57 protein-coding genes (2 of these 57 running past the window's edge) are annotated in these 56,827 nt (G+C 61.4%); 33 read left to right on the top strand and 24 right to left on the bottom strand.

Translation table 11 applies throughout. The features are described 5' to 3' along the window. Positions 1–1,185, bottom strand: partial view of an MFS transporter gene (locus tag EEB12_RS18505; RefSeq protein WP_141488275.1) — the 5' portion only. 192 nt of this gene lie to the left of the window's left edge; the window shows 1,185 of its 1,377 coding nt (coding positions 1–1,185); its start codon is at positions 1,183–1,185; its stop codon lies off the left edge, out of view. A gap of 46 nt (positions 1,186–1,231) precedes the next feature. Further along, complete coding sequence (locus tag EEB12_RS18500; RefSeq protein WP_007729752.1) at positions 1,232–1,651, bottom strand: MerR family transcriptional regulator; 420 nt, start codon at positions 1,649–1,651, stop codon at positions 1,232–1,234. 132 nt (positions 1,652–1,783) lie between these two features. Here EEB12_RS18500 and EEB12_RS18495 point away from each other — a divergent pair, with 132 nt between their 5' ends. The 3 genes from EEB12_RS18495 to EEB12_RS18485 all read left to right on the top strand — a co-directional run bounded on the left by EEB12_RS18495 (position 1,784) and on the right by EEB12_RS18485 (position 6,193). Further along, a complete protein-coding gene (locus tag EEB12_RS18495) occupies positions 1,784–3,193 on the top strand; it encodes an ABC1 kinase family protein (RefSeq protein ID WP_019745620.1) in 1,410 nt (469 codons plus the stop codon). A gap of 77 nt (positions 3,194–3,270) precedes the next feature. Beyond that, positions 3,271–4,998: a PucR family transcriptional regulator gene (locus EEB12_RS18490; protein ID WP_258537258.1), complete on the top strand. Its 1,728-nt coding sequence runs from the start codon at positions 3,271–3,273 to the stop codon at positions 4,996–4,998. Between the two features lie 79 nt (positions 4,999–5,077). Next, positions 5,078–6,193, top strand: a complete 1,116-nt coding sequence (locus tag EEB12_RS18485; protein WP_141488274.1) for an NDMA-dependent alcohol dehydrogenase — start codon at positions 5,078–5,080, stop codon at positions 6,191–6,193. A gap of 58 nt (positions 6,194–6,251) precedes the next feature. Here the strand turns inward: EEB12_RS18485 and EEB12_RS18480 are convergent, their stop codons facing one another. Beyond that, a complete protein-coding gene (locus EEB12_RS18480; protein WP_042953096.1) occupies positions 6,252–7,247 on the bottom strand; it encodes an alpha/beta hydrolase in 996 nt (331 codons plus the stop codon). A 201-nt stretch (positions 7,248–7,448) separates the two neighbouring features. Beyond that, the gene (locus EEB12_RS18475) at positions 7,449–8,039 is read right to left on the bottom strand and encodes a GlcG/HbpS family heme-binding protein (RefSeq protein WP_020971030.1); all 591 of its coding nucleotides are present in this window, start codon (positions 8,037–8,039) and stop codon (positions 7,449–7,451) included. A gap of 184 nt (positions 8,040–8,223) precedes the next feature. Between EEB12_RS18475 and EEB12_RS18470 the strand changes: the two genes are divergently transcribed. Both EEB12_RS18470 and EEB12_RS18465 read left to right on the top strand, forming a co-directional pair. After that, positions 8,224–9,393 carry a sensor histidine kinase gene (locus tag EEB12_RS18470; protein ID WP_020971031.1) on the top strand — a complete coding sequence of 390 codons (1,170 nt, stop codon included), beginning with the start codon at positions 8,224–8,226 and terminating at the stop codon, positions 9,391–9,393. Beyond that, complete coding sequence (locus tag EEB12_RS18465) at positions 9,390–10,019, top strand: response regulator (RefSeq protein WP_141488273.1); 630 nt, start codon at positions 9,390–9,392, stop codon at positions 10,017–10,019. The genes EEB12_RS18470 and EEB12_RS18465 overlap by 4 nt, the downstream gene beginning before the upstream one ends. Positions 10,020–10,039: 20 nt before the next feature. Here the strand turns inward: EEB12_RS18465 and catC are convergent, their stop codons facing one another. Genes catC through catA form a run of 3 tightly spaced genes read right to left on the bottom strand, consistent with a single transcriptional unit; the run spans position 10,040 to position 12,325 of the window. Next, positions 10,040–10,321 carry a muconolactone Delta-isomerase gene (gene catC, locus EEB12_RS18460; protein ID WP_020909384.1) on the bottom strand — a complete coding sequence of 94 codons (282 nt, stop codon included), beginning with the start codon at positions 10,319–10,321 and terminating at the stop codon, positions 10,040–10,042. Positions 10,322–10,334: 13 nt separating this feature from the next. Beyond that, entirely contained in the window at positions 10,335–11,456 is a 1,122-nt protein-coding gene (locus EEB12_RS18455; protein WP_141488272.1) for a muconate/chloromuconate family cycloisomerase, read from the bottom strand. Between the two features lie 29 nt (positions 11,457–11,485). Then, positions 11,486–12,325 carry a catechol 1,2-dioxygenase gene (gene catA, locus EEB12_RS18450; RefSeq protein ID WP_019745628.1) on the bottom strand — a complete coding sequence of 280 codons (840 nt, stop codon included), beginning with the start codon at positions 12,323–12,325 and terminating at the stop codon, positions 11,486–11,488. A 198-nt stretch (positions 12,326–12,523) separates the two neighbouring features. On the opposite strand from catA, the gene EEB12_RS18445 reads away from it, so the two are divergent. Further along, on the top strand, positions 12,524–13,294 hold the full coding sequence (locus EEB12_RS18445) for an IclR family transcriptional regulator (RefSeq protein WP_020909385.1): 771 nt from the start codon (positions 12,524–12,526) through the stop codon (positions 13,292–13,294). On the opposite strand, the gene EEB12_RS18440 is transcribed toward EEB12_RS18445, so the two are convergent. Next, complete coding sequence (locus EEB12_RS18440) at positions 13,291–14,229, bottom strand: AraC family transcriptional regulator (RefSeq protein ID WP_084325435.1); 939 nt, start codon at positions 14,227–14,229, stop codon at positions 13,291–13,293. The two genes, EEB12_RS18445 and EEB12_RS18440, sit on opposite strands and share 4 nt — an antisense overlap. Before the next feature lie 275 nt (positions 14,230–14,504). On the opposite strand from EEB12_RS18440, the gene EEB12_RS18435 reads away from it, so the two are divergent. Then, positions 14,505–15,074, top strand: a complete 570-nt coding sequence (locus EEB12_RS18435; protein WP_019745631.1) for a flavin reductase family protein — start codon at positions 14,505–14,507, stop codon at positions 15,072–15,074. 11 nt (positions 15,075–15,085) lie between these two features. Continuing rightward, a complete protein-coding gene (locus EEB12_RS18430) occupies positions 15,086–16,714 on the top strand; it encodes a 4-hydroxyphenylacetate 3-hydroxylase family protein (protein ID WP_141488271.1) in 1,629 nt (542 codons plus the stop codon). Positions 16,715–16,900: 186 nt separating this feature from the next. Here the strand turns inward: EEB12_RS18430 and EEB12_RS18425 are convergent, their stop codons facing one another. From EEB12_RS18425 to EEB12_RS18385, 9 genes are read right to left on the bottom strand one after another with little or no spacing between them, the layout of a single operon-like run. Beyond that, positions 16,901–17,791: a phytanoyl-CoA dioxygenase family protein gene (locus tag EEB12_RS18425; protein WP_020971037.1), complete on the bottom strand. Its 891-nt coding sequence runs from the start codon at positions 17,789–17,791 to the stop codon at positions 16,901–16,903. A 10-nt stretch (positions 17,792–17,801) separates the two neighbouring features. Beyond that, positions 17,802–18,677, bottom strand: a complete 876-nt coding sequence (locus EEB12_RS18420; protein ID WP_020971038.1) for an NAD(P)-dependent oxidoreductase — start codon at positions 18,675–18,677, stop codon at positions 17,802–17,804. Positions 18,678–18,682: 5 nt separating this feature from the next. Next, entirely contained in the window at positions 18,683–20,164 is a 1,482-nt protein-coding gene (locus EEB12_RS18415) for a flavin-containing monooxygenase (protein ID WP_141488270.1), read from the bottom strand. Between the two features lie 15 nt (positions 20,165–20,179). After that, the gene (locus tag EEB12_RS18410; protein WP_019745636.1) at positions 20,180–21,664 is read right to left on the bottom strand and encodes an aldehyde dehydrogenase family protein; all 1,485 of its coding nucleotides are present in this window, start codon (positions 21,662–21,664) and stop codon (positions 20,180–20,182) included. Next, positions 21,661–23,151: an amidase gene (locus tag EEB12_RS18405; protein ID WP_230091019.1), complete on the bottom strand. Its 1,491-nt coding sequence runs from the start codon at positions 23,149–23,151 to the stop codon at positions 21,661–21,663. The genes EEB12_RS18410 and EEB12_RS18405 overlap by 4 nt, the downstream gene beginning before the upstream one ends. Then, positions 23,138–23,896 (bottom strand): gamma-glutamyl-gamma-aminobutyrate hydrolase family protein, encoded by a 759-nt coding sequence (locus EEB12_RS18400; protein WP_258537259.1) that lies wholly within the window; start codon positions 23,894–23,896, stop codon positions 23,138–23,140. Before EEB12_RS18400 ends, EEB12_RS18405 begins: the two co-directional genes overlap by 14 nt. Further along, a complete protein-coding gene (locus EEB12_RS18395) occupies positions 23,874–24,959 on the bottom strand; it encodes a Zn-dependent alcohol dehydrogenase (protein WP_029256442.1) in 1,086 nt (361 codons plus the stop codon). Before EEB12_RS18395 ends, EEB12_RS18400 begins: the two co-directional genes overlap by 23 nt. A 20-nt stretch (positions 24,960–24,979) precedes the next feature. Then, positions 24,980–26,359, bottom strand: a complete 1,380-nt coding sequence (locus tag EEB12_RS18390; protein ID WP_141488269.1) for a glutamine synthetase family protein — start codon at positions 26,357–26,359, stop codon at positions 24,980–24,982. Next, entirely contained in the window at positions 26,352–27,026 is a 675-nt protein-coding gene (locus EEB12_RS18385; RefSeq protein WP_019745641.1) for a hypothetical protein, read from the bottom strand. Before EEB12_RS18385 ends, EEB12_RS18390 begins: the two co-directional genes overlap by 8 nt. A gap of 341 nt (positions 27,027–27,367) precedes the next feature. On the opposite strand from EEB12_RS18385, the gene EEB12_RS18380 reads away from it, so the two are divergent. The 3 genes from EEB12_RS18380 to aztD all read left to right on the top strand — a co-directional run bounded on the left by EEB12_RS18380 (position 27,368) and on the right by aztD (position 31,628). Then, positions 27,368–27,961, top strand: coding sequence for a TetR/AcrR family transcriptional regulator (locus tag EEB12_RS18380; protein ID WP_019745642.1), 594 nt, complete (start codon positions 27,368–27,370; stop codon positions 27,959–27,961). Positions 27,962–28,234: 273 nt separating this feature from the next. Next, on the top strand, positions 28,235–29,692 hold the full coding sequence (locus EEB12_RS18375) for an APC family permease (RefSeq protein ID WP_037136700.1): 1,458 nt from the start codon (positions 28,235–28,237) through the stop codon (positions 29,690–29,692). Between the two features lie 688 nt (positions 29,693–30,380). Further along, positions 30,381–31,628: a zinc metallochaperone AztD gene (gene aztD / locus EEB12_RS18370; protein WP_060937866.1), complete on the top strand. Its 1,248-nt coding sequence runs from the start codon at positions 30,381–30,383 to the stop codon at positions 31,626–31,628. A 384-nt stretch (positions 31,629–32,012) separates the two neighbouring features. On the opposite strand, the gene EEB12_RS18365 is transcribed toward aztD, so the two are convergent. Next, the gene (locus tag EEB12_RS18365) at positions 32,013–32,480 is read right to left on the bottom strand and encodes a VOC family protein (protein WP_019745645.1); all 468 of its coding nucleotides are present in this window, start codon (positions 32,478–32,480) and stop codon (positions 32,013–32,015) included. Between the two features lie 102 nt (positions 32,481–32,582). On the opposite strand from EEB12_RS18365, the gene EEB12_RS18360 reads away from it, so the two are divergent. The 4 genes from EEB12_RS18360 to EEB12_RS18345 all read left to right on the top strand — a co-directional run bounded on the left by EEB12_RS18360 (position 32,583) and on the right by EEB12_RS18345 (position 36,147). Further along, positions 32,583–33,581 carry a helix-turn-helix transcriptional regulator gene (locus EEB12_RS18360; RefSeq protein WP_141488268.1) on the top strand — a complete coding sequence of 333 codons (999 nt, stop codon included), beginning with the start codon at positions 32,583–32,585 and terminating at the stop codon, positions 33,579–33,581. A gap of 121 nt (positions 33,582–33,702) precedes the next feature. Continuing rightward, complete coding sequence (locus EEB12_RS18355) at positions 33,703–34,911, top strand: MFS transporter (protein WP_258537260.1); 1,209 nt, start codon at positions 33,703–33,705, stop codon at positions 34,909–34,911. A 102-nt stretch (positions 34,912–35,013) separates the two neighbouring features. Further along, positions 35,014–35,682: a FadR/GntR family transcriptional regulator gene (locus EEB12_RS18350; protein WP_019745648.1), complete on the top strand. Its 669-nt coding sequence runs from the start codon at positions 35,014–35,016 to the stop codon at positions 35,680–35,682. A gap of 21 nt (positions 35,683–35,703) precedes the next feature. Next, positions 35,704–36,147 carry a hypothetical protein gene (locus tag EEB12_RS18345; protein WP_020909394.1) on the top strand — a complete coding sequence of 148 codons (444 nt, stop codon included), beginning with the start codon at positions 35,704–35,706 and terminating at the stop codon, positions 36,145–36,147. 93 nt (positions 36,148–36,240) lie between these two features. Here EEB12_RS18345 and EEB12_RS18340 read toward each other — a convergent pair whose 3' ends face one another. Next, complete coding sequence (locus EEB12_RS18340) at positions 36,241–36,855, bottom strand: TetR/AcrR family transcriptional regulator (protein WP_020909395.1); 615 nt, start codon at positions 36,853–36,855, stop codon at positions 36,241–36,243. 176 nt (positions 36,856–37,031) lie between these two features. Here EEB12_RS18340 and EEB12_RS18335 point away from each other — a divergent pair, with 176 nt between their 5' ends. From EEB12_RS18335 to EEB12_RS18280, 13 genes are all read left to right on the top strand, one after another. Continuing rightward, a complete protein-coding gene (locus EEB12_RS18335; RefSeq protein WP_141488266.1) occupies positions 37,032–38,267 on the top strand; it encodes a sedoheptulose 7-phosphate cyclase in 1,236 nt (411 codons plus the stop codon). Next, positions 38,264–38,989, top strand: coding sequence for a ketoacyl-ACP synthase III family protein (locus tag EEB12_RS18330; RefSeq protein WP_258537261.1), 726 nt, complete (start codon positions 38,264–38,266; stop codon positions 38,987–38,989). The genes EEB12_RS18335 and EEB12_RS18330 overlap by 4 nt, the downstream gene beginning before the upstream one ends. A 7-nt stretch (positions 38,990–38,996) precedes the next feature. Further along, a complete protein-coding gene (locus EEB12_RS30885; protein ID WP_258537262.1) occupies positions 38,997–39,293 on the top strand; it encodes a 3-oxoacyl-[acyl-carrier-protein] synthase III C-terminal domain-containing protein in 297 nt (98 codons plus the stop codon). Positions 39,294–39,296: 3 nt separating this feature from the next. Then, positions 39,297–40,499, top strand: coding sequence for an MFS transporter (locus tag EEB12_RS18325; protein WP_020971053.1), 1,203 nt, complete (start codon positions 39,297–39,299; stop codon positions 40,497–40,499). 5 nt (positions 40,500–40,504) lie between these two features. After that, positions 40,505–41,500 carry a zinc-dependent alcohol dehydrogenase gene (locus EEB12_RS18320; RefSeq protein ID WP_029537130.1) on the top strand — a complete coding sequence of 332 codons (996 nt, stop codon included), beginning with the start codon at positions 40,505–40,507 and terminating at the stop codon, positions 41,498–41,500. Further along, on the top strand, positions 41,493–42,314 hold the full coding sequence (locus tag EEB12_RS18315; protein ID WP_019745655.1) for an SDR family oxidoreductase: 822 nt from the start codon (positions 41,493–41,495) through the stop codon (positions 42,312–42,314). Before EEB12_RS18320 ends, EEB12_RS18315 begins: the two co-directional genes overlap by 8 nt. Beyond that, positions 42,311–43,210 (top strand): NADP-dependent oxidoreductase, encoded by a 900-nt coding sequence (locus tag EEB12_RS18310; RefSeq protein WP_019745656.1) that lies wholly within the window; start codon positions 42,311–42,313, stop codon positions 43,208–43,210. Before EEB12_RS18315 ends, EEB12_RS18310 begins: the two co-directional genes overlap by 4 nt. Beyond that, a complete protein-coding gene (locus tag EEB12_RS18305) occupies positions 43,207–44,004 on the top strand; it encodes a VOC family protein (RefSeq protein ID WP_019745657.1) in 798 nt (265 codons plus the stop codon). Before EEB12_RS18310 ends, EEB12_RS18305 begins: the two co-directional genes overlap by 4 nt. Then, a complete protein-coding gene (locus EEB12_RS18300) occupies positions 44,001–44,885 on the top strand; it encodes a TIGR03619 family F420-dependent LLM class oxidoreductase (protein ID WP_019745658.1) in 885 nt (294 codons plus the stop codon). The genes EEB12_RS18305 and EEB12_RS18300 overlap by 4 nt, the downstream gene beginning before the upstream one ends. Then, entirely contained in the window at positions 44,882–45,550 is a 669-nt protein-coding gene (locus EEB12_RS18295) for an HAD-IA family hydrolase (RefSeq protein ID WP_141488265.1), read from the top strand. Before EEB12_RS18300 ends, EEB12_RS18295 begins: the two co-directional genes overlap by 4 nt. Then, positions 45,547–46,509: an ROK family protein gene (locus EEB12_RS18290; RefSeq protein WP_019745660.1), complete on the top strand. Its 963-nt coding sequence runs from the start codon at positions 45,547–45,549 to the stop codon at positions 46,507–46,509. Before EEB12_RS18295 ends, EEB12_RS18290 begins: the two co-directional genes overlap by 4 nt. Positions 46,510–46,519: 10 nt before the next feature. Next, entirely contained in the window at positions 46,520–47,620 is a 1,101-nt protein-coding gene (locus EEB12_RS18285; RefSeq protein ID WP_019745661.1) for an alcohol dehydrogenase catalytic domain-containing protein, read from the top strand. 161 nt (positions 47,621–47,781) lie between these two features. Continuing rightward, a complete protein-coding gene (locus tag EEB12_RS18280) occupies positions 47,782–48,258 on the top strand; it encodes a hypothetical protein (protein ID WP_024487502.1) in 477 nt (158 codons plus the stop codon). Between the two features lie 13 nt (positions 48,259–48,271). Here the strand turns inward: EEB12_RS18280 and EEB12_RS30880 are convergent, their stop codons facing one another. Further along, entirely contained in the window at positions 48,272–49,045 is a 774-nt protein-coding gene (locus tag EEB12_RS30880) for a DUF4190 domain-containing protein (RefSeq protein WP_019745663.1), read from the bottom strand. 175 nt (positions 49,046–49,220) lie between these two features. On the opposite strand from EEB12_RS30880, the gene EEB12_RS18270 reads away from it, so the two are divergent. The 3 genes from EEB12_RS18270 to EEB12_RS18260 all read left to right on the top strand — a co-directional run bounded on the left by EEB12_RS18270 (position 49,221) and on the right by EEB12_RS18260 (position 52,049). Further along, positions 49,221–49,925: a TetR/AcrR family transcriptional regulator gene (locus EEB12_RS18270; protein ID WP_019745664.1), complete on the top strand. Its 705-nt coding sequence runs from the start codon at positions 49,221–49,223 to the stop codon at positions 49,923–49,925. After that, entirely contained in the window at positions 49,922–50,659 is a 738-nt protein-coding gene (locus EEB12_RS18265; protein ID WP_019745665.1) for an SDR family oxidoreductase, read from the top strand. The genes EEB12_RS18270 and EEB12_RS18265 overlap by 4 nt, the downstream gene beginning before the upstream one ends. 82 nt (positions 50,660–50,741) lie before the next feature. Next, on the top strand, positions 50,742–52,049 hold the full coding sequence (locus tag EEB12_RS18260; RefSeq protein ID WP_020909409.1) for a serine hydrolase domain-containing protein: 1,308 nt from the start codon (positions 50,742–50,744) through the stop codon (positions 52,047–52,049). A gap of 19 nt (positions 52,050–52,068) precedes the next feature. Here EEB12_RS18260 and EEB12_RS18255 read toward each other — a convergent pair whose 3' ends face one another. The 3 genes from EEB12_RS18255 to EEB12_RS18245 all read right to left on the bottom strand — a co-directional run bounded on the left by EEB12_RS18255 (position 52,069) and on the right by EEB12_RS18245 (position 54,398). Further along, the gene (locus EEB12_RS18255) at positions 52,069–52,905 is read right to left on the bottom strand and encodes a DUF1206 domain-containing protein (RefSeq protein WP_019745667.1); all 837 of its coding nucleotides are present in this window, start codon (positions 52,903–52,905) and stop codon (positions 52,069–52,071) included. A 61-nt stretch (positions 52,906–52,966) separates the two neighbouring features. Then, complete coding sequence (locus EEB12_RS18250) at positions 52,967–53,368, bottom strand: hypothetical protein (RefSeq protein WP_020971062.1); 402 nt, start codon at positions 53,366–53,368, stop codon at positions 52,967–52,969. A 58-nt stretch (positions 53,369–53,426) separates the two neighbouring features. Further along, complete coding sequence (locus tag EEB12_RS18245) at positions 53,427–54,398, bottom strand: serine/threonine dehydratase (protein WP_021331768.1); 972 nt, start codon at positions 54,396–54,398, stop codon at positions 53,427–53,429. Positions 54,399–54,565: 167 nt separating this feature from the next. Here EEB12_RS18245 and EEB12_RS18240 point away from each other — a divergent pair, with 167 nt between their 5' ends. Both EEB12_RS18240 and EEB12_RS18235 read left to right on the top strand, forming a co-directional pair. Further along, positions 54,566–55,204: an NAD(P)-dependent oxidoreductase gene (locus EEB12_RS18240; protein WP_019745669.1), complete on the top strand. Its 639-nt coding sequence runs from the start codon at positions 54,566–54,568 to the stop codon at positions 55,202–55,204. Positions 55,205–55,206: 2 nt separating this feature from the next. Continuing rightward, entirely contained in the window at positions 55,207–56,154 is a 948-nt protein-coding gene (locus EEB12_RS18235) for a nuclear transport factor 2 family protein (protein ID WP_021331767.1), read from the top strand. Positions 56,155–56,192: 38 nt separating this feature from the next. On the opposite strand, the gene EEB12_RS18230 is transcribed toward EEB12_RS18235, so the two are convergent. Next, positions 56,193–56,827: the 3' portion of an alkane 1-monooxygenase gene (locus tag EEB12_RS18230; RefSeq protein WP_141488264.1), read on the bottom strand. The gene runs 532 nt beyond the window's last position; 635 of the gene's 1,167 nt are visible here — the last part of the coding sequence; its start codon lies off the right edge, out of view; the stop codon is at positions 56,193–56,195.

The following is a 56,827-nucleotide window of genomic DNA, read 5'->3' as shown; positions in this document are numbered from 1 at the left end:
ACGCGACGAGTTGGCTGTCGCCGAAGCCGTCCCGGCGCGCTCTGCCGGGGCGTCCGACATCGCGGCACCCGGCAGCACCGGCGACACCATCGCGGAACCGACACCGGTCAGAATCAGCCCGGCGATCAGCGCGGGCCAGACCGGCTCGGCGAGAACGTACAGCATGGCCACGCAACCGATTCCGCAGAGAACCGTCCCGAATCCGAGCGACAGTCGAAGGTCGACTCGCTGAAGCCGTGATCCACACAGCGCCGACACGAAGACAAAAGCGAGCGGTTGAATCGAGAGCACGAGTGCGGCCGCCGATGCCGACAGTTCCAGCCCGTTCTGCAGCCACAATGAAAGGACTACGAGCGGGCCGTAGGCCGCGAGGTAGTACCCGAACGCAGCGACGAGGACGCCGTCGAATTTCAGGGATCGGAACAATGCCGGATCGAGCATCGGACTGCTGCCTCGACGCTGCCAGGACACAAACGCCGTCAGCGCACCGATTGCGATCAGGAAGGCAAGAACTGTCGACGACGAAGCCCACCCGATGTCGCCGCCCCACGTCACGCCGAGAACCGCGGCAACGGCAGCGAGGGTGAACAAAACGATTCCGGCCCAGTCGATGTTGCCGTCGCCGCGCTCACTGTCGGCGAAACAGAACACAGCCATTGCGAGCGCTACTGCGGCCACGGGGATTCCGAAATAGAAGACCGCACGCCAGTCGAAGGACTGCGTCAGCAGCCCTCCTGCAACGTTCCCGATTCCCGCCGCCAATCCAGCGACGGCGCCCCACGCAGCAAAGGCGACGTGACGATCGCGGCCCGAATATGCGTCGCCGAGCAGAGGCAGGAGCGTCGCGAACATCGCCGCACCGGCAATTCCTTGCGCGCCGCGAGCAACGACCAGAACCGTGACGTCCGGGGCAATCGCGCACACGGCCGTTGCAACCAGGAACACGACCAGTCCGCATATGTAGAGGCGTTTACGTCCCCACGCATCGCCGAGCGCGCCCATGCCCACCAGAAGCGCGGCAAGAGCCAGCGTGTAGGCGTCGACGACCCAGGACATCGCGCCCGTACTGCCGTCCAAACCGACTGCGATGGCCGGCACCGCGATTGTCGTGATGGTGGCGTACGTCAGTAACAGGAAAGTTCCGATGCATGCGGCGATGAGCGGCAGCCATCGTCGTGCCGACATGGTCAACCTCCGGATAGGGCGGTAAGTGCGCCCTAACTATGAAGGTTCAAGTCAACTTGAAGTCAAGCGCCGCTTCGACGCGTATGTCGAGCTGCTCGAGCAACCACGGGCACTGCATCGGACGCTCTTGCCGACACGTCAGGTGATGCTCGAGGATCAGTTTCGCTCGCGTAGCAGCGGCGATCTGCGCCTCGAGTGTCGACACTTGATCTGCGAGAACCGTCGAGAACTGGTCGGACGTGGTGTCGGTTTCGATGAAGGACCGCACCTGTTCCAAGGACATTCCCGTCTCGGTGTACATCCGGATCAATGCCAGCCGGCGCAGCTCACGCTGCCCGTACCAGCGTTTGCCGCCAGTTCGCGACCGCGCGGACAGCAGTCCTTCGTCCTCGTAGTAGCGCAAGGTCGACGCCGCAATTCCGAACGATTTTGCAACCTCGCCGATCGGGATCAAGTGCTCACGCATTCACCGATCGTAGGCTGAACGCGTAGGCGGTTCCGGCAGTTATGTGTGACTTGGCATACTGACTAACGGAAGGGGTCGCGTAAGTGATCTCACGGCAAAATGCTGGATGCGCTCGTAGAACGAGGGAGAGCTGTGCTGGATCCAACGCGACCTGTCGGGCCGTACTCGTCAGGAGTGCCCGCCACTGCCCTCGAAGTCCACATGCCGGACCTCGAACGCTTCGGCCTCGCCCAGTTGTGGCGTTCCGCGATCATCGCCGTCGTGTTGTCGACGTCGATCATGCTGGCACTGATCGTGTGGCCTTTCCGCAAGCGTGGACGCACGTGGGCTGACGCTGCCTCCGACGGGATGGTCGACGGCTTCATCGCTCTGGGTCCCACCTTCGTCAAGCTCGGTCAACTGGTCGCGTCGTCGTCCGGCCTGTTCCCGGCCCCCGTCGCCAATGCATGCCTACGTTGCCTCGACGACGTTCCGTCATTCCCTGCCGAGCAGGCCAGAAGCGTCGTGCACGAAGACCTCGGATACTCCGTAGACGACCTGTTCGCGAAATTCGACGACGTACCTCTCGCGGCCGCATCGGTAGCGCAGGTACACGCGTGCGTTCTGCACGATGGCCGCGAGGCCGTCATCAAGATCCAGCGTCCGGACATCTATGCGCGGATGCTGATCGACCTGCGGGCGGCGTATTGGGGCGCGAACATCCTCGAGAAGTTTGTCGAGTTCCTTCGAATCGCCAATGCCACCGCCATCATTCGCGATCTGCACAATGCAACGATGACGGAATTGAACAGCGCGGTCGAGGCCGACCGGCAGACCACATTCCGGAACAACATCAGCGCATTCGGTGACAACAAAGGAGTCACGACACCGGAGGTGTACTGGGACTACTGTGGTCCCCGCGTCATCTGTATGGAACGCATGCGCGGCGTTCCACTGGATCGGTTCGTCGCCGGTCCGGACGGCATCGACGAAGCCCGCATGCTGATCCGGCGCGGAGTGAAGGTCTGGCTCGAATCAGTCATCGTTCACGGTCCGTTCCACGGAGATGTCCACGCGGGAAATTTGTGGGTCCTCGACGACGGCCGGATAGCGATGCTCGACTTCGGCATCGTCGGCGTCCTTCCCGAGACATGGAGATCCATCCTTTCCGACATGTTCCGAGCCACCCTCATCGACGGTGATTTCGCCCGTGTCGCCCGCGGAATTCGATCCTTGGGATATGCAACCGACTACGAAGTCGACGACGATCAGCTCGGCATGCAGGTCGCAACGGCCCTGGCCCCGATTCTCGGCCGTGACCTCGGTGAACTCAAGCTCAGTGAATTGATCATGGCACTGATTCAGTTGGGCAAGCAGTGGGGTGTTGCGAGTCCCGAGGAATTGGTTCTTTTCGGTAAACAACTCGGATACTTCGAGCGATATGCGACGGCGTTGGCACCTGGTTGGGTGATCGGACAAGACCTTTATCTGTTCAAGAACGTTTTTCCAGAGGCAGTCGCCGAAAAGGTGCAGGAACTCGGCATCACCATGCCTGACGAATAAATTTGTCCTCTATTTCCTTATTCTGCATTTCGTCTGTCGGGGTTAGCCTGTAATGACCCACCGGCCGAGGAGCAAATGTGCAGCCACTTTCTGTAGCCCTCCCGCAAGCGTCGACAGGTCCGAAGAATAACGGGCCGAGTGTCGGCACCACCCTCGGCGCCCTCATGCATTCCACGGACAAGTCCGTGATCGAACTTCTGGAAAGCCCGGATGGACTCGATGTCGAAATCCGTTCGATCGCCCTCGTCGAGTCCTCCGATATCGACGGCACCGACAGCCGTGGTGCGATCTCCGACATCTACCTCCCCGTAGGGGTTCCCGAATCGACGTTGACGCAGTGGCTGCGAAAGTTCGAAGGCAGGCCGGCGAGGCGTCGCCCGAAGCTTCTGCTCGTCAAGAATGCGCGCGAGGCGACGACGGTTCTCACCGCCGCACGTAACATCGGGATCGCAGTGGCCGCGGTACATCCGCAGGCTAGTTCCGGGCACGTCTATTCGCTCGTACTACGGCTTCTGACACAGAGCATGTACCGTTCGCGGGCCGTCGCAGGAGCTGTGGCCGGTGGTGATTCGGATCTGTTCGCGCTCTCGGAAACGATCGCCGAATTGACTGGCGGACTCGTGACGATCGACGACACGGCACTCCACGTCATCGCATATTCCTCTGCTCACGAAGGCGAAGACGAACTCCGTCAGCTCTCCATACTCGGCCGGGAGTGGCCGATCGAATACACCGAATGGATAGAGAGCAGAGGCGTGTTCGAGCACCTCAGGCGATCGGACGAGGTCATCAGTCTGCCCTCCGAGCCGAGCATCGGAGCCGCGCAGAGGCTGGCTGTTAGCATCACCCGCCCGGACCTGTCAGCGCCGACGGGTTCTGTTGCACACCAACACAATCTCGGCAGCATCTGGGTGCAGCGCGCCTCTGAACCTCTTTCCCACGACGCCCAAGCGGTATTGCGGGGTGCAGCGGCAGTCGCCGCACGCATTCTCATGCGGACCTTGGACGCCTCCAGCCGCGAGAATGCCCAAGTGCAAAGGCTGTTCGGCGTTCGCTCCGGCGGGGTCGACATGCACTCGCTGGCCGGTTCTTTCGGCATCAACACCGACGGACCGTCTGCGGTCATCGGATTTGCGACATCACTCTCGCCCGGATCGAATCTCGATCGAATCACCAACGCCTTGCGCCTGCGCGCCAGCGCATTCCGCAGCGACGCGGTCACGACGATCATCGACAACCGGATCTACGTATTGTTCCCTCAGGCCGACCACGAGGTCGCTGTCAGCGACTGGGCTTACGACACCGTGCGGGTAGTCGAGGACCGTGCGGGCATCAGCGTGCGCGCCGCAGTCGCGGTCCCGATCGCGCGGTTGCACGGCGTACCCGAGGCGCGTCGAGAAGTGGACCGCGTGCTCGATACCACCGATGATCACGAAACCTCGAAGGTCACCACACTCGCGGCGTCACGCACCGCGGTGTTGCTGGGCGAGATACTCGACCTCGTTGCCGATCACGAGCGATTGCGAGACCCTCGTATCGACAGACTCGTCTCCTACGACGACAAGAACACTTCTGACATGCAGTTCACGCTCACGGCCTACCTGACAGCTTTCGGGGATGTGAAGAAGGCCGCCTCGTCTCTGAAAGTACATCCGAACACGCTGCGCTACCGCATTCGGCGCGCTGAACAGATCATGGGCATTTCGTTGGACGAGCCGGATACGCGACTGCTCACCGAACTGCAACTCGCCATCTTGGGACGCACCCCGGACGAGTCTGAAAGATACGAAACGTCCGATCAGTGAGATAGGCCTCGAGCCCGTCCTGAACTCTCGAGTAGACAACTGAGGAAGCCGAAGAACAACTCTTACCTCAGGAGATACCTTGCGCACTCGTGGAGCCGTCATTCGCCAAGCACCAGGCACATACGAGGTGGTCGATCTCGAACTCGATTCACCCCGCAGCGGCGAACTCACTGTCAAAATGGTCGCCTCCGGCCTGTGCCACTCGGACGATCACATCGCCAGCGGCGACCACGGAGTCGGCCGCTACCCCATCTGTGGAGGACACGAAGGCGCCGGAATCGTCGTCGAGGTCGGGCCGAACACGGAAGGATGGTCCGAGGGCGATCATGTCGTGTTCTCGTTCCTCGCCGCCTGCGGCCGCTGCCGTTGGTGTGCAAGCGGAATCCAGAACCTCTGCGACAACGGCGCCGCCATCATGACTGGCAGCAGACCCGGCGAAACCTCTAGTTACAGAATGTCTCTCGACGGTCAGCCCGTCGCACAAACCTGCGGCCTCTCCACCTTCAGTGAATACACCACGGTCAGCACTCTCTCGGCTGTGAAAGTCGACAAGCACCTGCCACTCGACGCTTTGTGTCTGCTCGGCTGCGGCGTCGGAACCGGTTGGGGCGCCGCGGTCAACTCCGCTCAGGTGTACCCCGGGCAGACCGTCATCGTCATGGGAGTCGGCGGAATCGGAATCAACGCGGTACAGGGCGCCTCGCATGCCGGCGCCACCCACGTGATCGCGGTGGACCCGGTTGCGTTCAAGCGCGACAGTGCATTGAAATTGGGGGCGACCCATGCCGTGTCCACCATGGAGGAAGCCACGGACATCGCGCGCTCGTTCACCAACGGCCAGGGCGCGGATTCCGCCATCGTCACCGTCGGCGTCACCACCGGAGAACATGTCGCGCAGGCGTTCTCGTCAATCCGCAAGGCAGGAACTTGCGTCGTCACCGGTCTCGGGAAGATGACGGACATCGGCATTCCCGTGAGCCTGATGGAACTCACCTTGTACCAGAAGAGAATTCAGGGATCCCTGTTCGGTGCATCCAATCCCACCGCCGACATTCCCTGGATGATTGATCTCTACACCAGCGGCAAGCTCGAACTCGACGGACTGATCACCAACCGGTACACCCTCGACCAGATCAACGACGGTTTCGCCGACATGCATGCCGGTCGCAACCTCCGTGGAATCATCACCTTCTGAGCGAGTTCTCTCCGGACTTTCGATCGAGAGCAAGTCCGGAGAGATCCTCACTACAGCTTCACCAGGCGTTCATGGTGTCGAGAATTTGCCCTCTGGCCATCCACAATTCAGCAGACCAATACGGCCAGGAGTGAATCCCGGCGGGCGGAAAGCTGTACGTCGCTGGGATTCCCATGGATTTCAGACGAATTTCGAATGCACGCGCATGCACCCACGAGAGCGCCTCCAGCCCCATACCTGTCGCCGTGTGGAAGTAATCGATCGGCGCAGACGGATGATCGTACGGTCCCGGGATGCCGTTGGACGACGAAATGTACATCGACAGTCCGCGAAGCGATTCCGCGTTGACGAATGGGTCGTTGCGAAGCCACCCGGATGACCACGGCGGGCCCCACATCGAATCGACGTTGTACCGGCCGGCGTCGAACATGGCTACGCGGATCGCCTCACGCATACCCGGGCCCGAGATATTGATGTAGCCGGACAGCGAGCCCGCGAACTTGAACTGATCCCGATGATGCCCCGCCAGGTTCAACGCGGCACTGCCGCCCATCGACAACCCGATGATCGCATTGTTGGTTGGTGAAACACCATACCCTGCAAGGAAGTCCGGAAGCTCGCGGGTGAGAAATGTTTCCCACCTGTACGTTATGGGCTGAGCATTGAAATTGGACGGCGCGTACCAGTCCGTGTAGAAACTCGACTCACCGCCGACCGGCATCACCAACGTGATGTTGTCGTTGCGGTACTGATCGAGTGCGTTGGTTTCGAAACTCCAAGCATTCCTGTCATTTTGCGCGCGAAGACCGTCAAGTAGGTACAACGCGGCGTTGCCGCCCCGCGCGGCCCACTGCACCTGAACCTTGACGTTTCCCATCGAAGACGGGACCCACAACTCGTCGTAACCACCCCATGGCGCCGTGTGCGCCGGAGTAGCGCTCGCGGCGGTCGGACCGAACATGCCGCCGAGGAGGAATACCGACAACAACGCCGCTACGAGCACCCGCGCCCGCCGTGTATTGCGTTCGGGCAACCTGAATCTGATTCTCTGCAAGGTTGTGTCTTTCCCCGAAACTGCGCATCAAGAAACTCGCTTCGGTAAGTGCATCGTCGGTTCCACTGTCGACGTGTTTGTCCCTTTCCGGGGGCTCCGGTGTTACAAAGTCGAGGTCATCGCAACAATCGGACAACTGTCGTGCCGAGCGAATCCAGGTGGCGAAAAGCACAATTCACGAAGCACGCTGAATGCGCTCACTCAGCCGAGTGACGAAGCGATCGCATCACGACCTGCGGCAGCACACGTTTGGTCCTGCATTCCGTCCGGTGCACCACCGACACCGATGCCGGCGATCGACGCGGATCCAGCCTTCACAGTGACTCCACCTGCAAGGAAGAGAGTGCCGGGGAGGTCGGCGATGGTTGATCCCTCGCCTTTGGTACGCTGCGAGAGGTCACTGGTGTCGGCTCCGAAAGCTGCAGAGGTGTAAGCCTTCTCACGTGAGGCCTCCACCGTGTGCTGGGCTGCGTTGTCGCCGCGCACCATAGCGATGACGTTTCCGGCACGGTCGACGACGGAGACGGTGACAAATCCGAGCCCGTCCGCCCGGCATTTCGCCAGGGCCGCACCAGCAGCCTTCACTGCTGCGTCGGCGCTGAGTCGATTCTGAGTGACAATCGCCGAATCGCCGGTCGCAGCAGGCTGCTGCGTGGCAGAAATCGACGTCGTGCTCGATGCGTTCGCCACCGGTGTGTCGGTGGTCGAGCACGCGGCGCTGGCAAGGATTGCGACAACCGGAATGGCGACAGCGATCGTACGGGGAAGTCGTGTGTAAATGCGGTGGTTCATGTCGGGCACACTTTCAGTCGAATGGTTCGAAACCGTCCACTACAGCGTCGCGTCCCGGCGCGGGTGCGCACATCGGGCGCTCGGGTGACGGACCGTGCCCCGTCTGGTTGTGCAGATATCATCCGAATGGTTGATACGACGGCCTGGCGCCCTCCGTAATATTCGAGGGATGAGTAACGGAGCCATGAACGCCGACGCCGAACTCGGCCTGCGCGGCCCGTTGGCGTATGCGATCCACGCGTCGTTCTTCGTACTGCTGTCCACGTCAGGAGTCCGGTACGTCACAGTCCACGGGACCAGCGGTCGGTTCGGGGTGGTACTCGTCCTGGCCGTGGTCCTCGCCTTGCTCTACGCCGTCATGGCTACGGTGTCTTCGCGAGATGTGGTTCGCCAACGACTGTGGATGTGGCCGGTACTGAGCACCTGGGCAGCGCTGGTCTGGCTTGCGCCGAGTTTCGCGTGGTGTGCGTTCCCCGTTCTCTTCCTCTGTATTCGTCTGTACCCGAGCAAGATCGCCTACCCCCTCGTCGGGATCCTGGGCGTCCTCGCCGGAATCGCGTTCTACCGAGTCACCGGTCGTGCCGAATTGGTGACACTGCTCGGACCTCTGTGCACCGCGGCACTGGTCGCGGCAGCGTACGGGCAGATGGAACGAGATGCCCGAGAACGCCTTCGGCTTCTACGTCAGGTAGCAGAAGCGCAATCTGCATTGGCAGATACCGAACGTGCTGCCGGCGTTGCCGCTGAGCGAGAGCGCCTCGCGCGCGAAATCCACGACACCGTTACTCAGGGACTGGCGAGCGCTCTTCTACGACTCGAGGCAGCCGAACAAACTTGGAATACAACGGGTTCGCCGTCTCGAGCCGATGTCGATGCCGCAGCAGAGAACATCCGAACGAGCTTGATGCAGAGTCGCGACCTCGTCCACGATCTGGCACCGGCCAAGGGCGGTACGGGCGACTTCGACGCCTTGGTCGTGGCCGCCGCCCGCCAGTTCGTCCCGACCGTTCGGATCCGCACCGTCGGTGAAGCCGTCATCTTGCCCTCGGACGTAGCTCATGCCATCGTGCGAGTGGTCTCGAGCGCGTCCTCCAACATCGCCCGCCACGCTCGCGCCGAAACGGCGGGCGTGACGATCACGTATCTCGACGACTCAGTCTCCGTGGACATCTTCGACGACGGCGTCGGCTTCGATCCGGGAAAGCTCGCCGACCATTCTCGGTACGGTGGATACGGCCTACGTGCGATGCGAAGTCGCATCGCACAGCTCGGCGGATCGTTCACCGTGGAAAGTGCACCGGGAGACGGCACCGTCGTCGCGGCCCAGTTCCCTCTCGAACGGAGGATCCGGTGACCACCACCATTCGCGTGTTCCTCGTCGACGATCATCTGGTCGTGCGAGCCGGGCTGAGAGCGCTGCTGAACACTCAGCCGGACGTCGAAGTAGTCGGCGAAGCATCGTCCGGTGAGGGGGCGGCCACGGCGATACCGTCGGCCTCACCGGATCTGGTGATGATGGATCTGGACATGGGCACCGGCATGCACGGTGCAGAAGCGATCAAACGCTTGCGAAGCCACGGTGTCGATGTTCCCGTACTGGTTTTCACGACGTACGACACCGACGCCGACGTCGTGCGGGCCGTCGACGCCGGTGCCATCGGTTACCTACTCAAGGACTCAACGCCCGACGAGATCTTCGGCGCGGTGCGCGGCGCGGTAGCCGGGCGCAGCGTTCTCTCTCCCACTGTGGCCTCTCGTCTTGTCCAGCAGATGCAGCGCCCGCAGGAAGCGCTCACCGCCCGTGAGTCCGAACTGCTCAGCCTGCTCGCCGAGGGGATGACCAACCGCGAGCTGGGTAAGGCACTCTTCATCAGCGAAGCGACGGTGAAAACCCATCTTGGGCACATCTACGCCAAGCTCGGCGTCGAAACCCGCTCTGCCGCAGTGTCCGTCGCATTGCGCCGCGACGGAATACGCTGACCCGCCCGCCCGCGCAGGCTCTACTTGATCGAAGATCCGTGCTTCGTCAACGGCATGACCTCGATGGTCATGTACGGGAACAGCGGGAGGTTCCAGAGAATCTCATGGAGTTCGTCAGCCGACTCGACGTCGAAGATGCTGATGTTGCTGAACTGTCCCACAATTCGCCACAGATGCACCCACTTTCCCTGTCGCTGAAGGTCTTGCGAGTACGCCTTCTCCGTTGCGACGGTATCGGCGCGTACTTCCGGATCCAGGTCGCGCGGAATATCGACGTCCATTCGAACGTGAAAGAGTGCCATGTTCTTCTATCCTCTAGTTCCTGGTCCAGGTCTTGACGGCGTCCATGTTCAGTTCGACTCCCAGTCCAGGTCCGGCGGGGAGGTGCAACTGACCCTCGGAATACTTCAGGGGTTCCTGAAGCAACTCTTCGCTGAAGAGCAGTGGGCCGAAAAGCTCTGTTCCGAAGTTGATTCCAGGCTCGGCGCACGCGAAGTGCAACGAAGCGGCGGTGCCGATCGGGCCTTCGATGGACGTCGCACCGTGGCACGCGATACCGGCGGCCTTGGCAATTGCGACGATGTCGCGGCTGCGCTGGAGGCCACCACACTTGGTGGTCTTGAGGGCGATGACATCGGCGGCGCTCCGGCGGGCGATTTCGAGAGCGTCGTGTGGGGTCTGCACACTCTCGTCGGCCATGATCGGAATCGGTAGTAGCCTGCTGAGTTCGGCGAGGACCTCGATTTGGTCTGCCGGAGTGGGCTGTTCGATCAGTTCGACTCCACCGTCTGCGAGTTGTGGCAGGTACCGCAGCGCCGTGAAGCGATCCCACCGCGCGTTGACGTCGACGCGGACGCCGGCGTGGCCGTCGAGCGCCTGCGCGATGCTGACGATGCGCGCGACGTCGACCGCTGGATCGAGTGCTCCCATTTTGAGTTTGAAGCTGAAATTGAGCCGTGATTCGAGCTTTTCGTGAGCTTCTTCGATGATCTCGTCCGCCGGCGCAGCACCCAGTGCCCACGTGACGTCGACACTCTCGCGGAAAGCCCCGCCGAGGAGCGTGTGCACGGGGACTCCCAGGCTACGAGCCCAGGCGTCGTGCAACGCCACGTCGACGGCGGCCTTCGCGAATCGTGCATTGGCAACAACTTTTTCGATGTCGGCCATGATCGCGGTGATCTGATCCATACGCCTGCCGACCACCACCGGCGCGATGTACTTCTCGATGATGACCTGCATCGTCTCCACCGATTCGCCGCCCCACCACGGACCGCCCGGAACGACACCTTCGCCATATCCGATAACACCGTCGGATGTGCGAATCGCGACCAGCAACAACGGCTGCGCCGTCATCGACGTGGTGGCGAACTTGTGGGGGCGGACCAAAGGAACGTCGAGGATGGTCGTCTCGATGGAGACGATCGACAGGTCTGTCATCAAATCACTTTCTTTCGAACAGTTGTGGATCAGGCCGGGTCGAGCACGAAGTCGTACGTGACCCGGTTGATTCCATCGGCACCCGGCTTCGGATCGAGAATCAGTTCGGGCTTCGTGGCAGTTGCCACGTCGTTCTCGATCCACTCACCGTCCTTGAAATAGAGCTGCGTAGTGATCGTGCGCTTGCCGGGTGCCTTCACCATGAGGTGCAGGTGAGCCGGACGCCACGGGTGCCAGCCGGCCTTCTCGATGAACCAACCGGTGGGGCCGTCGGTCGGGATCTGGTACGGCGCAGGCTGAATCGTGGTGATCTCGAACCGTCCCGCTCCGTCGGTCACGATCGTTCCGCGGAGGTTCCCGTCGGGGATGTGCGGCGCGAAATGGGAGTAGTAGCCCTCGTCGTCCGCATGCCACAGCTCGACGGTGGCCCCATCCAACCCGTTGCCGTCGAGATCGCGAACCTGGCCCTCGAAGACCAGCTTCGATCCAACCTCGTTGTCACGCATCGGAAGTTCACACTTGGATGGCAACGTCTTGGCGTCGGCGACGTAGTAGGGGCCCTCGATGCTTCCCTTGGTGCCGTGCTGGCCGCGGTACGCAACCTCCTCGACGTTGTGCTCGAGGAAGACGTCCAGCCACAGGGGCCACTCGCCGAACTGGCCGATGTCGATGAGCCACTGCTTGAGTACGCGGTACTCGGGGTAGGTGATGCCGTGCTTGTCGATGACGCCGGCAAGTGCCTCGAGCACGTCCTTGGCGATGGCCGAGACGCGCTCGGGCGGGGTGTCCGCGCTGACTCGTTCCTGGAGGAACTTGTCGGTGGCGGCCGTGCCCGAACCTACTGCGGTGGGGCTCTCGGAAGTGGTCATGTGGTCCTCCTCGGGGCCGTATGTGGCTGTTACCGGGTGGGTGCCGTACTGCTGGGCTGAGTCGGCTTCCCAAGTCTGGTTGTACGCTGTGCGTACATCTGTTACGCTGTGCGTACGCTTGTACTGTGCGCCCAGTCACAAGGTTTGTCAACCTTCGAGGGCACTGATCAGGCATACCCGCAGATGAAAGGTCATTCCGTGAGCGAGAACGATCGCGATTACATCCAGAGCATCGAGCGTGGATTCGCTGTGCTGATGGCCTTCGACGAGAAGAACCCCAACCCGTCGCTCGCAGATCTTGCCGCCGAAACGGGCCTCTCCCGCCCCGCGGTCCGGCGTATCCTCCTCACCCTGCAGAAACTCGGATACGTCACCGGCAACAACAGTCGGTGGTCGCTCACCCCGCGCGTTCTAAGCATCGGCCAGCACTTCTCGGCATCACATGCCCTGACCGAGGCGGCGCTCCCCCGCCTGCTGGAGATCGCAGAACACACCCACGAGTCGGCGTCGCTCGGGGTCCTCGACGGCGTCGACGTGGTCTACGCCGCGCGAGTACCCGTACGCCGGATCATGAGCATCAACGTCAGCGTCGGTACCAGAGTGCCTGCATATGCGACCTCCATGGGCCGCGCCCTGCTAGCTTGGGCGCCAACCGAAATCGTCGACAAAGTCATCGCGAACTCCACGTTCGACGCCCTCACACCCACCACGATCACCGACGAAGGCGCATTCCACACCGCACTTCGAGTGGTGCGTGAGCAGGGTTACGCACTCACGTCCGAGGAACTGGAAGACGGCCTGATTTCCCTCGCCGCCCCCGTCCGCGACGCCGGCGGAAGCGTCGTCGGCGTGGCAGCGTGTTCGACCTCGGCAGGCAGGACGACCCCGGAAGCTTTCCGCACCGACGTCGCACCGTTCCTCGTCGAGAAGGCGAATCAACTCAGCGCAGACATGGGATACCGGAGCTAACTTCTCAATACTTCGGAAGGCAACAGGCCGTACTTACGCCGAAAAGACGACGCGAATCGTCCGGTGTGCGTAAAACCCCATCTCACAGCGACATCGGTGACCGTCGTCGAGTCGTCGGCATCCACCAGATCTGCGTGGACCCGCTCGAGGCGGATGTCGAGCAGGCATTCCGACGGACTCCGGCCCACGTACTGCCGAAATCCCTCCTGCAATCTCCGTACGCTGACGCCCGCCACCTCGGCCATCTCTGCTGCGGTCCACACGCGGGCCGGGTCGTCGTGCATCTCGTCGAGCACCCGCTTGACGATGCGTGGCCTGGCGTGTCGCACCGCGTCCTCACTTTCGGGCATTGCAGCGAGGACGAATGCCGTGACCACGGCACCGGAGAGCTGAGCTGCCACCAGTTCGTTGTGCAGCACGCCGACCGGGCCGAGTATCTGATCCGACAGTGAGCGAACAAATTTCAGCCATCTGGCTCCGTCGTCTCCCCGAAGATCCACCTGATCAGGCAAGTGCATTCCGGGCCGGCCGAGTACCTTCTCCATCTCGCGGTCGAGGTACTGACGGTCCATCCGGACTCCGACAATTTCGCAGTCCGCGCTCCACCGCGTGATTCTTGTGGTGATGTCGGGCGGACACACCGTCGCAACGCCCTCCGTCGAGAGCACGTGCGAGCCCGCGAACACCGACTCGAGCTCGCCCGAGAGCGGGATGTTCACCCCGTAGGCACCGGGATGCTCGGATTCGACCGCGACGTCTGCTCCCCATCGAATATGAGCGATCCTCAGCGGTCCCAACTCGGCGGTGCACACCCCGACTCCGCTGGCCGCGTGCCGTGACAACGGCGTGAGCGTGTGCGGAAAATAGGCGTCCGAAACCGCATCACACGCCTCGTCCCAGTCGCGGGGAGCTGTACCGATCATGGAGTCGACCATCGCCCTTCTTCACCTTCCAAACCCGTGACCAGCCACATTGCCGAGCATGAGCGCTGAACATCATTGAACACTGTGTCCCCGGTCACTTCCAAGAGGAAACGGATACAGACTTCGATCGGGTGCGCAATCCGGATAGACACCGCGCTGTACGGATCGACCGAACGCCGCGCTCGCCGTACGTTCGTCTTCACTCCCGGCGCGAGTCGTCCAGCACCTCCGCCTCCCGCACTTCGCGGCACCCTCACTCACCAGCCATCCGACAAGGAGGTCCGGTCATGGAACAAAATCAGCTTCGAGGCATCTTCGGCCAATTCGCGAGCGGCGTCACCGTCATCACCTGCACCAACGCCGACGGTCAGCCACACGGAGCCACCGTCACCGCATTCACGGCAATCTCCCTGGAACCACGCCTGTGCCAGATCACGATGACTCGCAAGTCCAAGGCGTGCGGCTACCTCGGCAACGCGCCGTTTGCCGTCAACATCCTTGCCGCCGACCAAGTGGACACGGCCATGCATTTTGCCGGCCGACCGCAGCGCACCGAACCGAAGTGGATCGACGGACCGACCGCTCCCCTGCTCGACGGCGCCGCAGCAACCATCTCGTGCGTCCCGTGGAAGGAGTACGACGGTGGTGACCACATCATCTTCATCGGTGAGATCGTCGATGCGCAGTCGAGTGGCAAGGATCCGCTTCTGTTCTACCGAAGCACTTTTCACGACCTAGGCGCCACCTCGTCGACCACAGTCTGGAACGGCAGTCAGGACGACCCCCACAGCGGATGGTTCGACGCCACCACTTCCTTCACCCCGATTCATCTTCAGCCCGCACCCCAAACGATCTGAAAGGCTTTGCCATGACGACCACCGAAATTCCTCCCACCGGCGTCGACCCCGCAGATTCCGGAGCGCCACAGGTCAATCCGGCCGCCGACAGCGAAGCCAACCGCACGAAGAACTTCGCCACCCGGCCGATGACGGGCGACGAGTACATCTCGAGCCTGCAGGACGGTCGCGAGATCTGGCTTCACGGTAATCGCGTCAAGGACGTCACGACGCACCCCGCCTTCCGGAATCCGATCCGCATGACCGCAAGGCTGTACGACGCTCTGCACACGGGCGAGCACGTAGACGCCTTGACCGTTCCGACGGACACGGGCAACGGCGGTGTCACCATGCCGTTCTTCCGCACTCCGACGTCGTCGGCTGATCTGCTCAAGGAACGCGACGCCATCGCGACGTGGGCACGTATGACCTACGGCTGGATGGGCCGCTCCCCCGACTACAAGGCAAGTTTCCTGGGAACCCTCCACGCCAACAAGGAGTTGTACGCACCGTTCCAGGACAACGCCGAGCGCTGGTACCGCGAATCGCAGGAGAAGGTTCTGTACTGGAACCACGCGATCATCAATCCCCCGGTGGATCGCCAACTTCCACCTGACGAAGTCGGCGACGTCTTCATGAAGGTGGAGAAGGAAACCGACGCCGGTTTGATCGTCAGCGGAGCCAAGGTGGTCGCCACCGGATCGGCGATCACGAACTACAACTTCATCGCTCACTACGGTCTGCCGATCAAGAAGAAGCAGTTCGCCTTGATCTGCACGGTACCGATGGACGCTCCGGGTGTGAAGCTGATCTGCCGCACCTCGTACACCGAACATGCTGCGGTGATGGGCAGTCCGTTCGATTACCCGCTGTCGAGCCGCATGGACGAGAACGACACCATCTTCGTCTTCGACAAGGTGTTGGTTCCATGGGAGAACGTCTTCATGTACGGCGACGTCGACCGGATCAACGCATTCTTCCCTCAATCGGGTTTCCTGCCGCGCTTCACCTTTCAGGGCTGCACTCGCCTGGCCGTCAAGCTCGACTTCATCGCCGGCCTGTTGATGAAAGCACTCGAAGCCACCGGCGCGGGCGGCTTCCGCGGAGTTCAGACCCGTGTCGGCGAGGTGATCGGGTGGCGAAACCTCTTCTGGTCGTTGACCGAATCGATGGCACGCGATCCCGAACAGTGGGTCGGCGATTCGGTGATCCCGAAGCTCGAGTACGGCCTGACCTATCGAATGTTCATGATCCAGGGGTACCCGCGGATCAAGGAGATCATCGAACAGGACGTGGCGTCAGGCCTGATCTACCTGCCTTCGAGTTCACTCGACTTCAAGAGCCCGGACGTGCGTCCGTACCTCGACAAGTACGTTCGTGGTTCGGACGGCATCACCGCCGTAGACCGCGTGAAAGTCATGAAGGCGCTGTGGGATTCGATCGGTACGGAGTTCGGCGGGCGCCACGAGCTCTACGAGCGCAACTACTCCGGCAATCACGAGAACGTCAAAGCGGAACTGCTGTTCGCAGCCCAGAATCGTGGACACGCAAGTTCCATGAAGGGACTTGCCGAGCAGTGCCTGAGTGAATACGACCTCGACGGCTGGACGGTTCCTGACCTTATCGGCAACGACGACGTCTCGTTCTTCAAGAACCGGTAGCTCACGCGGTACGAACACTGCACCCTTGGTCAGGACTAGGCAATTGCCTAGTCCTGACCTGAGACACACGATGTCAAGGTGAATCAGCTGGAGTACGCCCATGACGGATATGTTTCTCGATTCGAAACCCAGAAACTACTGTGCGAGTTGGGTTGCGGGTGGCAAGCGACGTGCAGGATCGAGGGTTCAGCGGGCAGTCGGGAGTTCGACGGCGCCGTTTTCGAGGAGAACGTGTGCGTCGATCATCTGACCGCCCCGTTCGACGTAACCCATCAGGTTCGCTCCGGACCCCCAGCCGAGCAGTCGCTGTACCTCTTCGGAAAGATCAAGCAGTTTTTCACGCGGGATTGACAGGTATTGGTTCTCTTCCTGACGTAAGCAGGCGAGGTCGAATGCCATCGTCAAGCCGGTCCGTGGCGCCTCGGACGAGTTGTTACCACCGCCGTGGTACGTAGAACCGGTCCAGATGAGGGCAGCACCGGCCCGCATCACGGTCGGCGCCGCTTCGGCTTGTTTCGGGCCTCGTTGGTCGTCCCACCGATGGCTTCCGGGTATGACGAGGGTGCCGCCGTTTTCTGCTGTGAAATCGCTGACCGCCACCATGATCTGCAGTCGGCCCTCGCGTCCGTAGTCGGGGTGGCGCCACAGAAAGCTCGTGTCGTCTCGATGGAGACGCTGGGCACCCTGCCCTGGGTGGATTTCGATTGCCTGAGTGACACCGATCTGGATATCAGGCGTGATTTCGATCTGGTCGTCTCCGACCCAGACGGACAGGGGCACCTGAAGGATCTTCTTGGCGGCCCCGTAGTAGAGCGGGTGGAGCGCGATCTGGGGCATGAGGTCGATCCGACCGAACAGCCCTCCTGCTCTTCGCGTTTGGGTTCCGGCGAAGAATTCGTCTTCTCCGTAGCCGGTGCTTTCAAGGACGGGGCCAAGTTGGGCGCGCAGCTCGTCGAGCTGGGGGGTGTCGAGGAAATCTTCGACGATGACACCGCCGTCACGGTGGATCACGTCGACGATCTCGTCGACTGTTGTTGTCGAGGGCAGGGCGGTGAGGTGATTGGCCATGGTTGTCATTGATGTCTCCTTAGATTGCGGATTGAGGGTTGGCGGAGAGTGTTTCGATTTGGGCGAAGATGCCCTTGTCCCCGTGCCCGGCTGCGCATGCACGTTGCAAGTTGTCGAGATTCGCCGTCATCAGAGCGGCGCGTTGGCCTGCTCGCTGCATCGATTGTTGCCAGGCTTCTACTGCGGCTGCGTATACGTTCAAGGTTGCCTGATCGGTCTCGTACTCTCCAGATTCGAACGCTTTGAGTGCTTCGTGAAGGAGTTCGAGAAGTTTGTCGGTCCACAGGTGCAAACTGTGGCGCATCTCCGCGATCGCGACGTCCTCGGACCGCACGTACGCTGCTGCTTCGTGGAAGGCACCGAGCGCGACGTTGAAGAATGCGCCTGCCATGGCCGCGTCGATCACGTTGGCGGCACCGGGACGGGCTCCGACATATCGTGATTGGGCGGCGATGGGTGTCAGAAGGCTCTGGACGTCCTCCCACACGTCCTCGTCTCCGGAATAGTTGATCCCTGAACTTTCGGTTCCGATGTCCTCCGGGTATGCAGCTATGGCTCCGTCGAGGTACCGAGCGCCTCGCCCTGCGATCCACTCGGCGAACTGGTTCGCTTCCTCCGGCGTACCGGTTGCGGTGTTGACGATGATTTTTCCGGCAATCGAATCTGCTTCTGTAACGACATCTTTGGCGATCTCGTAGTTCAGGAGACTGATGACGATTAGCGGGCTGGCCGCAATCGCAGATTGTGGAGATTCGGCGACTGTAGCTCCAGCCGCAGCGAGGGGTAACGCTCTGTCGGCGGTTCGATTCCACACCGTCACCTTTGTCCCGCTACGTATGAGCGCCTGAGCGAGAGCTGTTCCCATCAAGCCGGTGCCGAGTATTGATACGTCCATGTTGTTCATCCTTTGCCTGTCGTCAGTGCATGGAAGTCGGACTTGCGGAATAGCCTGGTGCGCAACCAGTATTCGATTGTGCTGGCCGGCCACAGGGTGTCGATTCGACCGTCAGCGGATTGATACCAGCTGTCGCAGCCACCCGATGCCCATACAGTTCGGCGCATGCGTTCTTGGGTGGCGGCGTAGCTGCCTGTCTGGACGGTGCGATCGAGTTCGAGGGCAGTGATACTTTTTCGGCGCATGTACTGCACTGCCGAAGCGATGTATCTGGCTTGTGCTTCGATCATGAAGATGATCGAGTTGTGACCGAGACCGGTATTCGGGCCGTTGAGGAACCACAGGTTCGGGAACGCGGCGGATGCAAGCCCGAGCTTTGTTGCGGCGCCCTCGCGCCAACTGTCGGAGAGTTCGACTCCTTCGCGGCCGAATACTTTCATCGGTGCCAGGAAGCTGGTTGCCTGGAATCCGGTCGCGAAGATCAGGGTGTCGACTTCGTGTTCCGCTCCCTCTGAGTCAATGATCGAATGCGGGCGGATCTCGGAAACCCCCGAGGTGTTCAAGTGCACATTTTCCCGTTGCAGCGCGGGGTACCAGTCGTCGGATATCAAGCGACGTTTACAGCCAGGATCGTAATCTGGGGTGACCTTCTGCCTCAATTCCGAATCCGGCACTTGCTGTTGAAGATTGGCGAGCGCCTGGGATCGGTACTGTTCGACGAGTTTGCGATTTCCGAGGAAGGCGCTGGCGAGCTTTTCGAATGCCCAGTAGGTCCGCCATCGCAGCCACCGTTGACGATAAGGACGCCGTGAGAATCTTTCGCGGGTGGCGGGCGACAGCGCGGCATCACCACGTGGCATGACCCAGTTGGGTGATCGCTGAAACACATGCAGGGTCTCGGTGTGCGGGGCGATTTCGGGGACGAACTGGATCGCACTGGCGCCGGAACCTATCACCGCGACACGCCTTCCCGACATGTCGAGGTCATGTCGCCACTTGGCGGAGTGGAATGCGGCACCCTCGAATGATTCCAGTCCGGGTAGCTGCGGGATGTACGGATTACTCAAGCCCCCTGAGCCGTTGACGACAACGGCAGCCGTCACTGATTCGCCGGATGCGAACTGGATGTTCCACCGGAGCCGGTCCTCGTCGAACCGCATTTCGGAGACCTCGACACCGAAGCGGATGTGCGGCAGCAAATCATACTGCGCAGCAACAGATCTGAGATAGTCGAGCAGTTCCGACCATGGCGGGAAGATACGGGTCCAGTTCGGGTTCTGAGCGAAGGAGTAGGAATACAACACGCTGGGCACATCGCAGGCTGCCCCTGGGTATGTGTTGTCGCGCCAGGTTCCGCCGACATCGTCGGCGCGTTCGTACAGGACGAAGTCGTCGATGCCCTTCTTCTTCAGTTCGATCGCCATGCACAGCCCGGAAAACCCGGTTCCGATGATCGCGATGTGGCCGTCGTTGACCCGTGATGACATGTGCTGTGCCTTTGTTCAGAGATGGATCCACGTCGACTTCGTCGACGTGAATTTGTCGAGTGCATGGATGCTCTTGTCCACACTGTGGCCTGAGAGTTTGCGACCGCCGAAGGGGACGGAGAGATCCCCTTCCTCGTAGCAGTTCACCCAGACAAGACCTGCGTCGATTTCGCGCGTGAGCCGATGGGCTCGTGTGAGATTCGACGTCCACACCCCCGCTCCGAGACCGAACGGTGTGGCGTTAGCCAACCTGACGGCGTCAGCGTCGTCAGTGAAACGGGTGACTGCGAGGATCGGTCCGAAAACTTCTTCGAGGAACAGGCGGTGCTCGGCCTGAACATCGGTGAACACGATCGGATCCAGGTACGCCCCCGAACCTGCTCGTTCCTGCAGCGAACCGTGGGCGAGCGTTGCGCCTTCTGTGTGAGCAGTTCTCGCGTGTTCGAGGACGTCCGCGCGATGCGCCCGACTCGCGACGGGCCCGATGTGGGTATCGGGATCGAAAGGGTCACCGACAGTGCAGCGCTTGATTTCCGAAACGACCTCGGCGACGAATTGATCCGCGATCGTTTCCTCGACCAACAAGCGAGCACCTGCAGTGCACATCTGTCCGGCGTTGAAGGTAATTGCCCACGCCACGGTGCGCGCTGCAACGGCGAGGTCCGGAGCATCGGCGAATACCAACTGTGGGCTCTTGCCGCCGAGTTCGAGATGCACGGGTTTCGCATTCGACTCACCCGCGTAGATCAGCAGCTGTTTGCCGACGTCCGGTGATCCGGTGAAGGTGAGACAGTCGACGCCGTTGTGGCGAGCAAGGGCAGCTCCGGCCTGTCCACCGCTACCTGTGACAACTTGCAGCACGCCGTCGGGAAGTCCTGCAGCCGAACCCAGCTGAGCCAAGCGAAGCAAGGACAACGGTGACTGTGTAGCGGGCTTGATGACCATGCTGTTGCCTGCAAGCAACGCAGGGGCGATTTTCCAACTACTGAGAGTGAGTGGGAAGTTCCATGGGGTGATCGCCGCGACCACCCCCACCGGCTCACGGCTCACCAACGCGACCGCATCGATCAGGCCGCGTGGCGACTCGTCGTAGAGTTTGTCAGCCAGTTCTCCATACCAGCGGAAGGTGTTCTCGACGGCGCGCAGCTCGATATCACGTGCCATCTGGATCGGCTTACCCATCTCGAGTGTGATGAGCGCAGCGAGTTCGTCGCGGTGCTCGTAGACGAGCTCTGCCCACCGCTGCAGTACCGCACCACGCTCGCGCGCACTGATCCTCGCCCACCGGCCATCGAGAAACGCCGCGCGAGCACCTTCGACGGCTCTGTCGACGTCGGCGTGAGTGGCCAGCGGGACACTGGTTACGACGGTGTCGTCATGCGGGGATAAGACATGGTGGCGCTCACTCCCGTCACCGTTGAACCATTGACCGTTCAGCCACATAGCCGATGGCGCTTCGATTGACGTCGCGAATCGTGTCCATTCCTCGCGGGTGTTCATGTGCGTTCCGTTTCCGAGTAGAGGGTCGGCATTTTTTCCGTTTCTGGGAGGAGCGGCTTGCCGGCATGAATCGGTGGGACGCGGCCTGCCCATGGGACGGCTTCCTCGAGTTGCGCGGCCACGGCAAGCAACAGATCGTCACGGCCGGGAGCTGCGGCGAGCTGCACTCCGATCGGCAGTCCGTCACACATTCCTGTGGGGATGGAGATAGCCGGTTGGCCCGTGACGTTGTAGATGGCAGTAAAGGGCGAGTACTTCGCCAAGGTGTCCACCCACTCGCCGGCGGTGATACCCCGCCGGTTGGAGTCGAGTTCGCCGACGTGCCAGGCGGTCGTCGGTGTGGTGGGCGTGAGAGTGAGGTCGAAGAATTCGAAGAAGCTCGCCGTGCCACGGGTCAGGTGATTCTGGTAGCGGCGGGCGCGGGCGATGTCCGCCCATTCCACGGTGAATCCGTGACGAACCATGGCGGCAGTCGAGCTCTCCAGCGAGGAGTACATGTCCTCGATGGCGCGTACTCCGGTCAGTGCGCGCATGGACTCTGCGATCGACGCAGACCAGAAAGTGAGATTGAGATCCCGAAACAGTTCGGGGTCAACATCTGGTGCCGCAATCTCGACGTGGCCGCCGAACTGTTCGAGCAAGCGCGCGATGCGCATCACCTCGGCTGTCACGGCGGGGTCCGCAGCGTGACGACTGCCAGGAGATTCGGTCGACACAGCGATCCGGAGGCCTTTCGGTCGCCGGCCGACTGCTCGGCTGTAGTGGCCGGGGCTTCGACGCGGCTGAAAGTACCGGTCCCCCGGTGCGCTGCCGTGCACTACGTCCATCAACGCGGCGGCGTCGCGAACTGTCCGGGTGACCGCGAACTCAGTCGTGAGGCCGAAGAGCGGTTCATCCGAATCCGGGCCGGGTGGAACGAGCCCGCGGGTCGGTTTGAGTCCCACCACCCCGCACAGTGCGGCAGGGATTCTTATGGATCCGCCGGCGTCGTTGGCGTGCGCCCACGGCAAGGCCCCGGCGGCAACGAGCGCCGCGGAGCCACCGCTGGATCCACCGGCGACCCGCTGTGGGTTCCAGGGGTTGCGGGTAGGACCGTTCACTGCCGATTCCGTCGTTGCGCTGAATCCGAATTCTGGTGTGGCAGTGCGACAGGTCACGGACAGTCCGGCAGCGCGCCACCTAGCCATCAGATCGGAGTCACGTGTGGCGATATAGCCTGCGGTTGCTGCGCTACCGTTCTCGTTCGCTATCCCCGCCGCAGTGCACAGGAGATCTTTGAGCGCGAACGGAACTCCGCTGAAAGGACCGGATGTGGAATACGTCGGTGGTGGGTCGAGTGGAGGACCGACGGTGGCACCGAGGTGCGTGTCGACGTGGGAGATTGCAGCTAGTGCGGCTTCGCGCACTTCAGCAGGGGTTACTTCTTTCCGGTCGAGTCGACATTTCAGATCCGTGGCGTCCATGTCCGAGTATTCATGCAACTCCATCGAGCACTTCCTTTCGCGCGAGAGCGACCTGGACCAACCAAGCGAAGACGGGGTCCTTCCGGCGCCATTCCGGATGCCATTGGACGCCGACGATCGGTCTCCCGCGCATCTCCACCGCTTCGACGACACCGTCCGGAGCCCACCCGCTGGGAGTGAGGCCCGGGCCGAGCCGGTCCACTGCTTGGTGGTGCAAGGAGTTGACCTCTACGTGTGCGCCGTATATCTCGAACACCGTCGAATCAGTGGCGATCCGTACGGGGTGGGTCTCCTCGGCTATGCCCAGTCCTGGTGACTTGTGGTTGATGTCTATGGTCGGAAGATCAGGCACGAGCGTGCCTCCCAATGCCACATTCAGCATCTGCATCCCGCGACAGACACCCAGCAGTGGAGTACCGAGTTCTACTGCACTCGATATTAATTCGATCTCATACGCATCTCGACGCGGGTCACTGTCCGGGTCGGTGGGCGCGGCGTCGATACCCAGTGTTTCGGGGTGAACATCCTGCCCACCAGAGATGACTATTCCGTCGAGCCGCTCAATCAGGTCGATTCCGCTTGCCTCATAGGGAATTTGGACGACCAGGGCGCCTTCGGACGACAGCCGGGTGGGAAAATCGGAGTAGTGCATGTCGAACTCGAGATGGCGGTACCGAGGTTCGACGGCCAGGCGTTCCGCGCTCGAGCGCCGACCGGTCACTCCGATCAATGGGCGACGCGCACGCTCAGGCGAATTCGACGACGACACGATTCACCCCTCCTTCACGAAGCGCTGCGATTCCTGTGTTGATCTCGTCGAAGGGGACTCGCAACGAGATCATCTCGTCGAGTTCGAGTCGGCCCTGGACGTACAGCTCGGCCAATCGCGGAATATCGGTCGGGAATTGGTTCGACCCGAGGAGGGAGCCTTGCAATCGCTTCTCCTGGAAAAACAATTCCGACGCTGTGATCCGCAGCGGCTCGTCATCAGGAACCATGCCGAGGACCGTGGCCACTCCGCCGGGAGCGAGCATCGAGAATGCCTGCTCGACAGTGACTCTGCGGCCGATCGCCTCGAATGAGTAGTCCACCCCACCCGGACACAACGCGCGTACGGCGTCGACGGGCTCGATCTCAGCCGCGTTCACTGACGCAGTCGCCCCGACTCGAAGAGCCTGATCGATACTTCGCTGGTCCACATCGATCGCGATGATCCGGGCCGCGCCGGCTAGCCGGGCGCCCTGAATTACCGAAAGCCCCACGCCTCCACAACCGATGACGGCAACCGACGACCCTGGTTCGATGCGAGCACTGTGCCAGACCGCCCCGACGCCGGTGATGGTGGCGCACCCGAGCAAACTCGCGCGATCGAGAGGTACCGAATCGTCGACGCGGACGACGCTGTTCTCGTGCACGAGCATCTGTTCGGCGAATCCACCGATGCCACCCATTCGTCCCACTGCGCGCCCGGCCTTGGTCGTCAACGCCGGCTGGGGCCGCGAGCGGAGGCGGGAATGATTGGAGCAGAGGGTGAGTCGACCTGCAATGCAGTATCGGCATCGGCCACAAAAAGCTGTCATGCACGTCACGACGTGGTCGCCAGGCGCTACAGCCGTGACGTCTGACCCAACCGATTCGACGATGCCCGATGCCTCGTGACCGAGCACCTCCGGAAGTTCTGTTCGCCAGAGCGCGTCCACGTAGTGCAGATCGGTATGACACAGCCCGACGGCTGCTGTACGTATGCGAACTTCTCGAGGTCCGGCCACGTCGATGTCGAGTTCTTCGAACTCGAGCCGACCAGGGGCAGCGTTCAGTATTGCTGCTTTCATCTTCAGACCTGTCCTCGTTGTCAGACGTGCTCGAAGTAGCGTTCGAGCTCCCAGTCGGAGACTCCTGCGGCCGGGTCTCCCCCAGTGGTGAAGAACTGCAACCATTCCCACCGGCGCGTGCCGATCCAGTACTCCACCAGCTCTCGCCCCAAAACCTCCGTCAGGTTTACATCGCCACTCAATTCCGCGATCGCTCGAGAGAGGCTGGCTGGCAACTTCGAGGTTCCCGGCGGCAATCCCCAGGCCATGACGGTGCATTCGAGGCCAGGATCGCTGTGATCGCGCAGGCCGATCAGACCGCCGGCAAGGAACGATGCCATCGACAGATAGATGTTCACGTCCGCCGACGGGACGCGATACTCGACACGAGAGAGCTTCTCGGTCGTGCAGACGGCTCGAACGGCCGCACTCTTGTTGTCAACACCCCACGTGACGGTGGTGGGAGGTCCGTCGAATTCTGCGATTCTGCGGTATGAGTTCACGGTCGGATACTGGAAAGAACTGGCCGCCGCCATTGTGTCGAGGACGCCACCGATGAAGTTCCGCATCGTCTCCGACGGGCGCGAGGGCTCAACTTCATCGAAGAAGGCGTTCCGTCCGTCCTGTTGAAGCGAAAGGTTGATGTGAGCGCCCTGCCCGAACTGGTCCGGCGACCACCGAGCCATGAAGGTGATGGTGCGACCGTGCTCGTAGGCGACTTCCCGCATGATCTGCTTCGTTCGTACGTACCAGTCCGCTGCGGTGAGAATGTCGGTCGGTGGGAGATTTACTTCGATTTGGCCGTGCGCGGACTCGTCTGCCCAGCCTTCCCAAGGGATTCCGGCCCGTTCGATGCGGTCAGCTATTGCGTCCATGAGCGTCGTGTAGTCCCGTGATCTGCTCAACAGGTAGATCGCGCCCTGGGTACCGCCGAGTGGATGCAGGTTCGTGAAACGCTGTTCGCGGGCCTGCTCGATCGACTCTTCGAACACCGTGGCCTCGATCTCCACGGCCGCCTTACCTGTAAATCCAAGCTCGGCAAGCTCTTTGACCACACGTGCGAGCGTGGATCGCGAACACACCGGAAGCGGTGCCCCGTGTTGATCGACCAGATCACACATCACCGTGGCGAGACCTGGTAGTGATGCGTCGGTTGACAGAGTCGTAAGGTCGGGACGAAGGAAGACGTCGTGCATCTCACCGCGCCAATCACCGAAATCGAATCCGAGCTGAGCGGTATTCCCGAGATCGACTGCGAGGGCGATATCAGCGAATCCCCAGCCCGATTGCGCTCCGGACTCAAACTTTTTGGGTGACAGATGTTTTCCGACCAAGGCACCATCCAACGTCACGGTTTGTGCGCGAATCGTGCGAACGGAATTGTTGCCGATCCATTCACCGAGGTTCGTCGTGTCAGACATGGAGGACCGCCTTCATTGATGCTCCCGCGACGACCGACAATTGTCGGTTCGTGCCTTTGATGTAGAACTTCCCTGCGCGCAGGGAATAGACGAACAACTCGAAACCCGCTAGCAGTCGACGTAGATCCATCTCGAGCCCGTGAATTTCATACGCATCCGTTGTCGGCCCCACGTGCACGGCTGCGCCCGTGTCGAGAGCAGCCAATGACAATCCGGGCATTCCAGGCAGGCCCGAAGCTTTCTCCCAGAATTCACACGCTGCGATGTCCAGCGTCGGTGGCTCTGGTTCGATAAGAGGGGTTAACGCGGCAACATTCGCAGTGCCCGCCAGGGGCTCGTCCTCGGATATCGCCAGTTCGTCGACGCTGATTCCGACAACAGGAACTGTCGACCCCTCGGGGCTACTGACGTGCACGCCGGTTGCTGTTCGAGTCAATCGCGCGCTTTGCGGATCACTGGTCGACTGCAGGTCGACCTCGGGGGGCATTGCCTCGAGAGCTTTCCTGCCTGAGTCGGAATCGAGAGCAACGCGCAGGCGGGTCACGACAGCTCGTACCAACGGGGGTGGGTCGAACTCCATCGTGACGGCGACGTCGGGCGCACACCGGGTATGGGATTCATCGGGTCGCGGTGGATCTGTATCCACCCGCTCTCGGATGTCGGTCATGGGGTGGTCCCTCCAGTTTCGGGGCATGGGGCAAGCGATTTGGTTGCGCGTCAGAGAGACGCGGTTTTGTGCGATGTCGCAGCTCTCGCCCTGGTGCGATCTGCCAAGCGCTATAGTCGAGCAATGAAGTCAGTCACATGACTAACTCATGTGACTGAGATTATGGCGGATCGGAGCTAGCGTCAATAGGCAAACTGCAAGAGATCCCGAAGAGCGGCAACGACGCACCCGGAACGCACCGGGCAGATAAAGGATCGACCAGGGTGTCACGCACGCTGAGTGACATCGATACGCTCGACCCCTGGAGTCCCACGACAACGAGAAGGTGAACGGTAAAGCGAATGGCGTATCTGACAGCATCCGAGCGGCGGACTGCGATCGTCAAGGCCGCCGCCCGAGTCATCATTCGCGACGGACTGGCCGCGGCGACCACCCGCCGCATCGCCGACGAAGCCGGAGTCAACCTCGCTGCGTTGCACTACAGTTTCGACGGCAAAGGAGAGATCTATACCGCCGTGGACGACATGTTTCGTGCCACCACAGTGGGATCACGCCTGGTACCGACAACTGGCTGGACACGTCAAGAGATCATCCGTTCATTGCTCGAACGCTTCCAAGATCTTCTCCACGCCGATCGGGACGTCCCGATCGCCCAATACGAGCTGCTGCTGTGGGCGCTGCGCAATCCGGACAAGGCCGAACTCGCCAGAGCCAGCTACACGACGTACATATCCGCCTTCGCCGATGAGCTTCGGCACGCAACCGACATCGCCGGCAGCGACGCCACACTGCTCGCCCGCTACACGATCGGCGCAATCGACGGAATCTACATGCAAAATCTCGCAACTGGCGCGACCGGAGTGAGCGCACCCGAACTCGACGCCATCTCGTCCGCAATCGTCGGCATCATCGATTCGATCCACCCGCCCCACTAGAGTTTTCCCGTTTCCCGCCCGGCGTTGCAATCGACAGCGCCGGGCCGCAGTCGTGCCCGTCATCATCCGAATCCCGCAGCTGCATTCAAGGAATTTCCCGGAACTCATTGACGAACAGCAAGGGCGAAGCTAATCTCAGTCGATCGACTCAGTCATGTGACTGACATCACCATCTCCTGAGGGCTATCCCGATCCTCACACGCGCGATCGCGGCCGATCCCGGCATATAGCCCCTGCCCGCACTCGACAGTGCACAAATTCAAGGACGCACATATGAATCACTCGTCGAATAATGCTGTAGCACAGACTGATACGGAGTCCATCAACCTTGAATCCGGCCATCTCAGTCGCCTTCAACTGACCTCGCTGGCCATCTCGTCAATGATCCCTGCCGTCGGCATGGCGTCGTTTCCAATGCTGCTGGTACTCAACGCAGGACTCGGTGGTTGGGTCGCTGCTCTGCTCGCAGCGCTGACAGTCATCTGCGTCGGCAGAGCAGTAACCGTCTTCGCTAGCCGGTATGTCGCCTCCGGATCGCTCTACTCCTACGCCGGCGAAGTATTCGGGCGATGGGCACAGTCACTGATCGCAGCCTCGTTGTTCCTCGGGTATCTGGCGATGGTCGCAAGCATTTTGCTGGTCATCGGCGCGTACAGCGGTAGCTTCCTGCAATCTATCGGCATCAACGGCGGCCTCGATCGCCCTGCACAAATCGCGATCTACCTCGCCTCCGCAGCAATTGTCGCGGCGATCACCTGTCGCGGCCTAGATGTTTCGATCGTAATCGCGGTCCTACTCACTGCGATTTGTCTTCCACTGTTGCTGGCCATTACCGGGGCGAGTGCGATTCACACTGGTCTACATCTGCAGGAACAACTGACTCTTCAGGGCGCGTCCGTCAGCGGGATCGTGGCCGGCATCGCATCCGGAACTGCGTTCCTGGTCGGTTTCGAGGGGAGCGCGGCCCTGGCCGCGGAGACCCGCGACCCGAAGAAGAATGTGCCGGCCGCCGTGATGAGTGTTCCCATCGTGCTTGGAACCTTGTACGTGATCGCAACCTTCCTACAGGCACCAGGAATCACGGAGACGTCCGACCAAATCCTTTCCGGCACATCATCCCCCGCCGCCCTGGCCGAGAATGCGGGCTTACCGACCGCAATGGGACAAATGACGGACCTCGTTGTCGCCGTAGCGACCTTCGCCGCACTGATCGGATTCGTCAACTACGGATCCCGCTTCGTCGCCACTCTGTCAGCCGAAAAGCTTCTACCACAAAGGTTCACACGCATACACTCCCGATTTCACAGCCCTGTTTCCGCAATCCTGCTGATCATTCTCGGTGGCCTCTTCGGCATTTGCACTTTGGTGATCGGCGCCACGGGCCCACTTCCTTCCATCTATAACGCAGTGTCAACTCTGGTCGTCTATTTCTGGGTGAGCCCATACGTCGTCATCAGCATCGGCGCCGTGATGCTCCTCTTCCGCGAGCGCGCAGCCACCGCCGTGACAATCGCAGCACTGATCGCCGGTGCCGTCGCAACCTCATGGATCTATCTCAACGGAATCTTCTTCCCCGCACCGTCTCCAGTCAGTGCCATGTCCTACGTTGCGCTCGCAACCATCACGCCGGCCACTATCGCCTTTTACCTGATGGGGCGTCGAAGCCACGCTGACGCCTCCCAGCCGCCACCTCACCTGAACTCGGAACGCGCGACGGCCCGAGAGCAGTAGACGAACCTCAAATTCAAGCCACCAAACCGGCTTCCCCGTCGCGAGGCACGGGCCCACCGGTGCATGAAGACCACGCCACCCAACCTGCACTGGAACTAAAAGCGGAAGCGCCGTCGGCGCCAATTTGCTCGAGTTGGATCAGTGGGCCAAAGACATGGTCCTTGAAGCCGTCGCTACGTCGCGTACGCGTCATCCTTCGGACGCAGCCCCTTCGGCTACTACGCGTGCGCGGCAGCCAACAACGCTGTGGCGCATGGAATGCCCTTCGACCATGCACTCGCTGACGGAGACCCTCGGATCGATACTGAGCGATTCCGGATTCCTGATCAACACCGAATTCGGAGTCCTCGGCATCAGGCCGACATCAGGACCCACATACTCGAACACCGGCCGACCTGGGCGGGAATACACACTATGCCCAGGCCTGCTGCCAGCCCTGGAATCCTGGGTCATGACTGACGCAGACGGCCATGATCCAATGTCGAGGCGTTCGACGCGGCTGATTCCGTACGCGGCAAAAGAATCGCAGGCATGTTCTCAACCGCTCAATATCGGAACGCCCTTTCTGGGAACTCGTGTTCGGGGTCATCGGCTCGCGAATGCTCGAGCGCGGTGCCCACGCCCGACATGCGAACATTCGCATACTCGACTTTGACAATCATTTACATTAAGCAGTAGATCTATACCCATGCACCTCAACACCCGCATGTCGCGGCGCCTCACCCTTGCCACATCAGTTGGCCTCTCACTCGCCCTCGTTACGGGCTGCTCGTCCGACAACAAGGACTCGGCCCCGTCGGAGACCACCACGACAACCGCGTCCGCACCCACCGAACAAGCTTCGGCAACACCACGTCTCGCAGTCTCCTACGACGGTGGCGTCCTGGTGCTGGATGCAACGTCGCTCGACGTGGTCGGCGAGACCAAGATCGACGGCTTCACGCGACTCAACCCGGCCGGCGACGGTCGCCACGTCATGATCTCGTCGGGTGAGGCATTCAAGGTGCTCGACACCGGCACGTGGTCCTCGGCCCACGGCGACCATTCCCACTACTACACAGCCGATCCCGCGATGTCCGAGGTCGAGTTCGCAGCCAACGAACCCGGACACGTTGTACGCCATGCCGGAAAGACCGTCCTCTTCAACGACGGCTCGGGACTCGTCGAGATCTTCGATCCGGCGCAACTGGCAAAGCGCCAACCTCGCGTCGAGACGTACACCACGCCAGAACCCCATCACGGCGTTGCGGTCGCACTTGCCGACGGCAGCCTGTTGACGACCATCGGAAATTCGGAGTCCCGCAACGGCATTGCCATCCTCGATGCCGACCGCAAGGAAATCCTGCGCAACGAACAGTGCCCCGGTGTCCACGGCGAAGCAGTCGCTGCCGGCGAAGCCATCGTGCTCGGCTGCCAGGACGGGTTGCTCGTGTACAAGAACGGAGCGATCACCAAGGTCCAGAGTCCGGATGCATACGGCCGCATCGGAAATCAAGCAGGCTCGGAGGAGTCGGACATCGTCCTGGGTGATTACAAGACTGACAAGGACGCCGAACTCGAACGTCCGCAACGGGTCTCGCTGACCAACACGACGACGTCCGAACTCAAGCTCGTCGACCTCGGCACCAGCTACACCTTCCGCTCACTCGGCCGCGGACCGCACGGAGAGGCACTGGTGCTCGGCACCGACGGCGCCATCCACGTCGTCGACCCGAACACCGGCGTCGTCACCAAGAAGATCGCCGTCATCGACGCATGGACCGAGCCCACCAAGTGGCAAGAGCCCAGGCCGGCACTCTTCGTGGAAGACCACACCGCGTACGTCACCGATCCCACGTCGAAGAAGCTGATCGCCGTCGACCTCGAGGACGGCAGCATCCTGACCGAGACCACCCTCGATCACGCCCCCAACGAATTGACCGGTGTCACCGGCTGATTCAGATCCTCATCTCAGGCCCCCATCTCACACCGAGATGAGGGCCTGAGCCGTTCTCGTGCTTCGCCTACTGACCAGGGAATCTCGATACCCAGGCAATCCTCGAGGTGCTACGACGCGCACCTCAGAGAATCGAAGCCGTTGTCGCCAGCTCTGCTGGAGCTGAGCGATGAGCAGGACCACGATTGACCGCGGCACAAGTCAGCATGGAATAACTCCGTGTGGAGGTTCGTTGGAGATGGTGTCGGTGTTCGGTTCTTTGCCCCGGGTACCACCCCAGAATTGCCACTTCGAGTGGCCACTTGCCGAGAGGCGCAAGACGGGCACCGACGCGCTGGAGCCGCTGGACACCTTTCGGTGCCAGCGGCTTTGTCGTCTGAATGATCAGGCCGGGTTTTCGCCGGCAGCGACGTCGAGGATCCACGTCACCCCGAAGGCATCGGTGAGCATGCCGAATCCGGGGCTCCACGCCGCCGCGGCAAGACCCTCGATGATGGATCCACCGACAGAGAGTTTGGCCCAGTAACCCTGCACCTCTTCGAGCGATTCACCGCGAACCGAGACGAAGAACGGTTGGTCGGTGATCGTGGTGCCGTTCTCACGGTGCGTCGTGCCGGCATTGGCGGTCGAACCGCCCGACTGTCCTGGGATGTCGTACGCCATCACGCTGAAGCCGTCCGCGGTTTCGACTTGGCCGAACACAATGTTCTCAGCGCCAGGCACATCCTTGGGCATTCCGAAGTCGCCGTAGGTTGCGATCGTGACCTGGCCACCGAAGACGGACTGGTAGAACTCCAGAGCCGCGCGGGCGTCTCCGCGGAAGTTGAGGTGGGTCGTTGTCTTGATGCTCATGTCTGCTCCTAGTACGAACGTCGCCCGGGTTTTCCCTGACAACGTCGACTCTCACAGCCGTATAGGACTGTTTTCGTCCTAGACTCGTCGTAGTCTCACGACATGGCGACCACCACTCGGCTCTTGAATCTGCTGTCCCTCTTGCAGACGAGGCGCGACTGGCCGGGCGCTCTACTCGCCGAGCGGCTCGACATCAGCCACCGCACGGTCCGCCGCGACATCGACCGGCTCCGGGAGATGGGTTACAGCATTGCGGCGACCATGGGCCCGGACGGCGGATACCGACTCGACGCCGGCAGCGAGCTACCACCCCTGCTGTTCGACGACGATCAGGTCATCGCCTTGGCAGTCGCTCTGCAGGCGGCGACGCTGACCGGCGTCGGCATCGAAGAGGACGCAGTGCGTGCGCTGACCACCTTGCGGCAAGTGATGCCGTCGCGTCTGCGCCATCGCCTCGACGCACTCACGTTCACCACGATTTCGACCGATTCCAGCGACGCAGACTCGGTGTCCCCTGAGGTGCTCGTAGCGATTTCCGCAGCGGTGCGCGCTCGCGAGGTGCTCCGCTTCGACTACTCGAACGGCCGCTCAACTGACAACATCGAAATAACACCCCCACGCCGCGTGGAGCCACACCATCTGGTGACCTCCAAGCGTCGCTGGTACCTCGTCGCGTGGGATCTCGAGCGAGACGACTGGCGAATCTTCCGCGCCGATCGCATCACTCCACGCACCCCGAACGGCCCGCGGTTCACACCGAAGGGGATCCCCGGCGGTGATGTGAGCGAATACGTGGCCGCGCGCTTCAAGGGATCGGAACATATCAACAAATGGCCGTGCCACGGCAAGGTCAAATGGCCGTGCCACGGCAAGGTCGTTCTCCATCGACCAGCCAGTTATGTTCTTCCCTTTGTCGAGGACGGCGCCGTCGAAGATCTTGGCCCCGACCAGTGCAGCCTCGAAGCCGGATCATGGTCCTGGACGGCGCTGGCAGCCTCCTTCAACCGATTCGACACCGACATCGATGTCGTCGGCCCGGCAGAACTGACCCACGCTTTCGCACAACTCGCCGCCCGCAATGCCGCGACTGCTGCGAGCTAGGCAGTCGTCGCGAATGAGATCCAGGTCTCCAACACAACCGTGCGTCCGTGGGTTCATGTAGGTTTCAAGTCCTCAGAGGACCTGAGGACTTGAAGACCTGAACGAAGGGATGCCCAAGGAGATGAAGAAGGGGCAAGTTGCGTTTCTCACCGGCACACACGTCGTGAACGATCTGTACCAGGGGGCTGTGCCTGCACTGTTGCCGTTCATGATGCTGGAACGCGGATATTCCTACTCCGCGGTTGCCGGAATCACGCTCGCCGCGACCGGACTATCCAGTGTCGTGCAACCCGCATTCGGCATGCTGGTCGATCGAAAGAGCCGGAATTGGCTGGTACCCACAGGTTTTGTGACGGCCGCAACGGGAATTGTCGTGGCCGCGATGAGCACCACCTACATCGTTACTTGGCTGGCAATTGCTTTGGCCGGCATCGGCATTGCCGCATACCATCCGCCCGCCACAAATTTGGCACGCGCAGCTGGAGGTCACTCGCAGAAGGCCATGAGCGTGTTCTCCGTGGGCGGCACGTTGGGAGCCTCACTGGCGCCACCGTTCGTCACGCTCGTGGTCGGTTCGCTCGGATTGTCCGGCGGCTACCTGCTCGCAGTTCCTGCAGTGGTAGCGGCTATTTGGTGGATCGTCGCCCAATCACGACCAGCCGGCACGGGCACGGACGCCGAATCAGCCCAATCGTTGAGTTCGCAGCTAGCAGCGAACGGTCCCGTGTCAGATGATTGGCGCTCGTTCACCCGACTCGTGCTGGTAACGGTGTGTTGGTCAATTCCATATGTGACCACGCTGTCGTTGGTCTCACCGTACGTACTCAACGGACTGAACGGATCGTCCTCGAGTGCAGCAATCGTGTTGTCCTCCTTCACCTTGGCGGGAGCGGCCGGCACGCTACTGGGCGGAGTCCTCGCGGACCGTCGTGGTCGACGTGCATCCATCCGACTCGGTTACCTGCTTGCGGTACCTTCACTGGCATTGCTCGCCGCGGCTCCGAACGTGGCAATTGCCGAACTTGGAATCGTGTGTCTCGGATTCGCGATGTTCTTGCCCTTCGCGCCACAGGTGACGCTGGCGCAGGACTACCTACCGAACCGCCCAGGCACGGCAAGTGGGGTGACCCTCGGACTCGCAATGTCAGTGGGAGGCATCGCCTCTCCGCTGTTCGGTTACCTGGCAGATCACTTCGGACCGCGCATGGCGATCGGGGCGACAACTGCAGTGCTGTTCGTCGGAGCCGTCATCGCGTTCACCTTGCGCGATCGACGCCTCGACCCGGAGGACGAGACGGAGCGCGAACTGGACGTCATCGCCCTTCGATAACCCGACAGACTGCACCGTAGTCTGGAGATTCATCGGAGGACATGAAGTGTCACTCGGTGGGCCGCTCCACGGCGGTTCACCGAGTCAGTCAGGAGCAGACACATGGCAGTGCGCCAGGTCAAGCAGCAGTCACTGGTACAGAAAGCCGCAGACGAACTTGCGCGCCTCATCGGCGACGGCGAGTGGCCGGTCGGGACGAAAATCCCGAACGAGCAGGATCTGAGCACGCTCCTCGGAGTCGGGCGTTCGACCGGCAGGGAAGCCGTGCGTGCACTGATCGCGTCGGGACAGCTCTACTCTCATCAAGGATCCGGCACCTACGTCATGTCCTCGACTCCGGTCACAGAACTCGAGCGAGAACTCAAACGCTCGGACCGCCGCGAAGTCTACGAAGTACGCCGACTTCTGGAAGTGGAAGCAGGCCGCCTGGCTGCCATGCGTCGGACCTCTGCCGACGTCGACCTGTTACGGGCAGCACTCGCAGCCCGTGAAAATGCTTCGACACCAACAGAATTTGTCGACGCTGACATGGAACTACATCGCGCCGTGGTGAATGCTGCGCACAACAGCGTGTTGTCGATGGTGTTCGATTCATTCATCGAAACGCTCCGCAACTCGGCCCTGGACGTGATCACCGACGTCACGGCACGAAACCCCCAATCCATCGACGACGAAGCCGCTGCCCACCGAGATCTGGTGGAAGCCATCGTCGCGGGTGATGCCGACGCTGCCAGCGCGGCGACGCGCAGGAACATGGACGGGCTCGACTGACCCTCTCTATCGTTGTCAGGCATGACGTCCACATCGCTCCCTCCACGGGGTCTCCGGATCGGTCTGTCCGCCATCGCGTGGCTAAACCTGCTCTCTGCGCTCGTAGGAATGGCGGGCCTGACGATCGGCGGCGGGATGGGCCTGCCTCCTGAGTGGATCGAGGGAACCGTCTTCCCTTCATATTTCTGGCCCGGAATCCTCCTCGGCGTTGTCGTCGGAGGCATCCAAGCCGCCGCGCTCTTCGCTCAGCACAACAGGTTCCGCCTGGCATGGGGCCTGCACGCCGCCGCCGGCCTGACGATGATGATCTGGATCTTCGTCGAAATCGCCATGATCCTCGTCTGGTCGCCGCTGCAAGGCATCTTCTTCACCACTGGATTGGCCCAGACGATCCTCGCCGTTCTCGCACTCGGCGCCTGGCCCCGCCCCTTCCTCCAACGAACCGACAGCCATCACGGTCAGTGACGAATTACATTGGGATAGAAGGTCACTAGGACCGACCTCGATGCTCTCCATCGCCCAATCCAGCTCGACCCCCGACCGTCAACTGAAATCTGTTCAGCCGATGAGGTCTTTCGAGAAGTTCAGCGAGTCGAAAGACCTGTTCGCTACGAGTTCCAATTGCCTCTGTGTTGCACCGTCTCGGGCGCGCTGAGACATGCCTTGGATGACTACACCGATGAACTCGGCAAGGTCCTCGGGATCGGAGTCAGCGGGCATGAGTCCGTTGGCGATATCGGCTGCGATCCTCTGCGACAGCAACACCACGTTGGCATTTCGCATGTCGCGCAATCGGTTTGCTATGTGACTGTTGGCGTCGGTCACGCTGACCGCCGCGCTGATGATCAGACAACCACCCGGACAAGACTCGTCGGTGTAATGGGACGCCGCGTCGTTCAAGAGGCGGCGAATCAATTCGGATGCCTCGCGCTCTTCGGCGAACGCCCGGTCCATGAAGTCGCCGCGAGTCGCGTTGTAGTGATCGACGGCGGCAAAGAACACTCCTTCCTTGCCGCCGAAAGCACTGTAGAGACTCGGTGGATTTATCTGCATCGCAGCAGTCAACATGGCAACGGATGTCCCCTCGTAGCCGTGCTCCCAGAAGGCATACATCGCCTTGTCCAAGGCCGCGTCTACGTCGAACTTCCGCCCTTGTCCCGGCACCCCGGCCATGCAACCTCCCAATTCCGCAGCATCTACCGATCCAAATGTGATCTATTCTACTCTTGTAGCGATCACTATGCGAATGTCCTACTGTTCTCCTCGAAAGATCATTTCGTTCACTGAAGTACCGCCGTACTGCTGACACAGCTCGCGAACGCTCTTTCACACCGTCTAGGGGGATCGACATGCGTAGTGCCGCTTCATTCAAACTGGGTCTCAGCCACAGCGCGGCCACCGATTCGACATGGAAGGTCGAAGCGGTCAAACAGGTCGAGTATCACGTGATTGCCGCACGAAATCTGTTCGCCAAGGACAGCACTCGACTACTCGACGGGTGCAGCGCAGCGTCGCTACACCGCGGAGACCGACGCTTGATCATCATCGACGCGAACGTCGACCGAATTCACGGGGATAGAATTCGAGGCTACTTCGAACACCACGGAATACGAGCATCCTTCGTACCGATGCGAGCCGACGAGACGGTCAAAGAGTGGGGTTCTGCGGTGCGGGTGGTCGACGCGATGAACGGATTCGGCATCGACCGACGCAGGGAGCCGGTAATCGCGATCGGCGGGGGTGTTCTACTCGACATTGTCGGTTTCGCCGCGAGCGTCTACCGCCGCGGAACGCCGTACATCCGGGTCCCCACCACACTGATCGGCCTCGTCGACGCCGGGGTCGGCGTCAAGACCGGAGTCAACTACGGCATGGGCAAGAATCGACTGGGGACGTATGCACCGGCCCTGGCAACTTTTGTCGACCGAGCATTCCTGCGTACCCTCGACAACCGACACTTGTCCAACGGCCTTGCCGAGATACTCAAGATGGCCTTGATCAAATCCCTCGACCTCTTCGAACTGCTGGAAATCTTCGGGGAACGATTGATCGATGACAGGTTTCAGGGCTCTTCCGACGAACTCGACACAGCAGCAACACAAGTCATCGCCGAGTCGATCCACCTGATGCTCGAGGAACTGCAGCCCAATCTGTGGGAATCCTGCCTCGAACGCTGCGTCGACTACGGCCACACATTCTCGCCCACGCTCGAGATGGAAGCACTACCGGAACTTCTGCACGGTGAAGCCGTAGCTGTCGACATGGCATTGACGTCTGCACTGGGTTATTTGCGGGGAAGTATCAGTGAAGCTGAACTTGATCGCGTCCTGACTGTAATGAGGCGCCTCGGCCTTCCCACCTGGAACGACGTCTTGTCCACACCGGGCGTCCTCGGCGCCGCATTGGCCGACACAGTGCGTCATCGGGACGGGCGGCAACGGCTGCCTTTGCCGGTCGGGATCGGTGGACACCACTTCGTCAATGATGTCACGATCGACGGAATCAACTCTGCCTCCGCCCTTTTGAACAGGAAGAGCGACGGGCTACGCGTCCGTGAGACGTCGGTGACGAAGGTCGCGTCATGAGGTGGGGCGGCCTCTACATCGAAGGCTTCGGCTCATACCTACCGGACAGGCGGGAACAAGCCTCCGACATGGTGACCGAAGGACGGTTCGATCCCGTCGAACAGCAGAAGACCGGACAGACTTCGGTTGCAGTGTCGGACCCTGATATCGGCGAATCCGCGCCGGAGATGGCAGTCTTCGCAGGCAGAGCTGCGTTGGCCGACAGCGGAATCAGCAGCAACGAAATCGACCTACTCGTGCATGCAGTGGTTCTGCACAACGGCCTGGAGGCGTGGAACTGCGGCGCCTACATTCAGAACGAACTTGGCATCGACGACTGCCTGCCGATCGAGATCCGAACAGCCTGCGCCGGAGCAATCGTCGGAATCGAACTGATCGGCCGCTGGTTCGACGGACACGGCAAAGGCCTGGTAACTGCATCCGACGCTTGGCGTCTCCCCCTGTTCGACCGGTGGAATTCCGACAGCGGTCTCGCCTACGGAGACGGCGCGGCCGCTGCTGTCATCGGCCCGGATCCGGGTCCCTTTCGTATTCTTTCGACTTCCGTAGTCACTGATGCACACCTCGAGCAGATGCACCGCGGGCACGAGCGCACAAGCATGCCTGTCTACGGCACCGCCGACCCGATCGATCTCCGAGCACGGGTGGGGGGGCTTCACCGAGACTCACTCCATCGACGAGTTCTGGTCACGCAACGCGGCCGCTCTGTCTCGATGCGCTGAAACAGCTTTGGGTGATGCCGCCACTCATCACGGTGACATCGCCACCTGGATCGTACCGAATTTCGGCAACGTCCTACTCCGCAAACAATGTTTCGAGCCGCTGAAGATCCGCGCCGAGCAGACCTTGGTCGAACTCGGCAGAACCATCGGCCACACCGGTGCTGCCGACCCACTACTGGGCCTCGACCTGCTCCGCCGCAGCAAGGCCCTGCACCCCGGAGACCGGATCATGCTCACCGGCATCGGCGTCGGGTTCACATGGGGATGCGCAGTCGTCGAATACACCGGATACGAGAAGGGATAGGCCATGGTGGTCGAAACTCCGCACGAATTGACGACAACGGCTCGCTCTACCAACGCGAATGCCGCAATAATCTGGATGCTCCTGGCAGTGTTCGGCGTCGGCACTGTCGAATACCTTGTGGCCGGCGTACTTCCGGACATCTCCACCGACCTCGGGGTCAGCACCTCCACAGCCGGACTGCTCGTCACCATCTATGCCGTCACAGTGGTCATCGGTGGCCCTCTACTGACGATCGCTACCACCAGGGTGCCGCGGACACCTCTCATCGCGGCTCTGATGGCTCTCTTCGTCATCGGCAACATCGGAACTGCGCTGGCACCGAACTTCGCAACCATGGTGATATTTCGGATCATCACTGCTCTGCCACACGCGACGTTCTTCGCTCTGTGCCTGGTGCTGGCGACGTCGTTGGTGGCGCCTGAATTCCAAGGGCGTGTGATCGCCCGCGTCACCCTCGGACTGAACCTGGCGACGGTCCTCGGCGTCCCCTTGGGAACTCTCATCGGTACACAACTGGGTTGGCGCTGGTCTTTTGCGATCATCGCCGTTTTCCAACTGCTGGTCACCGCTGCGCTGATCGCCTCGACGCGCAACGCCGCTCCCTCGCACCAGACCGGCAACGTCAGCTCAGAGCTACGGGTGTTCACCCGGGGCCCAGTTCTGTGGGCGATCGGGCTGACCGCTCTCAGTCAGGCAGCGCTTTTCGTGGTGTTCACCTACATCTCGCCGTATCTCACCGAGCATGCCGGCATCTCGGTGTCGACGGTGACGGTGGTGTTGTTCGTATTCGGCGTCGGGTCTGTTGTCGGCAATCAACTCGGTGGTTACTACGCAGACAAGGACCTGGACAAAACGCTGTACATCGCGTTGACCGCGCTCGCGTTGGCACTTCTCGCTCTCTTCGTCTTCGGCGGAACGTCTTGGTTTGCCTTCGCCTGGATGTTCGTACTCGGTGCTACCGGTTTTTCCATTATTCCGCCGCTCGCCTCGAAACTCATCGGTGCTGCAAGCGAAGCCCCGCACCTTGCTGCCACGGTCAACATTGCAGGATTCCAACTTGCGAATGCTGCCGGCGCGTGGATCGGCTCGATCGCTCTGTCCGGCGGCAACAGCGTTGCAGTCCTGCCTGCTATCGGGGCAGTCCTCGCGGCGGGCGCAGTACTGCTGCTGTTCGTCAGTCGGCGCACTGCTCGGAGCGTGACGTGAAAGCCATGAGAGCTGCGATGATCGACGCTCCCCGTTCCGTGTCGATCGTGACGATCGACCGTCCCAACTGCGGGCCTGACGATGTCGTCGTCAAGGTTGCCTATGTCGGTCTGTGCGGTACGGATCTGGAGTTGTTGCACGGCACGTCGTCATACCTCACTGATGGCCTTACGTCGTTTCCGCATCACTTCGGGCACGAATGGGTGGGCACCGTAGAGCAGACCGGCCCGAATATTCACGATCTGTCGGCGGGTGACGTAGTCACCGGGAGCACGATGATTTTCTGCCAGGCGTGTTCGGCCTGCGGGGCCGGACGACGCAACCAATGCTCCGATCTGCGTGAGGTCGGGCTATACGAACATCCTGGTGCCGCAGCCGAATTCCTCCGCATGCCGCGGCGCACGGTCGTTTCACTCGGTCGCGTCACAGTCGAACCGGAGCACGTTCTCATCGAGCCGCTCGTGACGGTGCTCGAGGCGCTCGACGCTGCTTCGGTGTCGCCGGGTGATCGGGTTCTCGTCGTCGGCGCGGGCACGATCGGCAGCTTGTCCATCGCCATGCTGAGTCGATACCCGATCACCGTCGACGTTCTCGAACCCCGGTCGATCGAACACCTCGACTCCGGCACCGTCACACACAGTTTCACCGATGCCACACACCTGACCGGGCAGTACGACGTGGTCGTGGAGGCGTCTGGCGGCGCCGGTGCGCTGGGTACCGCCGTACGCGTTCTCCGTCCGGGAGGCAAGTGCATCCTCGTAGGCGTCGCGGCGCACACGGAATCGATCGATCCCGGAGCGGTTGCGCTGGCCGGCATTTCGATCATCGGAGTACGTCACGGGGTAGATCACTACCGCCGAGCCGCGGAACTGTTCCCGCTGATTCGCCCGGCATTGACCGCATTGATCGACAGTGTGGTTCCTCTGACCGACGCACAGTCCGCATTCGATCGTCTCGAAGGCCACAGGACACGGCCGAAGGTGGTGATCTCTGTTGAGTGAGCTCGAATACACAGTGATAACCGGAGCGAGTAGTGGTATCGGCCGGGCAATCGCGCTCGCGCTTGCGAAAGAGGGTCACAACCTCGTCCTCGGATACGGCAATGGTCTCGATCGCATCGCACGGTTGGTGAGCGAACTAAATGCGCAGTTCCGCATCGACGTCGTTCCCCTGCAACTGGACCTGCGCAATGCCGAATCGACAGTCGACGCCGTTCTGAGATGCACAGATGAACTGGGTGAGATCCACTGCCTGGTAAACAATGCCGGAATCAACGATCGATCACCCGCAGATGCACTCGCCATCGATCGAATGCGCGAGGTCATGGCCGTCAATTCGATCACCCCACTTGCGTTGGCCTCGTCGGTGGGGCGCCGGATGATCGCGCGAGGTATCGCAGGATCGATCGTCAACATCACATCGATCCATGACACGGTCCCCATCACCGGCGGTGCAATCTACTGCGCCAGCAAGGCCGCATTGGCGGCGTCGAGTCGTGTCCTCGCCCTCGAATTCGCGCCCCACGGAGTGCGCGTCAATTCCGTCGCACCGGGAGAAACCGCCACCGCGATGAACGGCATCGATGACGAATCCTCGTATGCGGACATCGATCGCCCCGCTATCCCGTTGGGGCGTCCGGCCGGTGTGCACGAGGTCGCAGCAGCCGCGGCGTTCCTCGCCGGGTCCGGTTCGAGCTATCTCACGGGGACCACCGTTACCGTCGACGGCGGACTGGTTCTGACTGCAGCCGAAGCGAATGCCCGCTACGCCGTCGATCATTCTCCAACGCAAGGTCTCATGAAAGGAATCGCATGAAAGCCATCGCAATCGAAGCCATCGGCGACCCAAGCGTTCTCACTCTCACCGAGGTTGACGAGCCGACATCCGGCCCCGGAGACGTCACTGTTTCCGTTGCAGCCGCTGCCGTCAACCCTGTCGATCTGAAGACCCGTTCGGGGTTCTTGCCCATCGAGTTGCACTTCCCAGCCGTATTGGGATGGGACGTCTCCGGAACTGTTATCGCAGTCGGATCCGCGGTAACACGCTTCACGCCAGGAGACCGCGTCATCGGAATGATCGCGCAACCGGCACACCGCTACGGAACCTATGCCGAACGCGTCACCGCCGACCAGTCCTTGTTCGCACCCGCTCCGTCGAACGTCACCCTCGAGCACGCTGCTGCGATCCCACTCGCAGCGCTCACCGCTGTGCAATGCCTCGAGAAACTCGACCTTGCACCAGAATCCACGGTGTTGGTGACCGGTGCTGCCGGCGCGGTGGGCCGAATAGCGTCGGCGCTGCTGATCTCGCGGGGACACCGCGTCGAAGCCCTCGCTCGCGAGAGCGACACTGACGAACTCTTGGCCCTCAGCCTCAGCCGGGTCATAGCGAGTCCCGTCGACCTGCCGCAGAAGGAGTACGACGCCATCGTCGACACGGCGGGTATTGCCGAATCCGTCGACAGTGTGCGAGACGACGGCGCCTTCATCTCCATCGACGACAACGAGCAACCCGCACCGCAACGTGGAATCACACCGGCGAAAAGCTATGTCGACGAGGACGGCTCGGGCCTCGAATCATTCGCCGAACTGGTATCGACCGGTTCGGTCACCGTCCCTGTCGCCCGAACATTCCGGTTCGACGAAGCACCCCAAGCCCACGCTCTGCTGGCCGCGGGCGGAACCCGAGGAAAGGTACTGCTGATCCCATGACCGTGACCGCGAATGTCGAAGATGCCTTGTCCACAGTCGGTGTCACCGTTCCCGATGCGGACGCCGCCGCCAACTTCTTCGCTTCACTCCTGGGTGCGAACCGCGTCGTAAGATACCCCGGACGTGTCTCCGTACCGATCGGATTGTCGGGGGTCGTGGATTTCGTATCAGCGGATTGGCCCCATCAACCCCCACCGCGGTTGGTCGACATCGGTACCAACCATCTCTGCTTCACTGTCGGCGATATCGAACTCGCTGTGAGCTACCTTGATTCGCGAAGCGACGTGACAGTCCTCGGCGACGTGATCGAGGTACCCGAGGGTCCGATTGCGGGCAACAAGTGGGTGTACTTCCGGTCGCCGTGGGGCGATCTCTTCGAACTTCAGCAGTGGCCCGAGGAGCCGGGATACTTCCACGAGACCCAGGCCCGACTCCACCACAGACGAGAGGACATCGCGTCAGCCCTTCTCCCGACCTGCCGCGGTTTGGATCACACGGGCTACAGCGTCCCGGACCTCGACGCCGCGATAGCGCGTCTGGTGACCGCCCATTCGGGAACCGAGGTGCTCCGCACCGACATCGCAGCGGATCGCGGGTTCATGACGGCACAGTTCGATCTCGACGTCGAAGGAACGTCCCGGATGGCGATGGTATCCGTCGGCGACTTGAACATCGAGTTGTTCGAGCACCACATCGGCCGGCAGGAGGCCCCTCGCCCTTTGACCGCCAACGGGGGAAACTTCCTGACGTTCCGCCACGGGGGCGCCGCGCGACTGATTCCGAGTTCGCTGTGAAGTACGGAATCAATCTCCCCAACTTCGGGCCGCAGATCGACCCCGAGGGGATTCTCGCGTGGGCCCGGACAGCGGAAGCTGCCGGATTCGACAATGTCCTACTCTCGGATCACGTGGTGTTGACCGACGACGCGAATCGCCGCTCTCCCGCTCCGTTTTACGAGTGCCTGGCCACGCTGTCCTGGCTCGCAGCGGGTACCGAGTCGATTCGCCTGGGCAGCGGCGTGCTGATCGGCAGTCACCGACACCCGGCCCACCTCGCCCACGCGACCGCGACGATTGATCGACTCAGCGGCGGACGGTTGATCGTGGGCATCGGGGTCGGCTGGACTGCACAGGCTTTCGACGTCCTCGGCGTTCCGTTCACACGTCGAGGCCGACTGACGGATACCACTCTCGAAACCCTGATCGCAGCGTGGACGTCGGAGACATACGACGCACCGGGCTCGGCCGGAACACATCGCGTGCACAACGGACCTCTACCGCTGCAGCAACCACACCCTCCGTTGTGGATCGGCGGCAACGGACCCGCTGCGATCGACCGAACCAACAGATTAGGCACTGCATGGCACCCATTGCACCCTACCCGGGGCCTATGCATCGCTGGAGTCGCTTCACTCGCCCCCGGGCGTGAGTTCGTCCCCCGCATCTACTTTCTCCCCACCGAAAGATCTGTCGAATCACCAAACCGTCCACTCGGGTACGGAACCATCAACCAGATACGTGCCGACATCGATTTTCTGTCTGAGATCGGTGCACAGACGATTGTGCTCGATACCGATCCTGGCGACCAGCGACTGCGCCGCTCAACCGACCACGATCTCGATCTGATTCGCATCGCCGGCGAAAGTTTGGGAATGAGTCGGGTGGCCGTCTTATGACTCTGCGGCCCAGCTTGATTCGACAATCCATTTCGACCTCGGCACTGCTGTTCGACATGGACGGAACCCTCGTCGATTCGCAGGCGTCGATCGAGGCTGTCTGGTTCGAATTCGCGGACCGGCACGGCGTTGATCGGGCGGTGGTAGCGCAGGCACTTCCAGGCCGCATCGCTTCCGACATCATCGTTCGGGTTCTCGGTAATCGAGCAAACGTCGAATCCGAACTGAACTGGATCAGGCAAAGCGAAGAGCAGAACTCGCATCCAGTTCGCGCCATCGCCGGCGCCAAGGACTTTCTGGCGTCTGTGCCCCGGGAGCAATGGGCGATTGTCACGTCGGCCCCTCGATCGATGATGGTGCGAAGGCTCACTGAAGCGGGCCTCCCGCTTCCACACGCGTCGGTATGCGCTGAGGACGTGCGCGCCGGCAAGCCAGATCCCGAGGGCTTTCTTGCAGCGGCGGCGCGCTTGAAGGTTTCCGCCGACTCCTGCACCGTATTCGAAGACTCCTCGGCCGGCATGGCTGCTGCGGCCGATTCCGGCGCATCATGCGTTGCAATCGGAGCCGAGCCCGGACGAAACCTTTTGAGAGTGAATAATTTTACTTCACTACGACTCTCCCGAGAGAGATCGGAGCTCGTAATCGACTTGGTACCGGAACTATGACGGATACCGTATCGGTCGATCTGGGAGGTACGTGGCTACGCATCCGCAGCGGTGAGCGAACCGAACGGCTGCCATCGCCCAGCGTGCTCCGACAACCGTCTGCCACACCCGATCAACTCCTGCGCGAGCTGATCGAGACACTGGATCGATATCTACCGCCGGGTGCCGCAGTGAACATGGCGTGCGGGGCCGCGCTCGACGAACAGAAGGGCGTCGCCCATGGATCCGGCCCATTGTGGGGCGGCACTCCTGCCGGTGAGATTCCGTTGCTGCGCCTCCTCGAATCCCACCGCCCGGACGTTCGATGGACACTCGTGAACGACGTGACGGCAGGGTTGGCGTCATTCGCTCGTGGGTTTACACGTCCCACCGATCGGCGCATCGCCTACCTCACCATCAGCAGCGGGATCGCACTGCGGATAGCTGATGCAAGAGAGGGAGTGATTCCAGTGGACGCATTGGGGTTGCAAGGTGAGGTCGGCCACCTTCGTGCAGTGACGTCGGGGCCGGATACAGTGCGACAGTTGCCCTGCGCATGTGGAGGCATCGGACATGTCGCGGCGATCTCGTCCGGCTCGGCGTTGGCTGCTGTCGCCTCGGCTCTCGAATTGCCCTATGACAGAGATTCGTTCGGTCCAGCACTCGAGTCAGGCGCCCCTGGTGCATCACTTCTGTTGAGCGTGGTCGTCGAGCCGATCGCCGAGCTGGTCAGAACGATGATCGCCCTCGATCCACGACTGGATCGCATCGGGATCGGTGGCGGGCTCGCCGAAGGTCTGTCCGAGATGTACGAGAGGGAACTTTGTTCCCAACTCGCCTCGGTGCGATCGTACGCGGACACGTCACTGACTCCCGAGAGAATCCGTAAGACGATATACCTGTGCCGTCCTCACGACATCGACACCCTGTCCGGTGCCGACGATATTGCCGCCGGTCGCCTCCGCGTAAGCAAGCTGTGAAAGAGGATTCATGACAACGCAACTCACCCATCGCGCAATCGTGAGAAGGGGCAGTCGGTCGAGCGTCGAAAAGCGGCCGACTCCAACTCCCGGACCCGGCGAACTTCTCGTCGCCCCCGAGAAAGTCAGCCTGTGCGGGACTGACATTCAGATTGTGCGCGGAGACAGGGACGACCCCTCGCCCATCGTCGGCCACGAAGGCGCTACCCGCGTCGTCGAAGTGGGCGACGGCGTCACCGGCTTCGAGGTAGGTGATCGAGTCGTGGTCAACCCGACGCATCCGCATGATTCATCGTTTCTTCTCGGCCACAACGTCGAGGGGTTGTTTCAACAACGCGTCATCATCGGCGTGCCCGCGGTGAGTGGAGGGTTGGTCACGCCGTTGCCACTGGAACTTTCCAGCGCACGCGCTACTCTCGTCGAACCGTACGCCGTCGTCAGGTATGCGCTCTCCTGCCTCTCCCGTGAGTCACCAGGGACGCTGCTCATTTTCGGCGACGGTCTCATCGGAAATCTGGCTGCGGCCCTCGCACCCTCCGTTCTCTTCCCAACCGTCCGAGTAGTAATGGTCCACCGCACCGAACTCGGCATGGAGTGGACGACAAATCACTTTCCATCCGTGGTCAACTCGCTCGCTACCGAGAACTGGGTACGCGAAACCACAGGCTCGGTCGCCGTGCTGGTCGCGACTCACCGCGCCGGCACAGTAGCGTCGATCGACACCGCTCTGGAACGCCTCGGCGATCGAGTTGTCTCCGTGCATCCGATTGGTGGAGTGCCGGCCAAGGCCACGTCCGATTTGTTACCCGGGGTGGACATCGCCGGGGTGCGACAAGCCAACACGGGTGGACCGACACCACCCGCGATCACGACGTTCACCAGGGGCTCTCTGCGCGTTGCCTTGACGGGCAACAGAGGAGTCACGAACCACCAACTCGCCTCCGCTGCAGCTGCATTGACGAGCGCCGACGACACGATCGACACGCTACTCACACACCAACTCGGCATCGATGAGGGCACCGCATTGATGAACGTGATCTGCGAGAAACGGACCCGAGAGGTGGACGGCGAGTTGGTGATTCGATTGGTGGTGAATCTTGCGGGTCATTGAAGGTATTTGATCCGACGAACTCGGGGAACAACCAGCCAAGACCTCCCGCCCGAGATCCCCCACGGACTCGCATTGCTAGTGTTGATGACGTGTTTGCCACGGGACCCAACGCGCTGACGGTAAAAGGCCAACCGACGCTTCAACACATAGATTTCACCTTTTTGGATTCTTTTCGATTTCCCGACCGGCAGGGCTTCCCCGATTCATATCGCGCATTCATCCGGCACGCAGGGTGGGCGCGGACCTTCGGACTCTGGCTCATCTATCCGCCCGTCCTTCCCGGATTTGCCGACGGCTGGCAAGGGCGCGCCCGCAACCTCACCGCTCATCTTCATTCGGTCTACACAGAAGGACAGGATGACGAGTTCGATTGGATGATCGAACCCGACGGCGATTGGTCACTCCCCGACTCGCTGCAGGTTTTCGGATGGAGCGAAAACGGTGACGCCCTCCTGTGGGACACAGCATCACGCGACACCGACGGAGAGTTTCCGGTTTGGGAATCGCGATCGTTCAACTCCCTCCACCGCCTCGGCGGGAGCCTCTACGAAGCACTTCCGTCCATTCGCACCCGGACGGCGAGCCTGTTCGGACCCCGCGCCTACGACATCGAGCCACTCCAGCCCACCCAACTCTGACGCGCGACCCAAATTATCGAAAGGCCGCGGGCACAGCCACTAGTACGACACCTACGATGACGACCAGCGACAGATAGCCGAGAACGAGGCCGGCCACTGCCAATCCGCGCCCACTTTCGCCGGAACGGCGAATCTGGTTCAGCGACACATGGCCCACGGGAATAGCAAGAACCCCACCGAAGATTCCAAGTACCAGTGCGACGATGGCCAAGGCATTCGTACCGCCGACCACCCCTGGCGGCGGCGACACCACCTGCCTGACAGGCCCGAATGCCGAACGAAGGCTCCTCCCTAACAGCAGCGCCCCGACCATATACAGCGACAGTCCCGCCACTGATCCGGCTACCCAGGCTCCACGAAACGCCGGCCCGTCGACGTCGAGGATCCTCCCCGCCGCCCTTACCCCGGATCCTGCTGCACCGACCGCGATACTCAAATTCACTGCGCCAGGAAGAACGGCAAGCAAGGCAATAGCACCGATACCAAGCGAAAATGCCGGGCCACCTCGGCGCCGCCACGCCAACGAACTCATCAGCGCTGCGAACAAAGTCACAGCAATGCCTAAAAGCCCAGTCACAAATCCGACAACGACTCCCGTCTCGAAGTCCCCACCTAGATGACGAGCAACCCACTGTGCCCAGGCCCGTGCGAATGGCGGCCCGAGCGTCAGCGAGGCAACGACCGTTGCAACCGCAACACACGCCACGACACTGACGACCCGCAGAATCCACCCCAGATAACCGGAATGCGAATTATTCGGCGCAACAGTAGTTTCCGAGTCGATCACCAGGATTCCTTCGTTCAGAGTGTGACAACAGAACGGCTCTAGCCGTCACTCCACACAGAACCGTGGCCGGACCGGCTCACTCATCTGATCAAGTTCTGGTGCCTGTGTCTGTAGTTCGTTCGCACGACCAAACCGGCGATAGCAACGATTACACATTTATGTTAGCGTTGTTTTCATGAGTTCGAGAGCAAAGATTCTGGCAGCAGCAACCGAGTTGCTCAACACCTCCCCCAACGGTGACATCTCCACCCGCGCCGTGTGCGAGATGGCCGGCGTCGGCGCCCCCGCGCTCTACCGTCAGTTCGGCGACAAGGACGGACTGCTCGCAGCCGTCGTCGAGGCAGGTTTCTTCGAATACCTCGAAGGCAAACGCGCTGCAACACCTTCCGATGACCCCGTCGCCGATCTACGGGCCGGCTGGGATGCGCATACCGCCTTCGCGCTCGCACATCCCGCTCATTACCGACTGATGCACTCACCTTCCGCCCAGAGTGCCGACACCGCCTTGCAAGCCCAGGCGCTACTTCGATCCGTTCTCGAACGATGCGCTGCGGCAGGCGTTCTGACCGTGTCGGTCGACGTGGCTACGCAGATGGTGATGTCCGCCAATGCGGGCGTCGCTCTGATGCTCGTCGTAAGGCCGGAACAGTACCCCGATCCGACGCTGTCACAGCGAGTTCGCGACGGAATCTTCGCGTCCATCATCGACGAATCCGACGCCCACCCGGACGCCTCCCTCAACAGAGTTGCATCCACTCTCGATGCCCAACTCGCCGCCGTAGATTCAACTTCCCTCTCCACCAACGAAGTCGGCCTCCTACGCGAGTGGCTACGCAAGCTGTCCGATGCACCCGAAACCAGTTCAGGAGTTACATCATGACTGACACCACCATCCGCGTCGCCATCGTCACCGGAGCTTCCGGCGGCATCGGGCGAGCGACTGCCGAGAAGCTCGCCGCCGACGGAATGGCTGTCGCCGTGCACTATTCAGGAAACCTTCAACGCGCCCAGGAAACAGTTGACACCATCGTCGCAGCGGGCGGTCGGGCCATCGCGGTGCATGCCGACGTCGCCGACGAAGGTGAAGTCGCGGCCCTGTTCGATACGGTCGAGGAGGAGTTCGGGGGCATCGACGTCGTCGTCCATGCAGCCGGAATCATGATTCTCTCCACCGTCGCAGAACTGAACTTCGACGATTTCGATCGGATGCATCGGACCAACGTCCGAGGGACCTTCGTGGTCGACCAGCAGGCAGCCAGACGTGTCCGGACCGGTGGTGCGATCATCAATTTCTCCACCTCCGTGAAGAAGCTGGCGTTTCCGACTTATGCCGCGTACGCCGCCACCAAAGGTGCTGTCGACGCGATCACTCTGGTTCTCGCGAAAGAGCTACGGGGACGCGATATCACGGTCAACGCCGTAGCCCCAGGCCCCACGGCCACCGATCTGTTCCTGGACGGGAAAGACGAAGCTACAGTGGAGAACCTGTCCAAGCTGGCTCCCCTGGAACGCCTCGGCACACCGGTGGACATCGCGGAGGCTGTCGCGTTTCTCGCCGGCCCAGCTCGTTGGGTCAACGGCCAGGTCATCTACGTCAACGGCGGCGTGATTTAGCAAATCCATCGTCTAAGGACCACACCTTGGCAATTCCGACAAAACAGTCAAACCAGTCGACTTTGGTTGTAATGTGCAAACAATGGAAAACCAGGATCGAGGGTCCGCCCGGACGTCACGACGACAGTTCATCAGCGTTGCAGGACTGGCGGCAACCGCCGTCATAACCCTCGCGACCTCCTCGACCGCCAGCGCCGCCGGCCCCACGGCACCCAATCCAGGTTCGCGGGTCGGCGATCCTGCAGAAGCCCAAGCGGTACAGCGCGTCGCAGAGACACTGCTGAACAGCGGAGTCCCCGGCCTTGCCTTCGCCATCGTCAAACCGGATGAGAAGAACCGCAAAGCGAGTGTCACCACTACGTACCACTACGGCCAGGCCGACGTCGAAAACGGCGTGAGAGTCACTCCACGAACGCAATTCGAGATCGCCTCGGAGACCAAGACCTTCACCGCTGCACTACTGGCGAAACTGATCGCTCGGGGAGAAGTCGGATTGGACGACCTGGCGAGCAAGTATTCGGACGGCAACCCGCTGCCAAAAGGCAGCGGTGGCGAGGAGATCACGCTTCGCCAACTGGTCACCCACCGTTCCGGTCTGAGCGACGACCCACCCAATCTTTCGGCAGGGTGTGCCGATCCCACACAATCGTGCACGGACGAGAAAGCGAAGTACACGAGAGACATGCTCTGGGAAGGACTCCGGGCTCCCGGGGCCTTGGAGTTCGCCCCCGGTAGCCACTGGCTGTACTCGGACTTCGGGTTCGGACTGCTCGGCACACTCATGGCAGACAAGATCATTCCGGGACAGGAGAAGCCGCCTTTCGCGGCAGCAGTCGCCCGCGAAATCACCGACCCGCTCGGGATGATGGGTACCGTGATCGAGACCAAAGCAACCGACCTGGCCGTTCCGTACTACCTCGACGGCACAAGAGCCCCTCTGTGGAACAACACGGGTGCGATCGCAGGCGGGGGTGGCCTCGTCAGCACCGCCGAGGACATGTCGATCTGGGCCGCAACAACTCTCGGCTATGGCAACAACCCGCTCAAACCGGTCCTGACCTCGATGCTCGAGCAGATCGACACGCAAGCTCCGGAGAATCCTGCATTCGGAATGGGAATGGCGTGGCAGCTCCAACCCCCGACGCCGAACTTCCCACAATCGTTCGCCAAGAAGAACGGAGACAGCTCGGGATCCAACTGCATCACCCTGTTGGTTCCCGACAGCGGCTGGTCGATCACGATTCTGGCGAACGGTGGAAATGCGGCGATGATCGACCCTGCAGCAGTGAACCTGATGCATGATCTGGTTCCGAGACGACCGATATTCGGTAGCTCGACGGGAAGTTCGTCGGGCAGCGATGCCGGTTTCCAGACCGGGTCATTCGGATAGACCCGCTTACCCAGGGGCGCTACATCTTCGTCGAGCGTGCCATCACGAAGCAGTAGAGCCCGTAAGTGATGATGCCCAATCCGGCAAGGATCAGCAGGGCCACTCCGTACGGCTGCGCACCCAGCGTCTTGAACGCTCCGTCGAGTCCGGAGGACTTGCCGGGTTCGGAACTGTTGACCGCGAGAAGAACCAGAACGCCGACAGCAGCGATGGCCAAGCCCTTGGCGACGTACCCGACGGTTCCGAGTCGGCGCACGAAGTTGCTGGGTGTGCCTTTCAAATCATCCAGGAAGTTCTGGCTCGCGCCCTTGTACACGTGGTAAACACCAACAGCGATGATCGCGATCCCACCGATCACCAATGCGATAGTCCCCAGCGTGTTCTCCATCAAACGCGCCGTGATTCCCGCACTCTGACCGCTGCTGGACTTCCCGCTTCCGCGGGCGAATCCGAATGCAGTGAAAGCAAAACCGAAATAGACGAGCGAAATGCCCAGAGCCTTTGCACGGTTGAAGAACTCCTTCTTCTTGTCGTCCGAGGACGGCGACGACGAGCTCCCCAACGCAGCTTCGGCCAATCTCCACAACGCCATGGCAAGGAAGGCCACGACGCCGACCCACAGAGCGAAGACACCCCCTGGTTTTCCTGCCAACTCGGCCATCGCACCCGATTGGTCCGCAGACCCGGATCCACCGAGAGCAAGGCGGATCGCGATATATCCGATCAGCAGATGAACCACGCCGCTGACGACAAATCCTGCGCGGGCAAAGCGCTCGAAGACATTGTTCTGTGCGACGTCAGCCGCCGTGGACGTGACACTTTTCTGGTCCTGCGGTGACGATTCTTTGTTCATCATGATCGTCGAACCATATACGGGCAGACGCTTCCCTCGAACGCCTGCATCAAGTGTTTCGAGATCAAGGGTTTCGAGGGTTCTGATCCGGCGTCGACCGCGGTTCTTCGGGGTTGGGAACCTTGGGGTCGATCGTGTCTGCATGATCTCGTTGCTGGTTCAGTTCCTCGCGAGAGCTCGTCGCCTCTTTCCGATGTTGCGCTGCATGATGTTGCAGCGCAGACGCTTCCGCCGCTTTGGCGTCGGCCTCTGCCTGCACCATGCGCGCTTTGGCTGCTGTCTCTTCTGCCCGCGCCTCGCGCTCGCCTACTTGCAGCGACTTGTCTGCGACGTCTTCGCGGATCTGTTCTGCCTCGATGTGACGACGCTCGTCGCGCCTGTTTCGCGCCACCCACAGGAGTGCGGCCACGATCGCTATCACCACGACCACGGCAACAATTATCCAGATAATGCTGCTGGTACTCATACTGCGAGAGGTACCCACCTGGGACTTTCTCACACGCAGGCAAAGAAATACGCAAAAATTACAGGTCGGTCGGATGCGTGTTGGCACCGCACAAAACGACGCACAATTCACCGTCGGACGGCGGCGTCACCGTTCCGTTCAGAACCGGAACCATTGCTGCCGCGGTTCCCAACTCCACCAGGATCCGGAACTCCCGCCACAGGAACGCCCGCGCCTGCCGGATCGAATCATCGTCGACCACAACGCTGTTAACCGAACTCTCATGCAGCGTCTCCCAGGCGATGGCGCCAATCCGTGTGGCCCCCAATGAGTCCCCGGCGATACTGTTCACTTCGATATCGATCGGACGCCCCGCATCGAGCGAGGTGTGCAAGGTGGCAGCCCCGGTCGGCTCGACGGCTACCACTTGATCTTCGGGACGAGCCGCCGCGACGATTCCAGAGACCAACCCGCCGCCGCCGACTGCAACGCAATACGTGATCGGTCCGGATGCGTCGTCCTCGATCTCGAGAGCAATGGTCCCGGCTCCGCTGACGATGTCGGGCAGGTCGTAGGCGTGCAGTTCGAGCGCACCGCTCGAGCGTGCGATGTCCGCCGCAGCGGCAGCGGCGAGTGCATACCGGTCGCCGACCTTGTGAACGGTTGCACCCAGCTCCCCAAGTGCCTTCACCTTTGCTTCGGGCGCTGTCTCCGGAACCACCACTGTGCAGGTGAGTCCTCGGCGCCGCGCGGCCCACGCAGCGCCGATCGCAGCGTTGCCGCCGGACGCGATCACCACGCCGGCATCGGGCATGGTGCCGTCGGCGACCGCTCGTTCCACGGCATTGAGACTGCCGCGCACCTTGAAGGAGCCGCCGTGTTGGAGGTACTCGAGCTTGAACAGAACCGGCACCTCGCCGTGTGGTGTCGGCACCGCAGTTCGAAAGATGGGAGTACGCCGCGCCAGTCCTGCGATACGAGTCCGCGCAGCTTCGACGTCCGAGCGCTCGATTGCCACTGGACCTGCGTTGTTGTCGGCGGTGAGAGTCATGTACCAACCCTACGGTTCGCAACTTCGACCCGAAGCAGTCGGCCCATCGTCATCAAGATGTCTGTTTTTCACCAATTAATGCCCGCATCTGACCGAGACATCGACCTTCCAGGTGAATAAATTTACTACTACAAGCACAACGACGACAGCAAGGAAAGGCACACACCATGTCGAAGATCGCAGTATTCGGTGGAAACGGTTTTGCAGGAAGCGCAATCGCGAAGGAAGCCGCTTCACGCGGCCACGAGGTAACCGTCGTCGCTCGCAGCGCGCAGTCCGGAACCGACACGAATGTCGTGCAGGGTTCGGTTCACGACAACACGATCGTGGAGCAGATCACGGCAGACAACGACGTCGTTGTCGTTGCCATCCCCGCTCGCGAGATCGACGGCAAGCGCCTGCTCGACGCCGTCACTCCCCTCGCCGATGCCGCCGCACGCAACGGTGCTCGCATTGCCGTAGTCGGTGGCGCCGGCAGCCTGTTGGTCGCCGAGGGTGGGCCGCGCGTCGTCGACACCCCCGATTTCCCGGACGCATACAAGGGTGAGGCGCTCGCTCACGCCGACGTCCTCGACGCGCTCCGCGCAACTGACAGCAATGTCGACTGGTTCTACGTGAGCCCGGCCGCAGCGTTCGGTGCCCATGCCGGCGTCGCCCCGAAGGGATCGTTCCAGTTGGGTGGCGACATTCTCCTGACGGACGCCGAGGGTAACTCCGCCGTCGCGGGCGAAGACTACGCCCACGCTTTTGTCGACGAGATCGAGACTCCGGCCCACCGTCGCCAGCGTTTCACCGTCGCACACTGAACATGAGCAACCTTCGTAGGCGCGCAGCCTGGATCGCTGTTCCCGCTGCCGCCGCTCTCCTGCTCACCGCGTGCTCCAACGACGCGGAATCCGCAACGCCCAGCAGTTCTGCGACGTCCACGAGCGTTGTTGCCGAACAGGGCGATCAACTCGAATCCAACAAGACCGTCGTCACGGACTTCTACGAACTGGCGTTCAACGGCCGTCAGGTTCAGCAGGCCGCCGACCGGTACCTTGGCGACGTCTACATCCAACACAACCCCACTGCCGCCGACGGGGCAGCCGGATTTGTCAGCGGCATAGGCGGTTACGTCGAGGCCACACCCGGATTGCACGCCGAGATCACTCGTGTTTTCGCCGAGGGCGATCTGGTTGCCCTCCAGTCTCACACCACGTCTGCACCCGGCGACCGCGGCCAGGCCGTGTTCGACATCTTCCGCGTCGACAACGGCAAGATCGTCGAACACTGGGATGCCATTCAAGACGTGCCGGAAACGTCCGCAAATCCGAACACGATGTTCGACGGACCCACCTCGTCGCCGTCCAAGTCGTCAGAAGTCTTGGAGCGCAACACGGCCAACGCGTTGACGTTCCTGCAGCTCGCCTTCAACGAAGGCAAAGCCGCCGAGGCTGCCGACCAGCTGGTCGGTCCGACCTACACCCAGCACAACCCCTCGTTCGCTGACGGCAAGGACGCATTTGTCACCGCACTGGCCGGGATCGAACCCGTTACCGGAGACAAGGCCACCAAGTTTCCACGGACGGTAGCCGAGGGCGACTTCGTCTTTGTTCAGACCTTCGCTTCGTCCGGTGAGGGAACGGCCGGCAGCGGCTCGATGGACATCTTCCGATTCGACGAGAACGGCAAAATTGTCGAACACTGGGACGCGGTCCAGGACTACCCTTCGACGACCGCAAGCGGTAACACCGTGTGGGATGACGGTCGCTGAGACGACAACTCCGAACAGTTCAGCGGACGGCTACGTGATCAGCCGACGTTGATTCGTTCTGTGTCGCCGTCGTAGTAGTCCAACAATCTCTGATCCATCACCCGGCGCCACAGTGGTGGAATCCACGCGATCACGATCATCACTGCGTAGCCGGCCGGAAGTTGCGGCGCTTCGGCCGCGCTACGCAGACTTTGGTACCGCAGCTTCGGGTTGGCGTGGTGATCGCTGTGCCGCTGCAGTTGGTAGAGAAACAGATTGCTCACGACGTGATCGCTGTTCCAACTGTCAGCGGGGCTGGCGCGAACGTACGAGCCGTCAGCACGCTTGCCACGCAGCAGACCGTAATGCTCGAGGTAGTTCGCCGCTTCGAGGAAGGTGAATCCGGCAACTGCCTGCAGCAGGAGCCAGGGCGCGACCGCCCAACCGAAGATACCGATCAGCGTCGCGAAGAGGACAACACTCATCGCCCAAGCGTTGAGAATATTGTTCTCGAAGCTCCAGGTTCGTTTGCCTTTCCTCTGGAGTCGCGCGCTCTCGATGCGCCATGCCGAACGCAGCCCGCCGAACACACTTCGTGGCAAGAACCTCCAGAAGCTCTCACCGAACCGTGAGCTGGCCGGGTCCTGCGGAGTAGCTACACGCACATGGTGGCCGAAATTGTGTTCCACGTAGA

This window comes from Rhodococcus sp. WS1, assembly GCF_003797745.1.
Taxonomy (GTDB): Bacteria; Actinomycetota; Actinomycetes; order Mycobacteriales; family Mycobacteriaceae; genus Rhodococcus_F; species Rhodococcus_F erythropolis.
Note: the sequence above shows the minus strand (reverse complement) of the source record. Positions and strands in the feature narration are given on the sequence as shown.

Bases quoted from the DNA above. Each gene is read 5' to 3' on its own strand.
- EEB12_RS18380 (WP_019745642.1), top strand. From the start codon at position 27,368: ATGGCGTATCTGACAGCATCCGAGCGGCGGACTGCGATCGTCAAGGCC.
- EEB12_RS18475 (WP_020971030.1), bottom strand. From the start codon at position 8,039: ATGAACCACCGCATTTACACACGACTTCCCCGTACGATCGCTGTCGCC.
- EEB12_RS18375 (WP_037136700.1), top strand. From the start codon at position 28,235: ATGAATCACTCGTCGAATAATGCTGTAGCACAGACTGATACGGAGTCC.
- EEB12_RS18390 (WP_141488269.1), bottom strand. From the start codon at position 26,359: ATGTCTGACACGACGAACCTCGGTGAATGGATCGGCAACAATTCCGTT.
- EEB12_RS18285 (WP_019745661.1), top strand. From the start codon at position 46,520: ATGACAACGCAACTCACCCATCGCGCAATCGTGAGAAGGGGCAGTCGG.
- EEB12_RS18260 (WP_020909409.1), top strand. From the start codon at position 50,742: ATGGAAAACCAGGATCGAGGGTCCGCCCGGACGTCACGACGACAGTTC.
- EEB12_RS18500 (WP_007729752.1), bottom strand. From the start codon at position 1,651: ATGCGTGAGCACTTGATCCCGATCGGCGAGGTTGCAAAATCGTTCGGA.
- EEB12_RS18340 (WP_020909395.1), bottom strand. From the start codon at position 36,855: ATGGCCGGGGTGCCGGGACAAGGGCGGAAGTTCGACGTAGACGCGGCC.
- EEB12_RS18430 (WP_141488271.1), top strand. From the start codon at position 15,086: ATGACGACCACCGAAATTCCTCCCACCGGCGTCGACCCCGCAGATTCC.
- EEB12_RS18405 (WP_230091019.1), bottom strand. From the start codon at position 23,151: ATGGAGTTGCATGAATACTCGGACATGGACGCCACGGATCTGAAATGT.
- EEB12_RS18240 (WP_019745669.1), top strand. From the start codon at position 54,566: ATGTCGAAGATCGCAGTATTCGGTGGAAACGGTTTTGCAGGAAGCGCA.
- EEB12_RS18345 (WP_020909394.1), top strand. From the start codon at position 35,704: ATGACGTCCACATCGCTCCCTCCACGGGGTCTCCGGATCGGTCTGTCC.
- EEB12_RS18415 (WP_141488270.1), bottom strand. From the start codon at position 20,164: ATGTCATCACGGGTCAACGACGGCCACATCGCGATCATCGGAACCGGG.
- aztD (WP_060937866.1), top strand. From the start codon at position 30,381: ATGCACCTCAACACCCGCATGTCGCGGCGCCTCACCCTTGCCACATCA.
- EEB12_RS18270 (WP_019745664.1), top strand. From the start codon at position 49,221: ATGAGTTCGAGAGCAAAGATTCTGGCAGCAGCAACCGAGTTGCTCAAC.
- EEB12_RS18425 (WP_020971037.1), bottom strand. From the start codon at position 17,791: ATGACAACCATGGCCAATCACCTCACCGCCCTGCCCTCGACAACAACA.
- EEB12_RS18265 (WP_019745665.1), top strand. From the start codon at position 49,922: ATGACTGACACCACCATCCGCGTCGCCATCGTCACCGGAGCTTCCGGC.
- EEB12_RS18410 (WP_019745636.1), bottom strand. From the start codon at position 21,664: ATGAACACCCGCGAGGAATGGACACGATTCGCGACGTCAATCGAAGCG.
- EEB12_RS18235 (WP_021331767.1), top strand. From the start codon at position 55,207: ATGAGCAACCTTCGTAGGCGCGCAGCCTGGATCGCTGTTCCCGCTGCC.
- EEB12_RS18320 (WP_029537130.1), top strand. From the start codon at position 40,505: ATGAGAGCTGCGATGATCGACGCTCCCCGTTCCGTGTCGATCGTGACG.
- EEB12_RS18255 (WP_019745667.1), bottom strand. From the start codon at position 52,905: ATGATGAACAAAGAATCGTCACCGCAGGACCAGAAAAGTGTCACGTCC.
- EEB12_RS18360 (WP_141488268.1), top strand. From the start codon at position 32,583: ATGGCGACCACCACTCGGCTCTTGAATCTGCTGTCCCTCTTGCAGACG.
- EEB12_RS18440 (WP_084325435.1), bottom strand. From the start codon at position 14,229: ATGGTCGACTCCATGATCGGTACAGCTCCCCGCGACTGGGACGAGGCG.
- EEB12_RS18395 (WP_029256442.1), bottom strand. From the start codon at position 24,959: ATGAAAGCAGCAATACTGAACGCTGCCCCTGGTCGGCTCGAGTTCGAA.
- EEB12_RS18350 (WP_019745648.1), top strand. From the start codon at position 35,014: ATGGCAGTGCGCCAGGTCAAGCAGCAGTCACTGGTACAGAAAGCCGCA.
- catA (WP_019745628.1), bottom strand. From the start codon at position 12,325: ATGACCACTTCCGAGAGCCCCACCGCAGTAGGTTCGGGCACGGCCGCC.
- EEB12_RS18305 (WP_019745657.1), top strand. From the start codon at position 43,207: ATGACCGTGACCGCGAATGTCGAAGATGCCTTGTCCACAGTCGGTGTC.
- EEB12_RS18330 (WP_258537261.1), top strand. From the start codon at position 38,264: ATGAGGTGGGGCGGCCTCTACATCGAAGGCTTCGGCTCATACCTACCG.
- EEB12_RS18250 (WP_020971062.1), bottom strand. From the start codon at position 53,368: ATGAGTACCAGCAGCATTATCTGGATAATTGTTGCCGTGGTCGTGGTG.
- EEB12_RS18290 (WP_019745660.1), top strand. From the start codon at position 45,547: ATGACGGATACCGTATCGGTCGATCTGGGAGGTACGTGGCTACGCATC.
- EEB12_RS18470 (WP_020971031.1), top strand. From the start codon at position 8,224: ATGAACGCCGACGCCGAACTCGGCCTGCGCGGCCCGTTGGCGTATGCG.
- EEB12_RS18455 (WP_141488272.1), bottom strand. From the start codon at position 11,456: ATGACAGACCTGTCGATCGTCTCCATCGAGACGACCATCCTCGACGTT.
- EEB12_RS18325 (WP_020971053.1), top strand. From the start codon at position 39,297: ATGGTGGTCGAAACTCCGCACGAATTGACGACAACGGCTCGCTCTACC.
- EEB12_RS18435 (WP_019745631.1), top strand. From the start codon at position 14,505: ATGGAACAAAATCAGCTTCGAGGCATCTTCGGCCAATTCGCGAGCGGC.
- EEB12_RS18365 (WP_019745645.1), bottom strand. From the start codon at position 32,480: ATGAGCATCAAGACAACGACCCACCTCAACTTCCGCGGAGACGCCCGC.
- catC (WP_020909384.1), bottom strand. From the start codon at position 10,321: ATGGCACTCTTTCACGTTCGAATGGACGTCGATATTCCGCGCGACCTG.
- EEB12_RS18385 (WP_019745641.1), bottom strand. From the start codon at position 27,026: ATGACCGACATCCGAGAGCGGGTGGATACAGATCCACCGCGACCCGAT.
- EEB12_RS18310 (WP_019745656.1), top strand. From the start codon at position 42,311: ATGAAAGCCATCGCAATCGAAGCCATCGGCGACCCAAGCGTTCTCACT.
- EEB12_RS18355 (WP_258537260.1), top strand. From the start codon at position 33,703: ATGAAGAAGGGGCAAGTTGCGTTTCTCACCGGCACACACGTCGTGAAC.
- EEB12_RS18335 (WP_141488266.1), top strand. From the start codon at position 37,032: ATGCGTAGTGCCGCTTCATTCAAACTGGGTCTCAGCCACAGCGCGGCC.
- EEB12_RS18245 (WP_021331768.1), bottom strand. From the start codon at position 54,398: ATGACTCTCACCGCCGACAACAACGCAGGTCCAGTGGCAATCGAGCGC.
- EEB12_RS18420 (WP_020971038.1), bottom strand. From the start codon at position 18,677: ATGGACGTATCAATACTCGGCACCGGCTTGATGGGAACAGCTCTCGCT.
- EEB12_RS18295 (WP_141488265.1), top strand. From the start codon at position 44,882: ATGACTCTGCGGCCCAGCTTGATTCGACAATCCATTTCGACCTCGGCA.